Source organism: Diaphorobacter sp. J5-51 (assembly GCF_001023515.1).
Lineage (GTDB): Bacteria > Pseudomonadota > Gammaproteobacteria > Burkholderiales > Burkholderiaceae_C > Diaphorobacter > Diaphorobacter nitroreducens.
Window position 1 is genome coordinate 1 of sequence record NZ_JSYI01000029.1, and the last position, 57,671, is coordinate 57,671.

The 57,671-nt window shown below is 56.2% G+C and carries 47 protein-coding genes and 1 CRISPR repeat array (1 of these 48 running past the window's edge); of the genes, 37 read left to right on the forward strand and 10 right to left on the reverse strand.

What is annotated here, in order from left to right; all coding sequences use genetic code 11:
• Nucleotides 1-185: 185 nt before the first annotated feature.
• The 4 genes from csf4 to OX89_RS04030 are packed head-to-tail and all read right to left on the reverse strand — an operon-like array spanning nucleotide 186 to nucleotide 4,258.
• Nucleotides 186-2,606 (reverse strand): type IV CRISPR-associated DEAD/DEAH-box helicase Csf4, encoded by a 2,421-nt coding sequence (gene csf4 / locus OX89_RS04015; RefSeq protein WP_084001982.1) that lies wholly within the window; start codon nucleotides 2,604-2,606, stop codon nucleotides 186-188.
• Nucleotides 2,607-2,626: 20 nt separating this feature from the next.
• A complete protein-coding gene (locus OX89_RS04020; protein ID WP_047349657.1) occupies nucleotides 2,627-2,821 on the reverse strand; it encodes a hypothetical protein in 195 nt (64 codons plus the stop codon).
• 9 nt (nucleotides 2,822-2,830) lie between these two features.
• Complete coding sequence (gene csf1, locus OX89_RS04025) at nucleotides 2,831-3,598, reverse strand: type IV CRISPR-associated protein Csf1 (protein WP_234305498.1); 768 nt, start codon at nucleotides 3,596-3,598, stop codon at nucleotides 2,831-2,833.
• Between the two features lie 9 nt (nucleotides 3,599-3,607).
• Entirely contained in the window at nucleotides 3,608-4,258 is a 651-nt protein-coding gene (locus OX89_RS04030) for a hypothetical protein (protein ID WP_157497288.1), read from the reverse strand.
• A gap of 79 nt (nucleotides 4,259-4,337) precedes the next feature.
• Here OX89_RS04030 and csf2 point away from each other — a divergent pair, with 79 nt between their 5' ends.
• From csf2 to OX89_RS04045, 3 genes are read left to right on the forward strand one after another with little or no spacing between them, the layout of a single operon-like run.
• Nucleotides 4,338-5,435: a type IV CRISPR-associated protein Csf2 gene (csf2, locus tag OX89_RS04035; RefSeq protein ID WP_084001983.1), complete on the forward strand. Its 1,098-nt coding sequence runs from the start codon at nucleotides 4,338-4,340 to the stop codon at nucleotides 5,433-5,435.
• A gap of 12 nt (nucleotides 5,436-5,447) precedes the next feature.
• Entirely contained in the window at nucleotides 5,448-6,128 is a 681-nt protein-coding gene (gene csf3 / locus OX89_RS04040) for a type IV CRISPR-associated protein Csf3 (RefSeq protein ID WP_084001984.1), read from the forward strand.
• A gap of 17 nt (nucleotides 6,129-6,145) precedes the next feature.
• Entirely contained in the window at nucleotides 6,146-6,661 is a 516-nt protein-coding gene (locus OX89_RS04045) for a type I-E CRISPR-associated protein Cas6/Cse3/CasE (RefSeq protein WP_047349662.1), read from the forward strand.
• Nucleotides 6,662-6,914: 253 nt separating this feature from the next.
• Nucleotides 6,915-7,430: direct repeats of the CRISPR family, unit length 28 nt; unit sequence GCCCGCCCTGCGCGAGCAGGGGTCGAAG.
• Between the two features lie 264 nt (nucleotides 7,431-7,694).
• Here OX89_RS04045 and tnpA read toward each other — a convergent pair.
• Nucleotides 7,695-8,111, reverse strand: a complete 417-nt coding sequence (tnpA, locus tag OX89_RS04050; RefSeq protein ID WP_047349663.1) for an IS200/IS605 family transposase — start codon at nucleotides 8,109-8,111, stop codon at nucleotides 7,695-7,697.
• 47 nt (nucleotides 8,112-8,158) lie between these two features.
• On the opposite strand from tnpA, the gene OX89_RS04055 reads away from it, so the two are divergent.
• Nucleotides 8,159-9,622: an RNA-guided endonuclease TnpB family protein gene (locus OX89_RS04055; RefSeq protein ID WP_052952234.1), complete on the forward strand. Its 1,464-nt coding sequence runs from the start codon at nucleotides 8,159-8,161 to the stop codon at nucleotides 9,620-9,622.
• Nucleotides 9,623-9,661: 39 nt separating this feature from the next.
• Here OX89_RS04055 and OX89_RS04060 read toward each other — a convergent pair whose 3' ends face one another.
• Together OX89_RS04060 and OX89_RS04065 are read right to left on the reverse strand one after the other, a co-directional pair.
• Complete coding sequence (locus OX89_RS04060; protein WP_157497290.1) at nucleotides 9,662-10,675, reverse strand: ParB/RepB/Spo0J family partition protein; 1,014 nt, start codon at nucleotides 10,673-10,675, stop codon at nucleotides 9,662-9,664.
• A gap of 117 nt (nucleotides 10,676-10,792) precedes the next feature.
• Nucleotides 10,793-11,959: a ParA family protein gene (locus tag OX89_RS04065; RefSeq protein ID WP_047349708.1), complete on the reverse strand. Its 1,167-nt coding sequence runs from the start codon at nucleotides 11,957-11,959 to the stop codon at nucleotides 10,793-10,795.
• An 841-nt stretch (nucleotides 11,960-12,800) separates the two neighbouring features.
• Here OX89_RS04065 and OX89_RS04070 point away from each other — a divergent pair.
• The 31 genes from OX89_RS04070 (at nucleotide 12,801) to OX89_RS04225 (ending at nucleotide 53,372) form a co-directional block, all read left to right on the forward strand.
• A complete protein-coding gene (locus OX89_RS04070; RefSeq protein ID WP_199856201.1) occupies nucleotides 12,801-14,042 on the forward strand; it encodes a replication initiation protein in 1,242 nt (413 codons plus the stop codon).
• Nucleotides 14,043-14,137: 95 nt separating this feature from the next.
• Nucleotides 14,138-14,449 (forward strand): H-NS family nucleoid-associated regulatory protein, encoded by a 312-nt coding sequence (locus OX89_RS04075; RefSeq protein WP_047349666.1) that lies wholly within the window; start codon nucleotides 14,138-14,140, stop codon nucleotides 14,447-14,449.
• A gap of 262 nt (nucleotides 14,450-14,711) precedes the next feature.
• Nucleotides 14,712-15,095 (forward strand): hypothetical protein, encoded by a 384-nt coding sequence (locus tag OX89_RS04080; RefSeq protein WP_047349667.1) that lies wholly within the window; start codon nucleotides 14,712-14,714, stop codon nucleotides 15,093-15,095.
• On the forward strand, nucleotides 15,092-18,031 hold the full coding sequence (traD, locus tag OX89_RS19000) for a conjugative transfer system coupling protein TraD (RefSeq protein WP_084001987.1): 2,940 nt from the start codon (nucleotides 15,092-15,094) through the stop codon (nucleotides 18,029-18,031). The genes OX89_RS04080 and traD overlap by 4 nt, the downstream gene beginning before the upstream one ends.
• A gap of 10 nt (nucleotides 18,032-18,041) precedes the next feature.
• The gene (locus tag OX89_RS04095) at nucleotides 18,042-18,650 is read left to right on the forward strand and encodes a DUF4400 domain-containing protein (protein ID WP_047349669.1); all 609 of its coding nucleotides are present in this window, start codon (nucleotides 18,042-18,044) and stop codon (nucleotides 18,648-18,650) included.
• Nucleotides 18,614-19,381, forward strand: a complete 768-nt coding sequence (locus OX89_RS04100) for an EAL domain-containing protein (RefSeq protein WP_084001988.1) — start codon at nucleotides 18,614-18,616, stop codon at nucleotides 19,379-19,381. Before OX89_RS04095 ends, OX89_RS04100 begins: the two co-directional genes overlap by 37 nt.
• Nucleotides 19,382-19,724: 343 nt before the next feature.
• A complete protein-coding gene (locus OX89_RS04105) occupies nucleotides 19,725-20,207 on the forward strand; it encodes a lytic transglycosylase domain-containing protein (protein WP_047349671.1) in 483 nt (160 codons plus the stop codon).
• A 35-nt stretch (nucleotides 20,208-20,242) separates the two neighbouring features.
• A complete protein-coding gene (locus tag OX89_RS19005) occupies nucleotides 20,243-24,001 on the forward strand; it encodes a PKD domain-containing protein (protein ID WP_234305499.1) in 3,759 nt (1,252 codons plus the stop codon).
• Nucleotides 24,002-24,119: 118 nt separating this feature from the next.
• Nucleotides 24,120-24,743: a hypothetical protein gene (locus OX89_RS18410; protein ID WP_157497292.1), complete on the forward strand. Its 624-nt coding sequence runs from the start codon at nucleotides 24,120-24,122 to the stop codon at nucleotides 24,741-24,743.
• Complete coding sequence (gene traL / locus OX89_RS04120; protein ID WP_047349674.1) at nucleotides 24,740-25,018, forward strand: type IV conjugative transfer system protein TraL; 279 nt, start codon at nucleotides 24,740-24,742, stop codon at nucleotides 25,016-25,018. Before OX89_RS18410 ends, traL begins: the two co-directional genes overlap by 4 nt.
• Before the next feature lie 23 nt (nucleotides 25,019-25,041).
• Nucleotides 25,042-25,791: a type IV conjugative transfer system protein TraE gene (locus OX89_RS04125; RefSeq protein WP_234305500.1), complete on the forward strand. Its 750-nt coding sequence runs from the start codon at nucleotides 25,042-25,044 to the stop codon at nucleotides 25,789-25,791.
• Complete coding sequence (locus tag OX89_RS04130) at nucleotides 25,712-26,893, forward strand: type-F conjugative transfer system secretin TraK (protein ID WP_047349676.1); 1,182 nt, start codon at nucleotides 25,712-25,714, stop codon at nucleotides 26,891-26,893. The genes OX89_RS04125 and OX89_RS04130 overlap by 80 nt, the downstream gene beginning before the upstream one ends.
• Nucleotides 26,890-28,338, forward strand: coding sequence for a TrbI/VirB10 family protein (locus OX89_RS04135; protein WP_047349677.1), 1,449 nt, complete (start codon nucleotides 26,890-26,892; stop codon nucleotides 28,336-28,338). Before OX89_RS04130 ends, OX89_RS04135 begins: the two co-directional genes overlap by 4 nt.
• Nucleotides 28,339-28,343: 5 nt before the next feature.
• On the forward strand, nucleotides 28,344-28,835 hold the full coding sequence (traV, locus tag OX89_RS04140) for a type IV conjugative transfer system lipoprotein TraV (RefSeq protein WP_047349678.1): 492 nt from the start codon (nucleotides 28,344-28,346) through the stop codon (nucleotides 28,833-28,835).
• A 36-nt stretch (nucleotides 28,836-28,871) separates the two neighbouring features.
• A complete protein-coding gene (gene traA / locus OX89_RS04145) occupies nucleotides 28,872-29,207 on the forward strand; it encodes a TraA family conjugative transfer protein (RefSeq protein ID WP_047349679.1) in 336 nt (111 codons plus the stop codon).
• A gap of 13 nt (nucleotides 29,208-29,220) precedes the next feature.
• Nucleotides 29,221-31,665 (forward strand): type IV secretion system protein TraC, encoded by a 2,445-nt coding sequence (gene traC / locus OX89_RS04150; RefSeq protein ID WP_047349680.1) that lies wholly within the window; start codon nucleotides 29,221-29,223, stop codon nucleotides 31,663-31,665.
• 16 nt (nucleotides 31,666-31,681) lie between these two features.
• The gene (locus tag OX89_RS04155; protein ID WP_157497294.1) at nucleotides 31,682-32,299 is read left to right on the forward strand and encodes a hypothetical protein; all 618 of its coding nucleotides are present in this window, start codon (nucleotides 31,682-31,684) and stop codon (nucleotides 32,297-32,299) included.
• Between the two features lie 116 nt (nucleotides 32,300-32,415).
• Nucleotides 32,416-32,946 (forward strand): hypothetical protein, encoded by a 531-nt coding sequence (locus tag OX89_RS04160; protein ID WP_047349682.1) that lies wholly within the window; start codon nucleotides 32,416-32,418, stop codon nucleotides 32,944-32,946.
• Between the two features lie 13 nt (nucleotides 32,947-32,959).
• Complete coding sequence (lepB, locus tag OX89_RS04165; protein ID WP_047349683.1) at nucleotides 32,960-33,469, forward strand: signal peptidase I; 510 nt, start codon at nucleotides 32,960-32,962, stop codon at nucleotides 33,467-33,469.
• The gene (locus OX89_RS04170; protein WP_234305501.1) at nucleotides 33,432-34,628 is read left to right on the forward strand and encodes a TrbC family F-type conjugative pilus assembly protein; all 1,197 of its coding nucleotides are present in this window, start codon (nucleotides 33,432-33,434) and stop codon (nucleotides 34,626-34,628) included. The genes lepB and OX89_RS04170 overlap by 38 nt, the downstream gene beginning before the upstream one ends.
• The gene (locus OX89_RS17980; RefSeq protein ID WP_234305502.1) at nucleotides 34,567-35,823 is read left to right on the forward strand and encodes a TraU family protein; all 1,257 of its coding nucleotides are present in this window, start codon (nucleotides 34,567-34,569) and stop codon (nucleotides 35,821-35,823) included. The genes OX89_RS04170 and OX89_RS17980 overlap by 62 nt, the downstream gene beginning before the upstream one ends.
• An 83-nt stretch (nucleotides 35,824-35,906) precedes the next feature.
• Nucleotides 35,907-39,896: a conjugal transfer protein TraN gene (gene traN, locus OX89_RS04175; RefSeq protein ID WP_047349711.1), complete on the forward strand. Its 3,990-nt coding sequence runs from the start codon at nucleotides 35,907-35,909 to the stop codon at nucleotides 39,894-39,896.
• 428 nt (nucleotides 39,897-40,324) lie between these two features.
• Nucleotides 40,325-41,308, forward strand: coding sequence for a hypothetical protein (locus OX89_RS04180; RefSeq protein WP_047349684.1), 984 nt, complete (start codon nucleotides 40,325-40,327; stop codon nucleotides 41,306-41,308).
• On the forward strand, nucleotides 41,296-42,279 hold the full coding sequence (traF, locus tag OX89_RS04185) for a conjugal transfer protein TraF (RefSeq protein ID WP_047349685.1): 984 nt from the start codon (nucleotides 41,296-41,298) through the stop codon (nucleotides 42,277-42,279). The genes OX89_RS04180 and traF overlap by 13 nt, the downstream gene beginning before the upstream one ends.
• 8 nt (nucleotides 42,280-42,287) lie before the next feature.
• Nucleotides 42,288-43,796 (forward strand): conjugal transfer protein TraH, encoded by a 1,509-nt coding sequence (locus OX89_RS17985; protein ID WP_084001999.1) that lies wholly within the window; start codon nucleotides 42,288-42,290, stop codon nucleotides 43,794-43,796.
• Nucleotides 43,797-43,803: 7 nt separating this feature from the next.
• Entirely contained in the window at nucleotides 43,804-47,427 is a 3,624-nt protein-coding gene (locus tag OX89_RS17990; protein WP_084001989.1) for a conjugal transfer protein TraG N-terminal domain-containing protein, read from the forward strand.
• Nucleotides 47,428-47,573: 146 nt separating this feature from the next.
• A complete protein-coding gene (locus OX89_RS04200; protein WP_084001990.1) occupies nucleotides 47,574-48,542 on the forward strand; it encodes a tetratricopeptide repeat protein in 969 nt (322 codons plus the stop codon).
• Nucleotides 48,543-48,554: 12 nt separating this feature from the next.
• A complete protein-coding gene (locus OX89_RS18415; RefSeq protein WP_157497296.1) occupies nucleotides 48,555-49,145 on the forward strand; it encodes a hypothetical protein in 591 nt (196 codons plus the stop codon).
• A 2-nt stretch (nucleotides 49,146-49,147) separates the two neighbouring features.
• A complete protein-coding gene (locus OX89_RS18420) occupies nucleotides 49,148-51,847 on the forward strand; it encodes a fibronectin type III domain-containing protein (protein WP_157497298.1) in 2,700 nt (899 codons plus the stop codon).
• Between the two features lie 76 nt (nucleotides 51,848-51,923).
• Nucleotides 51,924-52,616: a hypothetical protein gene (locus OX89_RS04220; RefSeq protein ID WP_157497300.1), complete on the forward strand. Its 693-nt coding sequence runs from the start codon at nucleotides 51,924-51,926 to the stop codon at nucleotides 52,614-52,616.
• Nucleotides 52,617-52,637: 21 nt separating this feature from the next.
• Nucleotides 52,638-53,372 (forward strand): DsbC family protein, encoded by a 735-nt coding sequence (locus tag OX89_RS04225; RefSeq protein WP_084001991.1) that lies wholly within the window; start codon nucleotides 52,638-52,640, stop codon nucleotides 53,370-53,372.
• Between the two features lie 173 nt (nucleotides 53,373-53,545).
• On the opposite strand, the gene OX89_RS04230 is transcribed toward OX89_RS04225, so the two are convergent.
• The 3 genes from OX89_RS04230 to OX89_RS04240 are packed head-to-tail and all read right to left on the reverse strand — an operon-like array spanning nucleotide 53,546 to nucleotide 56,528.
• Complete coding sequence (locus tag OX89_RS04230) at nucleotides 53,546-54,535, reverse strand: disulfide isomerase DsbC N-terminal domain-containing protein (RefSeq protein ID WP_199856202.1); 990 nt, start codon at nucleotides 54,533-54,535, stop codon at nucleotides 53,546-53,548.
• On the reverse strand, nucleotides 54,525-55,244 hold the full coding sequence (locus OX89_RS04235) for a hypothetical protein (protein ID WP_157497304.1): 720 nt from the start codon (nucleotides 55,242-55,244) through the stop codon (nucleotides 54,525-54,527). Before OX89_RS04235 ends, OX89_RS04230 begins: the two co-directional genes overlap by 11 nt.
• A gap of 24 nt (nucleotides 55,245-55,268) precedes the next feature.
• Nucleotides 55,269-56,528, reverse strand: coding sequence for a GspE/PulE family protein (locus OX89_RS04240; protein WP_047349695.1), 1,260 nt, complete (start codon nucleotides 56,526-56,528; stop codon nucleotides 55,269-55,271).
• 178 nt (nucleotides 56,529-56,706) lie between these two features.
• Between OX89_RS04240 and OX89_RS04245 the strand changes: the two genes are divergently transcribed.
• Together OX89_RS04245 and OX89_RS04250 are read left to right on the forward strand one after the other, a co-directional pair.
• Nucleotides 56,707-57,591, forward strand: a complete 885-nt coding sequence (locus tag OX89_RS04245; RefSeq protein WP_047349696.1) for a hypothetical protein — start codon at nucleotides 56,707-56,709, stop codon at nucleotides 57,589-57,591.
• Between the two features lie 9 nt (nucleotides 57,592-57,600).
• Nucleotides 57,601-57,671, forward strand: partial view of a hypothetical protein gene (locus OX89_RS04250; RefSeq protein WP_047349697.1) — the start only. 2,287 nt of this gene lie beyond the right edge of the window; the window shows 71 of its 2,358 coding nt (coding positions 1-71); its start codon is at nucleotides 57,601-57,603; its stop codon lies beyond the right edge, outside the window.

Below are 57,671 nucleotides of genomic sequence, written 5' to 3' on the forward strand. Positions count from 1 at the left end.
CCACGAATCGCAGATTTGAAAGTGAACAGGAAAGTCAATGAAATCAGGGGTCAACCACCCCTCCCTCAAGCCCCTTCCTTTAGGGAGGGGTGGTTGACGTTCCTTTCAACCTGAACAACCGCGAAAGTTCGCCCGCCCCGCTGGTCGGTTCTAAATACAAGGCGTAAACAAAGGAAAGAGCGCCGTCAACCCACCACAATCTGCCGGTACTTGGCGAACACCCGCTTGATGGGATTCAGCAGACCTGCCGTGCTCGGCTGATGGATCTTCGCGTCCAACCAATGGATGCGCCGGTTGGCCGGGGTGTCGGGGCTGCGCACTAGCCGCCCGATACCCTGGCGCACCAGCACGGTCACCTGGGCCACCAGCTCACTGAAACCATGCTTCTGGCGCAGCCGCGCCTCCCGCGCCAGCGTGCGCGAAGTGGCGCCAAACGGTGCATTGGCGATCACCAGGTCGGTGCATGCATTGGGCTCCCGCTCCGAATGCAGGTCGAAGCCAGTCCATGCCCCGCCAGCCGCCAGCAAGATAGGTCGGAGACCGTTCTCGGCCAGCTCCAGGAACTGTTCACGCAAAAAGGCCAGCGGAAGCCCTGAGCGGTGCTCCAGGATGGGCGCCAGATCCATCGGACGCAGTAGCTCGGCGAGCGCATGGAGGTCTCTGAACGCCGTGCCAAGCACCAGCATCCCCCCAGCACCATCACGATGCGCCTGCTGGATGTAGCCTGCCACGTCCTGCGCCCAGTCGGCATGCGAGTTCGCCGCTGAGGCAGACAACTCGGTGGACTCACCCTCGGCCTTGGGGCGCACATAGCGAGGTCGCCCGCCAGCCGTGGAAACCGTCCCGATCATGCAGACAGTGACAGGTGTGTACTGCCACTGCGCATGCACAGGATCCATGGTGAGCGCGTTGTCGAACGGCACATTGAGGGCGCGGCGTGCGGCCTCGCAGCTGAGCTGCGGCAGCTCTTCATACAACGTCCCGGAGACCAGACAGGAGCGCCCCGCAATCGCAGTCCACAGGTAGTGCATTTCGCGCGCATAGCTGAGCCTGCCCACCGTCAGCTGAGGCCACATGCGATCAGGGCTCCAGCGCACCATCACTTCCACGAGGCGGTCGGTAGCTGCCTTCGCCTGGATCGCCACTCGCAGGGCATTGGAGATCGCGGCGATGCGGCGCCATTTGACGGGCTCCACGTCACGAGGACGCTTGCGGTCGCACATGTCCCCCAGCACCGCCGACAGCGCCCCAACCACGTCGGCCAGATCATCGCCCACCATCGCCTTGTCCTCGTCGCCGAAAGCACGCAGGCGCTTCCACACAGTTTCCAGCGCATCCAAGTCACTGCGCTTGACGATGCGTGGCTGGGCGACGTGAAGGGCCTGCACGTCGCGGCGCAAAGCCCACACCGACACCGTGCGCGAGAGCACCAGCGCGAAGGCGTCATCAAGCTGATGGGCTTCGTCCACAACCAGCAGATCCAGATCCGGTATCAGGTGTTGACCCGCCGTATCGTCCGTGGAGGCGTAGATCGCATTGAGCACCTCGTAGAGGCGTGATTCCCGCTGCTCACGCGGCACCGCAGACCACGCTGCGATGGCCTCGCGGATCTCCTGGGAGCCGTTGAGCGCCCTGCTCTGCGCCATCAAGCGCCGCCAGGTCAAGCTGGCCAGCATGGCATGCGTCATGAAGAGCACGCTGCACTGGGGCACGTTGTCCCACTGTCCCCTGTAGGAGAGGAAACCTGGATCGTCATCGTTCTCGCGGTTGTCCAGCGTCACGCTGCGCAATAGCTGGAAGGTCGGTGCCGCGTGGCGCAAGCCTGCGGCAGTCCAGCGGTGCTGGATCAGCCAACCCTCTGGCGCACGACCGCCCCCGGCGATCCATTCGCTGACGCAAGCACGCTGCTCAATGTCTTCGACCTCGGACAAGATCTCCTGCAAGGCCGTCACGGACACGAACTCGCCCTGGCCGAGCAAGGCATTGGTGCTGCCGATGGGCACCTTGAGGGAGTCGGCCAACCGCCCCCAATCCTGCAGCACTTTGTCCATCAAGGCATGCGAGGGCACGGCGATCCCGATCTGCGCACCACGCTCGATGCAGGCAAAACGATGCGCGGCCACGAGATAGGCCAGAGTCTTGCCCGTCCCCGTCCCCGCTTCCGCAAACAGCACCTTGTGCTGGGCCGGAGTTTCCGGGGCACATGCCTGGCTGATCTTGCGGTAGAACCGGGACTGCTCTTGCCGCTCGGCAAGTCCCAGAGCATCAAGCGCCGCGCGCAACTCATCGGGGCACGCGGGCCAAGCCTCCTGATGAGCGCTCTTTTGGGTCGCCATCTGGCTGGCATCCTGCACCAGCAAAGCAGTGATGACTTCGCCAACGGACAGTTCTTGCTCCCGGCCCATCTCGGCCAGGCGCTCAGCATCGGCCGCGTTGAGCCAGAAGTTGGCATGCACCGACACCTCACGCAATGGCGCAGGCCCCAGCGCAAGATCCGTGCGTGTCAGGATGGCCATGAGCCTGGCCTTGGCGTGTGTGTTGAGGGGATCGCCGAGATAACCGCTCACCCGTAGGGCATCAGGAATTCGAACTGTGACGCTGGGCATGGTCTTACTTGATGGATTTCTCAGTTATCGGGATCGCTCTTTTCGTGTTCCACAAGCCCCCCAAGGGACGTTTCCAGCGTTTCGGCCGCATCGGCGTGCAGTTCGGCTACTGCCTGATCTACCGCGACCCCCGAGGGCATCTTTCGCGATTCGGCCACGTCGCGCAGGACATTGATGGCCAAGCGCAACGCATCGGAAAGCAGAATATCGGCCACGTTGTTCTCCTATGCGGGCAGCAGCTTGACCGGAAGCGGCCAGGATGCGGGGCTGTCCAAGTCCACCTTGTTGATGGCGCACATCGCCCACCATTCCCCAACGCGCAGGGATCGAAGGGTTTCGATGTCGCGAGCCCCGGCTTCGCTGTCGCCAGAAATCCGCTCGGCCACGTCATCGCGAATCGAACCCGTGGCGCGCGAAGACAGCGTGCGTTCCGGGTAGGCGGGCAGGCCCTTGAAACCGAGTTCCTTCATGCGCGCCAGCGTGCGCTGCCAGGCGCTGACAGCGCGAAGCACCTTGTCGCGGTCGATGTGCAGGATCTCGTCATCGAGACGCACGATCAGCACCTCATTGGACAAGCACAGCGGCGTGCGCCAGATCATGTGCTGCTGCTGGCGCGTGTTGTAGACGGCCACGAAAGGCGGGCGGGGCGGCGTCAGGATGAAGGCCTGGATGTCCTCATTGGAGGCCAGCTTGAACACGCCGGATGGGGTCGCGTATGTCTTGCTGTACTTCATGAGGAAGTCACGCTGCCAGAGGGCCGCACAGTCGCCGCAGAGCACGTCCCCGGCTTCGTGGATGTCGAGTTTGTTGTTGAAGGACTCCCCGAATGTGTCCTTGCCGATGGCGTTCACCGGATCGCCCGCCTTGAGCTGGGCGGCGCACATCGCGCATTTGCAATCCCTGGGCGCGGGCGAGCCCTGCGGATCAATGCCCGCCGCACGGCGGAACAGTTGGGAGGAAGTCGGCAAGGGGGTGGAGAAATCGATTTGCATTGGGCGTCCTTAGTTCTGTTCTTGATAGCCATCGCGGTAGATGCGGCCATGGCCCGTGGCCTGCAGCAGGCCTGCCCAAAACGCGCCCTCGATCCGCGCCATGCTGGAAAACACCACGCCCTTGCGGCCCATGGCCGATGTGGGCTTGGTGCCATGGGCGACCGCGCCTTTCAGCACCATCGGAACCCCAGGGCTTACCAATTCGATATCCAGATCCGGCACCGACAAACCCCAGGCAGCGAGCTGCTTGCCCAGATCTACAGCGATGCGCCCGCGCAGCTTGTCCGAGAACTCGCGCGGCAACTGCGCCTGTTGCCATGGCCCCCATTCATCACCAGAGCGGGCGACCGCGATGCAGGGGATCTGGTACGTCCAGCGGTAGCCCGTAACGGCCACATTGGGCGTGAATTCGGGCATCTCCACCGAGAGAGCGCGGCCCGCCAGCGTCGATACCGCGCGCATCAGCGGCAGTGCCCCTTCGCGCATGCGCTCGCTGCCCTCGGGCGTCCTGGCCGTGAAACTCAGTGCCGTGGAGGATTGAAACACGGCCACATCCTCCAGCAACGCTGCATGCGCTGACAACAATCCCTGGCGCCACTGCGAGGACGAACGAGCGCCGCATGGGTGCTCGAAGCGGATACAGGTCTGTTTCTGGGTCATCACAAATATTCCTATGTTGACTGTTTCTTATGATGATCATAAGATAGAGCATCTCAACGGTCAACCACAGCGGGGTTTCATGTCGAAAAAGCAAGCATCCATCTCCATTCGCGGCGTCATCACGCTCACGGCCCATGCGCATCAAACCTCACCGGATGGCGGCAGCGAAGGGGTAACTCCTCAAATGAAGACCACCGTCTTCTTCGAGGGCAAGAAGCAGGACGTGCCCTACATCACCGCCAACAGTGTGCGCGGTCTGATCCGTCGCGCTGCGGGCCAGGTGTTGACCGAGCAACTACAGGCCAAGCACGAGCAGATCTCGCGCAACGTGTACTTGTCCATTTATCGCGGCTCCTACGCCCGCACCGGCCTGGATGCGGGCGGCGCCACTTACATGCAGATGATCGCGGCCGACAAGCACCCGTTCGTGGGCCTGTTCGGCGGGGGCGCTCACATGTACCGCTCCAAGGTGCGCATGGAAGGTGACTTGCTCCCGATGATCACCGCCACGGCGCCGCTGCTGCCCACGCGCTACCAGGCGGAATGCATCGATGCCCAGCCTTGGCAGCTGCTCAACAAGACGCTGATCGCCAGCCGCGATGATTTCGAGCGCCTACCCGAGGGGGACTTCATCGAGAACGTCGAGGACGCCTACATGGAACACATGGCGGCGAAGTTCGGCCAGAACGCGGCCAAGAAGGCGCAAAAGGCCGATGCCAAGGCCGAAGGCCAGGCCGTGGCCAAGTCGGAAAAGCTCAAGACGGATGACCTCAACACCTTCACGCAGGTCGAGTGCATCATCCCCGGCACGCCGCTGTACTTCGGCATGACGGTGAGCGCGCCCACGGACGCCCAAACCGGCCTGCTGCTCACGGCCCTCCAGTCCTGGGCCAACAAGAACGCGTTGGGGGGTGGTTCATGCCGTGGTCGTGGCAGCTTCAAGGCCGCACTGCAGGTCTACCAAGGATCCGAGCTGCTGATCGACAACCTGTTCATCGGTGATGCCGGTGCCTATGCCCTGAGCGACAAGGCCCTGCCCTACCTTCAGGCCTTGGACAAGGAACTCGCGGAGGGCGTGGCCAGCGCGGCAACGCTGTCGGCCCTGTACCCCACGGCGGTCAAGCGCGATGACGAAGAGCCCAAGGGCAAGAAGGCCAAGGCCGAAGCTCAGGCTTGATCGGGGGCGAGGATGGAACCTCTACGCATTGAGTTTCAGCTGTCGGGGCCGTGGTGCCCCCCGCACGGTGGCGTGCACCTGGACGGCCTGATCGCCTGGGCCGTCAAGGAAGAAGCGCTGCGCAACGCCAGCGGCAGCACAGCCACGGGCGCGGAGCCCGACTATGCGGCCTTCATCTCGGATCTACCCCTAGAAAAGCACGAGTCCCCCCATGGCTGGTGCTGGCAGGCCAGCAAGCTGGAGGTGGTCGGCTACCGTGGCCAGGAGCGGCGTTACCTCACCGCGAAAACTCCCGTCCTTGACATGGCCCTGGCCATCGGCAACCGGGTCGTGGAAGAAAAGGGCGGATCCACCATAGACACGGTGCGCGGCCTGGGCAAGAACGCTGCGATGTACTACACCCTGGAGCATGCCCAGGGCTTCGAGGCGTACTGCGTGGGCGACTACGACGCGCTTTCGGAACTGCTGCAGGAGATCCAGGCGATCGGTGCCAAAACACGCCTGGGCCACGGCAGCCTGCGGCCCTACGACGATGGCAATCTCTTCCGGATCACACACGATCCCACTGCCCACGAAAAGTGGAAGCGCCGCAATGCGCCCGAACGGCTGCTCGAAGACATGATCCCTGCAGTGGCCAGCTTCCAGCCGCCGTACTGGAAGGGCAAGGACTACTGCTGGGTGCCAGCGCCATGACAGCAGTCCTTCAGCCCATGCGCGAGATCCTGATCGCGATTCCCGGCCTGCCCACGGATCTTTACCACATGCACCAATGCGTGTGGGAGCACGCCGCACGCGCGGCCAGGCCTGGGGTAAGGCCGGTGTTTCTGTACCGGGTCGAGGACGGCATGGTGCGCGTGCGCAGCCGTGATTTCTTGCGTGGTACTGCGCGAGAGTTTCGCGGGGGAGCATGCGGCCTGGACATCGCTGCGGTGATCCAGTCGGTGGATGGGAGCGAGCACACCGTGCCGCCATCCGACCTTGTGTCGTGGGCCTCGGGCAAGCTGGCGCAGGCTGGCTTTGTGGCCCGCAAACTGGATGTACTGAGCTATGAGCTTCAGCAGGGGTTCAAGCGTGACAAGGCCAGCGGCCGGGGCATGAGGATTCGGTTGCCCGTGGCGCGTCTGCGGCTAGATCTCGAAGTGCAGGATGATGTACATGCGCGCGCTGCATGGTGTGATGGCATCGGGCGCGGGAGGCGTTTCGGGCTGGGTATGCTCTGTCACTGAAAACAAAAAGACCCCTTCCATGATCGGATGGAGCGGGGTAGGTTGCTCCTTCAAAATCGAGTTTACGTTTAGGCTTATGACAAGCCATTTTGAGATCCTCCCGGCCCTGAAGGGCCGGGATTCCTACGGTGCCGCGCATGAGTTGCCTCCTGTACGGTCACTTCGGTGGGTTCCTGCTTCGCTGGGGCGACGCGCTTTGCTTTTTCGGCTTGGCGCGGCTTGATACCCCTCCACCGACGGCCGCGCGATCGAGGCCCGCCCTGCGCGAGCAGGGGTCGAAGGATAGCGGCGTATCCGACTCCGCGGCACTTTTCGCCCGCCCTGCGCGAGCAGGGGTCGAAGTGTAGATATCGTCCACGAGTCGCTGGCGGGTGCGCCCGCCCTGCGCGAGCAGGGGTCGAAGGATTCTTGCTGAGGTTGTGAAGTATCCTGGGTTGCCCGCCCTGCGCGAGCAGGGGTCGAAGTAAACACACAGGAAAGATTCAAGATGAAAGATAGCCCGCCCTGCGCGAGCAGGGGTCGAAGGTAAATGGCACCCAGGACCTGCTGAGAAGAACTGCCCGCCCTGCGCGAGCAGGGGTCGAAGGTATCTGGCCATCAATCCACCCTCTTTGGCGAGACCCGCCCTGCGCGAGCAGGGGTCGAAGGTTGCATCCTGCAAAGGTCACGCAGCGCATCTAGCCCGCCCTGCGCGAGCAGGGGTCGAAGGATTTAACGAATAATCAGAAGGCCATTATCAATGCCCGCCCTGCGCGAGCAGGGATGCTTATCGCCAGAGAACCAACAGTGCACCGACAGTGACACAAGGCAAAATATCAGCGCTGGCTGCCCATCATCAATCGCGTCTGTATCCCGCCAGTACACCTGTAGTATCGCATTGACTGCAAAATGCAAAGAGCCCGCTTTCGAGCGGGCTCTTTTTTTGAGCAAATACGCCGCGCATCCCCCGACTACAGCGGGCTCGCCGCAAAGCGGCGTAGAGGCAGAGCCACCCCGTTTAGTCGCGGGTCAAGCGGCGCCCGGGTGATTGGCATCATTTCGGTGGCGCCTCCTGATCCCGGATGTATTCCAGCAACTGCTCGATGCTCGCGTGCCCGCCAACGCTGACCACGGCGTAGGCGCTATTCCAGAACCTGGCCTTCCAAAAGAATTTGCTCAAATGCCCTGCGTATTCCTTGCGGATGTAGCGCGAACTCACCGTCTTCAGGTTGCCCACAAAGCGCGCCAGATCCATCGAGGGCTGGCCCTCGATCAGCAGATGCACATGATCGGCCTCGCCGCCAAACTCCACAAGCGTGCAGCGCCACGCAAGCGCCACGGCCGTGAAGATCTCCTGCAGCCGTGCAAGCATCGGCGCGTTGATCGCCTTGTGCCGGTATTTAACCGTCAGGATGATGTGATAGTGCAGGCTGAAAGCCGCATGGTTGCTGGTTCTGAAGGCTTCGGCCATAGGATGGTTGGTTTGTGATTTAAATTGTAGGGAATATACTTTTGCCCATGACGACGATCCAATCCGGCGTGCGATTCGTGGCTCATCCCGAGCCCTGGCAGGCAGCCATGCTGACGCATTGGATCGGCTGCCAGCGCCACATCTACAACCAGAAGGTGGAGGAAGACCGCCTCTTCGCCTCCCAGCGGCGGCTGGCCTTGCGCCACGATCCCCAGGCACAGATAAACACGCCCATCGACCGCCTGTATGCACAGTTCAAGGATGGTGTACTGACCCCCTGGCTGAGCGAGGTGCCCAGCCAGGTGCTGCGCGAGGGCACCTACCGCTGGCATACGGCCAAGCAGCGCCAGCTCAAAGGCCTGGCGCGCATGCCGCGAAGGCGCCATCGGCGCAACTTCAACTCGGTGCTCCTGACCAGCGACCTGTTCGAGTTCACGGCGGATGGCCGCCTGTGCATTGGCGCTGGCAAGTTCTTTGTCGGCGAGCTGAAGTTCAAGGCGCACCGGGAGTTCGTGCATCCGAAGATGCTCTCCATCAGCTCCACGGGTGGACGCTGGTATGTGAGCTTCAGCTTCGAGCATGAAGTCAAGGACATTCTGCGCGCACCGCACGAGCTGGCCTATGAGCTGCAAGGCCTGTCGGACGAAGACCTTCAAGGCAAGACCATTGGCGTGGATCGCAACGTCAAGGACAACTGCCTGGCCACCAGCTGCGGCACCTTTCACGCGCTGGAGCGGGTGAATCTGGAGCGCATCCAGCGCAAGGAACTTGGCGCCAAGCGCCATCAGCGGCGCCTGGCCCGCGCCCGCAAGGGCTCAGCCAACCGGCGCAAGCTCATCCAGAAGCTCGCCCGCAAGAAGGCCTACAAGGCGCAGGTGCTGCAGGACTTCGCGCACAAGACCAGCCACGTCCTGGCCGAGTCGGGCGCCAGGCTCATCACGTTCGAGGATCTGAAGATCCAGAACATGGTGCGACGGCCCAGGGCCAGGCAGGACGCAAAGGGCCTCTGGCTCAAGAACGGCGCCGCTGCCAAGGCGGGCCTGAACAAGGCCATTCTGTCCTCGGCCTGGGGACGCGTTGCCAGTTTCACCGAATACAAGGCGGCACGGCGCAACGTGATCGTTGCCTACGTGCCGCCCCACCACACCAGTCAGCAGTGTTCCTCCTGTGGGCACACTGCACCAGGGAACAGGCAAGGCGCCCTGTTCCACTGCCAACGCTGCGGCCATACCGAGCATGCCGATTCCAACGCATCGAAGAACATCGATGCTCGCGGGATCGCGCTACTGCGCTCGGGCGTGCTCTCCAGGGAGCCCAAGGCCAGCAGGCGTGTTGCCGTCAAGCGCAGGACGGAGATCAAGTCAGCAGGGTCGGTGCGGCCCGGTGTGTCTGTGGAGCGTCAGCAAGACGCGGCCTCTTGCCCTCGGGCGGGTTCCGCGCATGGCGCCATGAAGCAGAAAGCCCAAGCCGTGAGGCCGGATGCCCCGACTACAGCGCCTAAAGGCGTTTAGTCGTGGGTAAGTTCACACGGCTGGGTTCCGTTTAGGCGCCTAAACGAAAGACTGGCCATCCTTGGCAGAACCACCTGGTTCGTTTTGCTGCTCCATAAATTCGCTCAGCAAAGCCACCATACGTGTGTTGAATTCATCAGTACGCTCCAGTGGGATGGCGACCATCATTTCCACTCGACCATCCGAGCGTTGCTTGTACGCGCCATCAACACCAAATCGTCGTTGAAAACTCACGGCGGGTCTATGCTCACGCGGCTTCTTCTCCACAGACAACTTCGCAACTTCATCCTTCAACCACTTCTGCGGCATGTCGCCTGAGACGAAGCGACTCGTCAACAGCATGGCTTTGCTTTCATCACTCAATTCCACCGCCCTAGCGAGTTGCTGCGCCACCGTGGCAGTAATCTTTTCCGGGAAATTTCGAGCGGTGTTCAGAATTTCGGTTGGAAGCTTTTCATAGGACGCATAGAAAGACAGCAGTGTCTTGGACAAACCGGTACGCCTGGAAATCTCCTCCCATTTCAAACCAGAATGATGCCAACCTTGGAAAAACATCGCTCTGTCGAAGTCGGTATGCTGTGAACGACTCTCATTCTGAGCATAACCAAGCCAAGATGCCTGTTCTTCGGAAAGCCCTGAATGCACGCGCGCCAGAATCTGGCAGTCGTTGATCTCATAGGATCTGATCGCCTGCACACGCGTCCAGCCATCACCAATGATGAAATGCCCAGGCCTGGCTGGATGCTCGATCACATGAATGGGATCACGCTGGCCATCCCTCTTGATAGATTCTGCTATGACCTTGATGGCCTCATCGGTGTAGAGCTGCCTTGGCGGATGTGAATTTTGAATCACATGCCGCGCATCAATCATCTTCAGCTTGGCTTCTGCGCGATCTGGCAAAACCGCGTCGCGGCCGACACCACTCTCCTGCTCATTGGAGAACTCCGGGAGTGGCATCTTCACAGCCAATCGATTTTCTTTGACGATTTTTGATGAAACGGTCGGCGCGTTGACCGGATCTTCCACCGGACGAAAAACTCGTTGTTTCACAAACAATCCTTTCTACAACACCATGCGCAATGGTTTAGGCGCCTAAACCAGCGCAACAAAGGTCTATCTTTTTTAGGCGACTAAACATGAACGACGTGCTGCCGATCGTTTAGGCGCCTAAACCTGGTGATCACGAGCCGCTGCGGCCTCGAAGATCTTCCCGCGCAAAATTTCTGCAAACAACTTGTATTCGCTGGCACCCTTGCTGGTGGGGCGCTGCAAAGTCAACGGGAGATAGTGGTCAAGACTCTTGGGGAAATCTTCGCTCGCAGATATGACCTGTTGAGACAGCATGGAAGCGTACTTACCCAGCTCCGCCTGCATCCGGCTGATGCGCGTGATGTTCGGAGAGTAATGGGTCGGCAAAATCAACAGCTGCGGATTGACCACCGGGTAGGTCTTTTTGAGGCTCTTGATTTCCCCAATCAGCCGCACGAGTCCCTTGCGCGCGAAGGCATCCATCTTCACGGGGGCCACCACAATGTCAGCCGCCGCAATCGCGCAAGTGCTGGTCATGCTCATGTTCGGCGGGCAATCCAGCACAATCACGTCATACGCAGAAAGATCCAACGCAGGATTCTTGCCCCTAGCGGCCTCGGCAAACAGCTCACGAAAAACCAACTCGCGTGCTCCCTTGGAGTTTGCGATCGGCATCTCAATGTCTGACAAGAACGTGTCGGCACAGATCACATGCGGGCCATCTTCACCGAATGGCTTCTTGATGAGGTCAGGAATAGGCTCAATCGGTGCTCTTGAGCTATTCCCGCGATGCGCTGCAGCCACAAAAGGGGTCACAACATCAGCGAAAGTCGCCGTGATCAAGGCGTCATGGTTAATTCCATGATTTTCCGCTTCTTCAGCATCTAAATCGGATTCATAGCCCATGGACTGGGTGAGATTCGATTGCACGTCCAGATCAATGCAGAGTGTGCGAAGGCCCATCAGCTGCAGATGCACAGCCGATTCCACTGCGGTCGTCGTCTTACCGGTGCCCCCTTTGACCACGTTGACGGCAATGACTACCGGCCCCGATGGTGCAGGACTTTTGAGATATCCCTGCGCTCGGCGCCATTGCGCCAGGCTGAAGATCGTGTCTACTTCAAAAACCCTGGTTGGGATGGCCTTCCCATTGAACTCGTTGGCTCGTCTGACGCGAATGCCAGACTGATCCGTGTATCCACGCAACGTCGTGTGCGAAACGCCGAGAAGTGCTTCAGAAGCGCGAAGTCGGTACTTGAGCTCATCCGTGTGAGCGAAAGTTGAACGAAGAGGTGTTGGCGACATGAAAACCTCATGGTTGCAGTGACGCCGCACTCTACCGATTCAGCATGAAAGAGTCAAGACTGGTAGCTTATTTCAGAATATGCGAGAAAAACCTACAAGTTCGGTAGCGGCAGCGACGGCGCCAGGATTCTAGCCGAGGCCACCGCCCTGACAGCCATCGAAACACGCCAAAACATGCTCTGTTTAGGAGGCTTCCCAAAGTCCCTCACCTTTCGCTGTTTCCCGAGGGGCTTTGGCTGTTTTAAGCATGAAAAACAACACAAGCACTCACGCCAGAGGCTCGGGCAACCTGGTCTGATGCTCCCCCTTGTGTTCTTTGAGACAACACTGTTTATAACAACAACTGTTTACCTGCCGGAATTCGTTTTGTAGATCAACAACTTACAGAACGAAAGGTGAGGGACTTTGGGAACGGTGATGACCCAAAGGTGAGGGACTTTGGGAGCGTCAATTGCTAAGGGTGAGGGACTTTGGGAGCCAAAGGTGGTGGAGTTTGGGAAACGGTGAGGGAGTTTGGGAATGAAAGGTGAGGGAGTTTGGTAAAAGGTGAGGGAGTTTGGGAATGAAAGGTGAGGGAGTTTGGGAACCAGAGGTGAGGGAGTTTGGTAAAAGGTGAGGGAGTTTGGGAAACAAGTTAGGTTCGGCCGGGGTGCTGCAGACCAGCGGCTGTGGATAACATGAGCGCCGCCACGATCGTTGACATCCACCCCGGCCTGAACGCCGAGGCTTCCCGCGAATTCGGTGAGACTGTTGCATAGTCGTCGCGCAGCGGTGAACCATGTTTGACAAAGTTTCACCGCAATCGGACACTGAGCCCCTTCCGTGCGAACGATTCGCAGCCATGCCGACGAAAAACCAACCACCCGACATCTACAAGGCGCACCAAGCAGTCGCTATTCTTCCCTCGCCGGGCTCGCGCATCACATTGCTCATGCGGCGGTTCTTCAACGTGTTGCTGCAGCACGCACAACGCGCTGGGCAGACAGAAATTTATCGGGTGGAGTTCAGCAACGTGCTTGGGGACGCTGGGTACTCTGGCAATAACTTTGACGTAGCCAAGGATGTTCTGCGGTCGATGGCCAAGACGACGGTCGAGTGGAACATCGTCAACGACAGGCCCAATGAGAAAGGCGTTGTGAAAGATTGGGGTGTCACAACGCTTTTGTCGCACGCACGGATCTTTCAAAAGAGCAATCGTTTGGTATTGGAGTGGTCATACAGCCCAGTGATGCGCCAGGAAATTCTGGATCCGAAGCGGTATGTCCCTCTGTCACTGCGGATTTATGGCTCCATAAAGACAGGTAGTGCCGCCGCGCTGTATGAGATCTGCATGCGATACCTCACCAACGTCAACGGGCTGACAAACAAGGCTGAGATTGAGTGGTGGCGTCCGCGCATCACAGGTGTTGCAATGAAGGACGAAGCGCCAATGGAGTACAAATACTTCAAGCGTGACGTGCTCATACCTGCTATCAAAGAAATCAACGAAATCTCAGACATTGAAGTAGAGCTGCTGGAGTTCAAAACCGGTCGCAAGGTGAGCCATCTCCAGTTCATCTCCCGCATCAAGAAGCAACAATCGATAGAACTCGTGACGCCAATCGAGCTGGTTGACCAGGAGTTGATGCGGCGCATCTTGGCGCTTGGGGTTTCAGATGATCTTGCCAAAAAGATCTACGTGAGCCACGACGAGGATTCATTGCGGGCCACCCTGAACTATGTGGAACAACGCATAAGCAAGGGAGGTGTAGAGTCTCCCGTCGCTTTGTTCCGCGATGCGTTGAAAAAGGGGTACGGGAAGAGCGAGGGCGAGAAGGTTGCTGCCGTGTCAAAGCACACGGCAGCGCCATCGCGAGCAAAGGAAGAGGACATTGCCAAGGAAGACCCCGTGGCAGCGGCCAAGCGTCAAGCCGCGCAGGAATACCTGGACGGTTTGAACCCAGGCCAGAAGCGAATGCTGCTGGACGAATTCGCTGGCACCATTTCCGGCATTGTGGCGGAACACTACGCCAAAAGCGGGTTGAAAAGCAAGATCGTTCGCGTTGAGCTGATTCGATACGTGCAAAAGTCTATCGAGTCCTGATCGGAAAATCGATGTCGTGATGTTTCGCGGTTTGCTACGGGAGAATTTTTTCTGCAATAATGCGCCATCCAAACTAATACCGAAAGGATTGATTGATGACCGCCTCTTACAAAGAACTCCTGGCACAGCGCGAACAACTGGAAGCCCAAATCAAGCAGGCTCGCGCGGCAGAACTCACCGCAGCCGTCGCCAAGGTGCGCACCATCATTGCAGAATACGAACTGACCCAGAATGATGTATTCCCATCGGGTCGTGGCAGCATTCGTGTAATGTCGGTTTCCAAGGTGGCGCCGAAATACCGTAACCCCGCCACGGGCGCTACCTGGACGGGCCGTGGCAAGCCGCCCGTCTGGATTGCTGGTAAGGATCGCGCCGATTTCGAGATCAAGGAAGCCGTAGCTGCCTGAGCTGCATTGTCTCAATGCCATCCGCCGCAATGGCGGGTGGCGCTTCCAGTCGCTTGGAAGCAAATTCCAGCGTGCCCATCAGTCGGCACGCCCAGCCTGTCGCCCCCCCAAGCAAAGCCTCCCGGTCTGCAAGGACATAGATGCTTTGGGGCCTGGTTGACCAGGCCGTGGCCCTCGCGCAATGCCATAGCGGGCGAAATACAAACAAAGTGAAGATGTTTCGCCCCTGAAAAGTGGCCCCTGGCTCCTATCCTCATGCCGCATGAGTGAGAAGAAGCTGAATTCCTGGATCTACGACGGCACACCGGACAACATCGGGCTCATCGTGCCTGATGCCAACCCTGGTATTGGGGGCTACATCGTCCTGGCGCAGTTGCACAACGGTGAGGTACGGCTGTTTGCGACGCGATACCCGACACGCTGCGTTGTCGGATGGAAATCACAAGTGCGAAAGTTTGGCGGGCAGGATTTCACGCGTGTGATGGTGTCTACGCCGCATATCCGCTACGAGCGAATCAAGCGCATGATCGTGGAGAGTGGCGAGGATGAAGGGTGCAGGAGCATCCAATTCTATCGTGACAAGGTGGTTGAGCTTTTTGAGGTCGCAGCACACTCACACGCAGTTCCTGCGGGGGTGCCTGCATGAGCGGCGAAGTTCTGGACTTTGACAACCCGTGGCGTCCCATTTACGAATGGCGCCAAGCCGTCATGTGGGGAACGGCTTCGGTAGGTTGCGTTGCAGCAGCGGCACTGCTTCCGTTGCCAACGTCGTTCGCCAGTGTGTCTGCCATGGCGTGCGGCTTCGTAGGTCTGTATCGCGCCTACACCGCATGGGGTAGGCAGGAGGCGAAATCCAAGGCCACCAATACGGAAAAGCAGTTCATCACCGTCCAGGAGGTGATTGATCTGGGGAAGAAGGCAGCAAAAACCAACAAGCTGTGGCTTGGCTCCGGATTTCAATGGACAGATATTGAAGCCGTGAAAATGCACGCTTTGATAGGAGGCGGTGTCGCACAGCAATTGGGGCGACAGGCTTCAGAGAAAGATGGAGCATATTGGCTGCACTCCCTGGCCAGGGAAGAAGATAATCTCATCGATATGAGTTTGCTCGATGGGCACACGCTGATCACCGGCACTACGCGCGTGGGCAAGGCACAACCACTGTATTCCAAGGTGCACACGCCTTTTGGATGGGTACGGATGGGCGATGTCAAACCTGGGATGTTGGTAAGTACCCCGGATGGAAAAAATGCAACGGTGCTAGAAATTTTTCCACAAGGGAAAATTCCCATCTACAAACTAACCTTAGAGGATGGCCGGGAGGTTCAGGCTTGCGCAGAGCATCTGTGGGAAGTACACCATAAGCACTGGAACGGTAAGTACAAGCCTGGTAAGTCGCGTGCGGGAGCCGTTAGGCCACGAGTAATGACGACAGCTGAGCTAATATCTCAGATGCAGAGAAATTCCGGGGTGTTTAAACTTGCACTGCCTAAACAAGTAGAAAAGCCACCAAAAGAACTACCAATTGCGCCTTATGTACTAGGTTGCATTCTTGGCGATGGACTCATCGGCAGTGGAGATCGGATGAGTTTTACCAGCGCGGACGATGACATCGTGGAAAACATCCGTAGCAGACTTCCGGATGTAATGGAATTGAAGTTTGTCGGCCCCAAGAATATTGATTATCTTTTTGTGGTTGCGGATCAAGAATTGCTGCGCGCTACGCAGGAACGAACAATTCCTGGTCGTAGAAAAAATCCCTTTCACCTTGCGGCCGAGCAGCTTGGTTTGGCCGGAGCGCGCTCTTGGGAAAAGCACATTCCAGAAATCTACAAGGAGAGTTCTGCCGCAGACCGTTTAGACATGATACGTGGACTGATGGACACCCATGGGACGGTGACGAAAACCGGCGTATTGCAATTTGACACGACAAGTCATCAGTTGGCGAAGGATGTGCAAGAAGTCATTTGGTCACTTGGTGGCTTGGCCAAGATGCGCGTCAGAAAACGGCATTTCACTACCGTTAATGGCGGGCGCAAACAGGCGCGTGATTGTTATCAACTGACAATTCGACATCCAAATCCGAGAGAGCTAATGTTGTGTGCAAGGAAGCGAGAGAGAGCGCCTGCCGAATATCGATACGGCGAAGACAATCTTCGCCTAAAAATAGAAAGTATCGAACCATTTGGATTAGAAGAAGCGCAGTGTATTGCAATTGATCACCCAAAACACTTGTACATCACAGATAACTATGTGGTGACGCACAATACGCGGTGTTTTGACCTGCTTATTACCCAGGCAATAGCACGTGGTGAGCCTGTCATTATTATCGACCCCAAGGGTGACCACGGGCTCGCGGAGAATGCAAAAAAGGCCTGCGAGCTAATGGGACAGTCAGAGCGCTTCGTCTATTTTCATCCGGCACATCCAGACAAATCCGCCAGCATTGACCCTCTGTGCAACTGGAACAGAAAAACAGAGTTGGCCAGCCGGGTTGCGGCTCTGATTCCTTCGGAAACCGGAGCTGACCCATTTACGGCATTCGGTTGGAAAGTTATCAACGATATAGTGAGTGGCCTGCTTGCCACAGGAAAAAAGCCGAATCTTGTCGAGCTGCGCCGTTATATCGAAGGTGGCCCCGAGGATTTGCTTGTCAAGGCGTTGCGCGAGCATTTTCGCAAGTGTGTGACCGACTGGGAGAAGAAAACCTCTGTCTATGTCAAGAAGGCCGACAAGAATCCAAAGGCGACCAACCCGATGCTGGATGGCTATATTGCCTTCTACAAGGAAGTCGTGATCCATGAATTTCCCAACGTGGATCTGGCCGGTCTTATATCCACCCACGAGCACAACCGCGAGCACTTCCAGAAGATGATTGCCTCGCTGATACCGATTTTGTCGATGCTGACATCGGATCCGCTCAAGGATTTGCTCTCGCCCGACTTTGAGGGCGATCACACGCATGTGGTTACCGACATGGCGACCATCATCCGCAGCAACAGCGTTGCCTACCTGGGCCTCGATAGCCTGGCAGACGCCACCGTGGGCAGCGCCATCGGTTCGGTGTTCCTGGCCGACATGACCGCCGTCGCAGGCGATCTTTACAACTACGGCATCAAGGAAAAAAAGGTCGTCAACGTCTTTGTGGATGAGGCAGCGGAAGTGGTGAACAACCCGACCATTCAGCTGCTCAACAAGGCTGGTGGTGCAGGCTTTCGCATGTTTATTGCGACACAGACCTTTGCTGACTTTGCCGCGCGCCTGGGTGATGAAAACAAGGCCCGTCAGGTGCTGGCCAACACCAACAACAAGATCACGCTGCGCGTGCTCGATTCGGAGACACAGAAGTACATCTCGGACGGGATTCCAAAGATCAAGGCCAAGTCCATGTCGGTCAGCTATGGCCACAACGTTGCCAATACCGTCCATGAAGAGTATGTCGCCTCGTACAAGGAACAAGCCACAGAGGCAGAAGCCGACTTGATACCGCCAGGTGTGCTGAGCGAACTGCCGCCGTTGCATTTCTTTGCGCGCCTGTCGGGTGGCAAAACCATCAAGGGCAGGCTGCCCATCATGCAATAGGGGTTCGGGTATGGCTACCGCCCAAAAGGAAAATAAGCACTCGTTTTCTTCCGTTCTGCTGGTCATTGTTCTCTTTGGTTCTTTGGCCGTTCTCGCTTTTGTTCCGGTACAAGTATTCGAGAATGTGCGCAACGCAGAGCAACTCAGTATCCAAAACTGGCTGGGTGAGGAAGTGGATCAGTGGATCATGATGCGCATTTTTGATGTTCTGGCCCTCGCCAATAGTGAGGCAAAGGAATCTTTGGCCTCGGTTGCGGTCAGTGGGAACGCAAAAATTGACGACTGGTTGGTGCAGCGGGTCTATGCGTCTTTGGTGTGGTTGCATGTAGTCCTCTATCGAAGCGGCCTGCTGCTCATGTGGCTTGCCTTCGGCGTCCCTGTGGTATTGGCCACCGTGATTGATGGACACTTTTTGCGTGAAATCAGAAAAACGTCATTCACCTCCCAAAGCCCAGTTCTGCACAAAAGCGGGCTGGATATCTTCAAAGTTGCCGTGACGTTGATGGTCGCCTGGGTATTTATACCCTGGCACATCACGATGCTGGTTGCGCCCATTGGAATTTTGACAACAGGAGTTGCCGCATGGTTATGGATATCCAATGCTCCCAAGCGGATTTGACATCGCCGAGAGCCAAGGTGGAATTTGCAGCGGCAACGATTGCCAAGAAATTCCGAGCGCAACCCATTGTTGACGCAGGCACATTAGAGGTCGTCGGCTTGGAAATGCTTTGCCGCGACCGTTTGAACTTCACGGATAGAAGGAAAATGGTTGACGCGGACATTGAGGCAATCAAGGCCGCATCAATCATGGCTGCTTGCAAGGCATATCAGCATGTACATTGCAATGTGGAAATCCTGTCTGTGATTGACCCGGAGTGGATTGAGGGGATGGCGATTCACATCAAGCCAGGCGTTGTCATTGAGGTGGTGGAGCGCAATGGTTTGATGATGAAATCATTCTTTGCCGACCAGGTGAAGAATGTTGTTGAACTGATCAGGGCATACGGTGGTCTGATCGCCATGGATGATTTTGTGTTTAACGATCACAATATATTCATCATGGAATCAATTCATCCGGACATCATCAAGGTGGAGAAAGCGGAATATATTGGAGAGATTCGTAAATTCACCGATGCTCCAATCGTTGTTGAGCGTATTGAGACAGTACATATGTCGCGTAACGCCAAAAAGGCGGGTGCTGATCGTTTGCAAGGCTATTACTGCGATATTGAAGTTCAAGGCCAGATACCGGAGCGGCTAACGCCACCAGGGGTGATGGCCAGGCGGCAGCAGATGGTTGACGGTTTGTCGCAGCGTCAACCAGAGCGGCTTGTAGCCAGCTTTACCTGATCCATTTCCCCGCCGCGCAAACCCGGTCATTCAGGGCCGGGATAGCGGCGCTATTCGGTTCTCTGGGCTTCAATGTACTGGCGCACGATCTCAATCGGAGCCCTCAGTACCCCCAGCGTCAAGCTGTTCGATGTACTGGTCTCCAAAGACCCGCGCACGGGACGCATGACTGCGCGCCTGGGGACGTAGCAACAGCACGTTTCCCGGCCCAGCATTCGACGCCGAAGCAGGCTGGGCAGTCCAACGAGCTTCTTGGCTCGCGAGATGAACCCAGCCGGAAATACGCTGGTTTTGAATGCTTTTAGAGGCGGTGGCAGACGGGCGACTTCGTAGCATGCCCCATATGAGAAATTGGGTTCTTGCACTGACCGTTGCCCTGCCGATTGCAGCCTCTGCAACGTGCTTTGATGAGGCGGCGAAGCGCTACGGCGTGCCGCCTGCATTGCTGAAGGCGATATCCACCGTGGAGTCGGGCGGCAACCCTAACGCCCGCAACGTCAACAAGAACGGCTCCTACGACATCGGCCACATGCAAATCAACAGCAGTTGGTTGCCGACCCTCGCGAAGTTCAACATTGACGAAAAGGCCTTGGGCGATGCCTGCGTCAATACCAATGTGGGCGCCTGGGTACTGGCCCACAACATTGCACGCTATGGGCTCTCCTGGGAAGCCGTAGGTGCCTACAACGCGGCCTCGCCGAGCAAACGGCTCATCTATGCACAGAAGGTCGCGGATGCGCTGCGCAAACAAGCCAACGCACGTTCGCAAGCAAGAGCACGGCAGGAAGTTCATGCAAGCGCTGCGAGCAATCAGTCCCAGCATTGAAGCAATACCGGTCATCACCCAACGGAGCACGTCTGATGAAAGCAATTCTAAAAACGATTCCAGCAGCCATTCTTGTGACGTTTGGTGCATGGCATATCACCGCCAGCGCTGAACTCATCAGCCAGGTGTGCCAGGTCAACGATGTCAATGCCTGTGAGTCGTCGGGCGCCACCATTGCTCCAGCGAGCATCCTGACCATTCGAGGCTACGCGTTTGACACCGCCACGGGCGATAGGCCGCTGGACGCCAAGGGGGGTTATGTCATCATCCGCAATGAAGATACGCTGGTCGATTACAGGCTGCCTCTGCAGGCACTGGAAGCGCGGCCGGATGTGGTCGCGTCTTCGATTGATGGGGTGCTCAAGCCGGAAAACTATGACGTGGTGAAGGCCGGTTTTGTGGCTCAGGTTTTCATGGCGTCGTTACCTGCGGGCCATTACTCCGTGCAGGAAGTCAACCTCAAAATGAAGTCGTCCAGCCAGGCGAAGCTGAACCTGACGGATGCGAGCCAGCGCGCCACGTTCAACATCAGCGGCGGATCCAGCGCGTTGCGCCTGGTCAAGCAAGACGGCACCAGCATCCCTCTGGCCATGGGGAAGGCGAACTCGAATTCCATACCGGTCACTGGTTATCCGCCCCTGCGCAACGGCAACTTCACCATCGAGGCGGCGCTGCCGACCATTGGTGGGGAAACCAAAAAGAGCGTGGATTTCTTGTACCGGCGCCCCGAGGTAACCGTTCCCGTGTCGCTGCCGCTGGTCGAAGAGTTTCCGGGGATGACATCGCTCTTGTCCCTGTCGAACCCGTTGACGAACCGGCCTCTTGACATGGCGACGCTGCCAGCCGTGGTCGATCAGGTGCAGGGCGACACCCTCTCCGTGGACGGCGCTGCCTTGGCGGCGGACAAGCCGATTGACATCAACCGCATGGGCGGCGCCATTGGCGTGTACCAGATCAACGTCAAGGACACTGAAGAGGCCGAAGGGCAGCAAAGCACCAAGCTTTGGCTGAACCTGCCCGATGCACCGAATGTCAAGATCGTCTCCACCCGTTGGGATCCGGCCAAGAAAGTGGTCATCGACACGCCAGTACAGAAGATTGCGGTGAAGGTCGAAGACATGGATGTCCGGGCATCTCTCACGAATCCATCCACCGATACGTGCCAGATCCTGAGAACCATGAAGACCGATAACATCCTCGGTCAATTCTCAGGTACGGATTGCGCCATCAAGTTCACGGACATTCCGGATGGCATGAAGCACAGTCCGTATTTCGCAAACGCCTTGCGTGGGGCGGTCTCCAATGTCGGCGACAACACCATCAAGTACCGTGTGGGTGTGACCTACACCGATCCCGCGACGAAAAAAACGTCCTTCTACCCATCGAAGACGCCGGAATCGAGCATCAACATCACGGGCCTGGAGCCGACACCGATCCAGCTGAACTTCAGAAATGACAAGCTGATCGATCCGTTCTACGCAGCCAATTCGGCTGACTATCCGGACAAGAACTTTGCCCTGGTGGATCTCGCGCAGGCGCGCTCGCTGGGAACCATGAGCGTCAAGAGCGGCCATCGCGGCGTCAAGACACGTGTGACCTATCCTGGAGACGAAATCAAGGAGGTCTACACCACGGTGCTGGAGTCCGGCGTGCCGATGGCCATGAAGGCGGATACCCCCTGGGACAGCTACAAAGTCACGGTGGAATCCTGGTACGAAAAGGCGCCGGAGTACAAAACCACCAAGGTCATGGACTTCATCGGCATTCCCATCGGGCCGGTGGCTGACCTGGAAAAGGAATTCCTGTCACACGACAAGGCTGACACCATCATTCACGGCAGGCTGGGCATCGCCAAGGGTCAGAACCTGATCTTTGATCCCGCAGCCATGGGCACCTGGCAGGTGACCATCGTCAATGACAAAACCGCTCAGGTGATGTCGCAACCTGTCACGGTGAACAGCGATGGAACATTTGAGATCAACCTCGGCACCCTGAGTGTCGGCGTTCGCTCCATCGTGGCCAAGGCACAGATGGTCAGCACCAGCGGACAAGTCGCAAACAATTCCGCGACATCGAAAATCCGCTCGCTGGTCACCTCTGTGGGCAGCTCCATTGAGGCGAGCCTGGCCGTGAAAAACAGCAGCGGCAAGGCGCCATTCGTGCAAACCATCGTGACCAACTTCAAGGATCCCAAGATGCAGTCGAGCGTCAAGGCCGTGTCCTGGGAAGTCCTCGGTGCGGATGGCACCTGGAAGTCTGTGATGCGCAATGGGCAGGCCGATGTGGAGCACATTGGCATCAACTACATCGCCACCGTGGAGGCGGCTGGTGAGGCACAGTACCGCGCCGTGCTGGTGAACAAGTATTCGGGAGCGACCTTCACGACCGAACCCATCAAGCTGTCGGCGTTTGACGTGCCGTCGTTCAAGGTCAAGGGGCCTGACGTGGTGCAGGCCAAGCGCCCCGTGACGTTTGAAATCGAGACCGAACAAGGTTTCGAGGCCCAGTACACCTGGAAGATCACCACGTCCGGTGGCTACCAGGATGTGGGGCCTACCGATGGAAAGACCTTCACCTTCACCCCCACCGAAGCCAAGAGCTACTCGATCGAAGTGGTCAGCCGCCAAACAGGCGCACCCGCAGACAACGGCCAGGCCTCGGTGAAAAAGACCGCTGGTGTGCGCGCCGTCAACCCCTTGACCGCGCGTGCGGCCATCACCGGCCCGACCCTGCTGGAAGCAGGCAAGCCGTACAACTACAAGGCGACCATCAATGACGTAGTGTCCTCGAACGCCAACAAGGGCTACGTGCTCAAGGGATACTGGGTTCTGCCCGATGGCACGCGGGTCGATGGCGCGGATCTGGTGTTCACGCCGCGTCCAGAGGACAAGTTGCTGAGCTTCTACACTTACGTGGACGGCTTCCCCGATGAAACGTCGGTGGCCACCTTCTCCTTCAGCACCTGGGCCTACAACTGGCCCACGAGCTGGCAGATCAAGCTGCAGCCCTTGGTGCTGGATGTGCCAGCGACCGTGAAATTCACCATCGAGACCCCCGGTTTCCGGATGGGTGATCTCAAGGGCGAGCCGCTGACCTATACCTGGTCGCTGCCCGATGGCATCAAGCAAACCTCGGGCACCGAGGCCGCTGGCACGCTGAGCATCAACAAGCATGGGAATTTCCAGATCGCGGTGCAGGTGAGCGACACACGCGGCAATGCGGTGAACATCACCTCCGATGAGTTCAGCATCTTGCCGCCAGCGACCATCGAGACCGATCTGTCCATCGTCTCCAAGTACGGCGAGAACTTCTTTGCACCAGGAAACTACTACATCGGCGTCAAGACGTTGAAGCTGCCGCGTGGTGACTCATTCCTGCGCCATGAGGCCATGATCAACGGAGCGAAGGTGGGCGAGTTCACGGGCTCGGGCAACTATGTCGCCTTCGCCAACGCGGGTGACTACGACGTGACGGTCAGAACCATCACCAAGTCCGGCGCCTATGGGGAGAAGACTGTCGCGGTGAAGGTGCAGGGAGCGCCCAACCCCAACTGCGAGATCAAACTCTCCAACACCACCAGCGGCATTCTGGTCACCCCCATCTGCACGGTGGATGCTGGCTACATCAAGTCCTACACCTGGACGTACCAGCTCGATGGCCGCGAGCAAAAGAGCACCTCCAAGACGTTCCTGATTTCCAAGCAGTGGTTGACCAACGGCACCATTGGTTCGGTGAGCGTCGAAGTCGAGGGCGACCTCGGGGGCAAGACGGCCCAGGAAGTGATCTACAAATAGGCATTCCAGAGCATTGCCGCCATCGGCAATAGGATCAAAAACAGGCGCTTTTTGCGTCTGTTTTTTTTTGCCCGCCGCATAAAGTTCACCACACATGAAAAAGGCGGGCAATAACAGAATGTCTCAGTTCACGCAAGCGAAGGTCGGCGCCAGGCTACCAATCCTTATTGGGCTATCCATATTCATCACCGGCTGCGCGCCCAAGTTCATTGACATTATTGAACCGGCCAAGAAGCAAGGCTGGGTGGAACGCCAGGCGACGGCGACCAGCGATCAAACCGGCGTCATCCAATCCATGGAGATTGTGCGCGGCGACATGAACGACAACGTGACCGGGCCGGATGACCGCGTGATATGGATTGCCGGTGTGGATCTGCAAAAAAGCAGGCTGCAGCGCTTCCACGAGCGTATCGGCGAAAAGAATTCCGCTTTGCAGCAGCCGGTTGGCCTGAAAGGGGCTCTGGTGCAGTCGTATCAATTCGGGATTTTTGGCGATGGTTTGAGCGCCGAAGGCAAACTGGCCCTGAATAAATTCAAGGGATCGTCCACCGATCGGTATTACGTCGAGTTTCTCAATGAAGGCCCCATGTCCGAAGATGGTGTCAATGCGACCATGGCGGCATGGAAAAAATTGCTACCGGAACTTCAGTCCAAGGGGATTGATAAATCCAAGGTGATATTGGGTGGCGCAAAGTATGACCAGAAGGTCAATTCCATTGTTCTTGTGAAGGTCGGCCAGTGACTGAAAAACCAATACCAAATTATGTCGATGACCAGATGCAAATATTCTTCTGGGAACTCGATGAATTCTTCCCATCGCTGACGATGTTTATCGTCATGTTCATGTGGGATCAACTGCTTGTCGGGATTGTGATGACGGTGGTATTCGTCAAGTTCTTCAGCCGCTTCAAGAATGCCAATATGTCCGGCGTGCTCTTCCACATGGCATGGTGGATCGGCCTCATGGGAATGAACAAGAAATTCGACAGCGGCGCCATGCGGGAGGCGGTCAAGTGAAACTCATATCGGCATTGCGCAACATGAAGCAGTTGCAATCACTGACCATAGCCATGGTGTGTTCCAACATCATTTTGGCGATGGGCGTCAGCTATGCCATGGTTGCGCTCGGCAATAACCATGAGCGCGTGGTACTGGTGCCGCCCAATCTGGACAAGAAAGCGGAAATCGCATGGACATCAGCGAACCGCGAATACATCAAGAGTTTCGGCCTTTACATGGCGACCCTGGTGGGCAACGTTCAGCCGAAGTCGTCCACGGTGGTGCTGGATTCGGTGTCGGCCTTCATGGATCCGGCGATATACACGGATTTTCGCAAGCAGTTGATGACCATCATCGAAGACCCGGTTTTCAAGGCGTCGGGATCGGTGATTTCGTTCCTGCCCAGTTCCATACAGTATGAGGTGGAAACCTCGCGGGTGTTCGTGACCGGGGCGATCATTACAAGCACTGCCGGTTCCACGAAGTATACGAAGAACGTGATTTATGAACTGGGGGTTCGTATTCGTGAGGGCCGTCCCTGGGTGACGCATTTTACGAGCTATGAGGGCACCAACATCCATTCCGTCAACTGGTGGGCGCAAAAGGCAAGCAAGGACGGCACGGTCATACCCAATTATGCATTGCCAGATAAATGGAATGGCAAGGAAATAGAAACGTCGGTGCCGTCTGATTTCTCGGTCATGAAAATGGATGAAGGCGTCAAACCAGGAATCACGGCTGATGAGTCCAAAGAGACTCCGCAAGAGCAAATTGTTGAAAGCGCAAAATAAAATGCAAAAAGCCTTTGGAATCACCTCACTGGCAATCGCCATGCAATTGGCCTGGCCGCTTGCGGCCTTGGCCAACGACGAAAACGAGGCACCGACTTCGCCCGCGAGCACCCTTCAGGCAACGGCGGCAAAGCCCGAGCCCGCCGCTCCCGCCGTAGCCAATGCGCTGGACACAGCTGCCAAACCAGAGCAAAAGGCTGGGAGCCGCTTTGCGACGAAGGTTGGCTCGGGCGGTTCCCAGGTGGTGCAAAAGGCGCCCGAAGTCAAGCTGCCTCCAGGCCCGCTCGGCAAAGCGCCCGAGGACATCAACAAGCTGATAGCCGAGGCGCAAAGGGCGGGGGGCCAGCCGCTGGATCCCATCCAGCGCGAAATCAACATGCCGGGCCTGAAAAAGGACGATCCAGCCCTCAAGCCCTTCGTGCTGCATACACGCAACGGCGTCAATGAGATCGTGAAGATGTCGTCGCACCTGCTGAACCGCATCGCCACGCCGTTCAAAAAGCCGGTGTTGATCGATACCACGGAATCGCCCAGCAAGATCGTTGGCAGTGACATCTACTACACCCCCAAGGGCGACCAGCCTGTGGGTCTGTATATCGCTGACTCTGCCAACACCTCGCAGACCATCAGCCTGACCATCATCCCCGACAGCCAGATTCCCGGCCAGAACCTGATTGTCAAGCTGGAGGACTTGCGCACGGTGCAAAACCTCTCGCTGGCAGCCGCCACGGCCGAGGAAGCCGAGGTGGTGCAACCCAAGGCCAACGATTACACCGGCTTCGTTCGCTCGCTCATGACCCAGGCCGTGCGCGGCAAGATCCCCGGCTTCTCGCCCGTGCCACTCGAAGGTGGCGTGGCGCGCATGGGCACCCTGGATGTGCAGCCAGAGCTGGTGTTGACAGGCTCCGTCGTGGACATCTATCGCTATCGAGTGCGCAACTCCGGTGAGCAGCCCTTGGATCTGCTGGAGACGGCGTTTTTCCGCAAAGGGGTGAAGGCCGTGAGTTTCTTCCCCAGGCTGGCCCTGCAGCCTGGCCAGCAAAGCTACGTGTTTCTGCTGGCGGATAAGCCCAATTCTTCTGGCGAAGGAGAGGGCCAATGAGCGTTGCACAGAAGTTCAACAACCTGACTCCGCCGCAAAAGCGCACCACGATGGCCATCGCTGCCATCACCCTGGTTCTGGGGGTGAGCTGGGCACTGGCATCCGTGTCGGAGAAAAAGGCCAACCGCCATCCACGTGCTGAAAAGCCCGAGGTGACCGTGGTCTCGCCCACGCGCGCCACGGGCGTCGAAGCCTTCACGGCGCAAATGCAGATCCTGCAAAAGCAGCAGGAAGAGGTGAAAGGCAAGTTGGAGCGGCTCATGGCCGAGCGCCAACGAGGCCACTCCAGTGATGACCTTCCCAAAGACAAGGAAAAGCCCGTGGATCTGCATGATCCGATCCCCGAGCTGACGCCACAGACCAGCGTCTTCGATGCCCCGGTGGACAAGGGTGTCGGCCTGCCGCCTCCGCCCAAGGTGGCCGTCAAGCCCGTGGTTGAACCGCCCGCGCAGCCATCCCCGGCCGATCAGGCATCGGCTGTGGATGCTGCTCCCGCAGCGAAGACCATTCGCGTCGTTGCCGAAGACGGGGAGGTCACCAAGGAAGAGAGCGAGGCGAAGCTCAACGCATCCCAGGTGAGCGTGAAGGCACCGCAAAAGCCCGAATCGGCGTTCATTCCCGCTGGCTCCATGTTCACGGGCGTGTTGCTGTCGGGTCTGGATGCACCCACGTCCTCGGTGGCACAGCGGAACCCAACGCCCGTGGTGGTGCGCATCAAGCGCGAGGCCTTGTTGCCGAACTATGCCTCCATTGACATCCGCGAATGCTTTGTCATGGCCGCTGGCTACGGCCAGCTCTCGACCGAGCGCGCCCTGATGCGGGCCGAAGTCCTGACCTGCGTGCGCCACGATGGCCAAGTCATCGAGAACACGCTGGACGCCTACATCGTCGGCACGGATGGCAAGGTGGGCATTCCCGGCCGTCTGGTGTCCAAGCAGGGGCAAATGATCGCGCAGAGCCTGCTGGCGGGCACCCTGGGCGGCATCGGCCAGGCGCTCAATCGCTCCCGCGTGCCTGCGCTGAACCTGAACCCCGCTTCAGGCCACACCCTCTACCAGGACGAATCGATTTCTTCGATCACCCAATCGGGCGTTGCGGGTGGTATCGGCACTGCCACCAACATGATCGCCAAGTTCTACCTGGACATGGCCAAGGAAACCTTCCCCGTGGTGGAGGTGCCCGCTGGCGAGGTGGTGACCGTGATTGTCACGCGAGGTTCCAACCTGCCCCTGAAGGGATCGACCAACCTGCAGCGCGTGTCCGCTCCCCAGGATCCTCAGAACCGGGCGAACCCGCAGCACAAACCGGCCAGCCCATCGCCCCTGGCCTCGTTGCCCGCTGCCACGAGCCCCGCAGTCGCTGCCGCCGAGGCCGCCATCAAGGCCACAGAGCCAGGCGCCCACGGCGGATCGAGGGCAACTTTCCAAAACGGTCTTGGCTGGTAATTCACATGAACCACACCCTTCGCAATCGCATCCTTGTTCCCGCAGCCATGGCAGCGCTGGCGCTGCTGTCCGGTTGCTCCACGCTGAATACCGCCAGTACCTCGGAGTTTTCCTGCCAGGACAAAAACTGCCCGACGCCATTCGAGGTCTACAACGAAACCAACCAGGCGCCCGCCGCGATAAAGAACGGCCGCACGCCCGCGAGCTGGGGCAAGAACGGCAACAAGGCCCAGGAGGAAGTGCGCCTGGATCTGACCCGGCTGCACCCGTCCGCAACCCTGGCCGTTGCCGATGACCCCGGAGCGCAACCGCTGCGCGAGCCCAGCCAGGTCATGCGCATCTGGATCGCTCCCTGGATCGACCAGGGCGACAACCTGAACTGGTCTGGCTACGTCTACACCGAAGTGACCCCCAAGCGCTGGGCTTTCGGCGAACAAGAGATCCGCCATCAAGGCATGGCGCCGCAATTCCTGGCACCGAACTTCCGCCAGAAATAACCGTTTCCCCACCACCAACCTTAGAAAGGTAATTTCATGAAGACTCAAATCAACACGGGCGACAAAGCCGCACGCAACGTGCAACTGGCATGCCTGCTGGCCGTGGCCGCAGTGATTCCGCTGCAAGCCATGGCGGGCTCGGGCGGTGGCGAGTTCACCCAGGTGTATGACCAGCTCACCGGCTGGTCGAACGGCATTCTCGGCAAGGTGCTGGGCGTGGCGGCGCTGCTGGTGGGCCTGGGCGTGGGCGTCATCAAGCAGTCCGTGATTGCGGCCGTGGTCGGCATTGCGATGGCGCTGACGGCGGGTTTTGGCCCCGGCGTGATCGATGGCGTGATCTCCTCGGCCATCTCTGTCGTCACCCCCATCTAAGGCTGCCCTCGCCATGTCTGCACTGCTTCATTCCATCCAGCGCGCCACGCAACGTGTCAGTCCCGACGAATACATCCCAGTCACAGCCTACGATGAGGATACCGGTGTTTTTCTGACGGACGACGGCCACGTAGGCGTTTGCTACTGGGGGGATCCGGTCAACGGTGCGGACGATACGACCACTGAAATGCTCAAGGGGGCGCTGTCCATAGCGCTGCCCGAGGGCAGCTTCGTGCAGCTGTCGATCATCGGCATGCCCGACATCGACATCCAAATCGGACGCTATGAGCAGCGCCGAGAACAAGGTCTGGGCGTCATTGCGGATGAATCCACCCGCATGATGCTCGATGCTTACTACAAGCGCCGCGCAGCCTTTATTTCCAGATCGCGCGAAGAGTCCAATCTGCCGTCGATCGGCAACAAGATTCATGACCGCCGTGTGGTGCTCACGGTGAAGTCACCCTTCAAGGGCGTCACGCCCAGTCCCAACGACATCGACAAGCTGGCCGAATCCGGCGCCAAGCTTGCCGAGTCCATGCAGGTGTGTGGGCTGTTCCTTCGCCGGATGAATGCCAATGAATATCTGGAGCTGGCCTTCCGCCTGACACACCCCTTTGATGATCCCAAGCTCGATAGCTATCGCGACGATCAATCCCTGAAGGAGCAGGTGTTTGTTCCTGGGGAAAGCCTCGAAATCCGCAAGGACGAGATCTCGTTTAACGACGATACGCATGTGCAAATGCTGTCTGTCGGCCGCTGGCCAAAGGAGAATGCGCTGTCGCTGATGGCGTTCATCATTGGCGATCCGCTGGGGGCCAACAACCAGATCAAATTGCCGTACCACATCAACTTGACGATGCACTATCCCAACCAGTACGGGAAGACCAGTGCCATCAAGCAGAAGTCGGCCATGATCAACTACCAGGCTTTCGGCCCCATGCTGCGCTTCGTCCCGAAGCTGGCCTTCAAGAAGCAGGGCATGGATGTGCTCGTGAATGCCGTGGAGCAGGGCGCCACCGTGGTGGAAGCTACGCTCACGGTGAGCGTCTACAGCAAGAGCCGCGAGGAGTGCTCGCGTCAGGTGTCGAGCCTGCGCACCTACATGCAATCGTTCGATTTCGCCATGGGCGAGGAGCGTTTCGTGGTGCTCCCCTCGTTCTGGAACTCCTTTCCCCTGTATCCCAGCGCGGAGAGCATCAAGAACACGTTCCGCTTCAAGACCATGGCCGTCGAGCAGGCCCTGACCTTTGCCCCCATCATGGGGGAGTGGAAGGGTACGTCGGCTTTCGCCAAACCAGGCAAGGGCTACGGCATGCTCTTGCAAAGCCGCCGTGGCCAGTTGATGTCCATGGATCTCTACGACAGCCCGACCAACTACAACGGCGTGATCTTTGCATCGTCGGGCGCTGGTAAATCGTTCCTGACCCAGGCCATGATCATGGACTACATGTCCATGGGCGCCAAGGTGTGGGTGATCGACGTGGGGCGCTCGTATCTGAAGCTGGCCAAGCTGCTGCAGGGTTCATTCATTGAGTTCGGCCCTGAGTCCGGCATTTGTCTGAACCCGTTCTCCACCGTGAAGGACATCGACGAGGAGGTGGCGTTGATCCAGGCCACGATCGAGAAGATGGCCGCACCCGAAGACGGCCTGGATGATTACCGACGTTCACGCATCGAGGAAGCCGTCAAGGCCGTCTGGGGCCGCATGGGCTCCGGCTCCACCATCACGGACGTGGCCGACTACCTCACGCACCAGGAGGACTCGCGTACCGTGGACATGGGCAACATGCTGTACCGCTTCACGCGTTATGGCTCCGAGGGCTACTGGTTCGATGGCCAGGCCAATGTGGATCTGACCAATGACCTCGTGGTGCTTGAGCTGGAAGAGCTCAAGGGCAAGAAGACGCTGCAGCAGGTGGTGCTGATGCAGCTCATCGCCAACATTCAACGCGAGATGTACCTGTCCAATGACGGCAGGCCGAAGATCCTGATCATTGACGAGGCCTGGGACTTGCTCGATGACCCCATGGTGGCGCGGTTCATGGAGCATGCCTACCGGCGCTTTCGTAAATACGGCGGCTCTGCGGTGGTGGTGACGCAATCGATTGCCGATCTGTACAAATCGGATTCCGGCCGCGCCATTGCGGCGAATAGTGCCTTCAAGCTCATTCTGAAGCAAACGGCGGAATCCATTGAGCAGGTGAAGAAGGATGGCCATCTGGCGCTGGGGGACTATGGCTTTTACCTGCTGAGCACGGTTCACTCGATTCCAGGCAAATATTCCGAGGTCATGTTCTACACGGAGCAAGGCACGGGCGTCGCACGGCTGGTGGTGGATCGGTTCTCACAAGTGTTGTTCTCAACATCTGGCGCTGAACGCACGGAGGTCATCGCGGACATCGAAGCAGGCGTGCAACCGGTGCAGGCCATCGAGAACTTCATTCAGCGACACGGCTGAGGTTGCGATGGGCCTTATGGATCGCGACTACATGCACGATCGGTGGCGGGAGAAGGATTCGCCTATGCCGCCGACGAAGCTTGGTGAGACCATCTTCAGAGAGACCAGAACATCTGGCGCGTCAAGTCAAGATAACCACGCCATGAGAAACAAGAATATCACGGTGTTCAGAGTTGCCGTGTTTTTTTGGCTCATGAGCGTTGTCGCCTATCTCTACGTGGCCAATCAGCGTGCCATGGCGCTTCCTAAACAATTTGCAAAATACATCCTGACGCCGAGGGAGAGATTTCTGTTGATTTCAGAAAAGCTCGCAAGCTGGATCGATGTTGTCATTTTCGGTGGCAGGATAGGGCAGAAGGAAATTTTAGAAGCTCAACTGATATTGTCCTGGGCTGTCGTCATATCAATCGTTTGCATTGCAATTGGTTTGATGTGTTTTCAAATGGCAGCGCGATCGCTATTTGTGGTAGTGGGTATACTGTTGTTGGCATTTGCCGCAATTCATTCCACGCCAATCGTAAGCGGAATGGAAATATTTGCAATCGCGGCAAATGCCGTACTGTTTGGCTACATTTTTTCAAAAATGCACCTTGGGGCCGTTGACTTGAAATTCCAGGGTTGGGCAATCCGGTAGTCAGCACAACAGCCGCCAAACTCGAAACGTGACAAAAACGGGCGCTTTTGGCGCCCGCTTTCTTTGGTGAAAAAAACTAAAGTCGCAGGCGTCCATAGTCATCTCCAAGGAAAGTCATGCAAGAGAGTGGCCAAGAGCCTCATATCGCCCGCGACGCAGCGGTCGCCGCACCTGGTCAGCAAGAACCCGTCAGCACGGCTGCTGCCCCCACGAACAAGGCCAAGTCAAGCATTGGCACGCTGATCGCCGACCTGCTGCTGTATGCAGTGGTGTCTGCGGTGGTCTCTGTGTTGGTGTTCAAGCTTGCACCGCCAATCTTTGGAGACGAGAAAAAGACGGTAGCGACGAATTTCGTGGTGGTGGACGTAGAGCTCATCGCCAGGGAGCATGTGCTGGCTCTTGGTGAAAAGGTTCGTGATGGAGTTATTCCCATTGACCAGATGCAAGCGAAGACGACGGAATTCACCAAGGCAATGATTGAACAGTTCCATACATACTCAAGAAAAGGCTTGATCGTATTGAACGCCACTGCGGTTGCCTCAATTCCTGAAGACGTTCAGGATGTGACCATGGATATTCAGAACACTCTGAAGGCTGGCGGATATATTGAAGACAGAAAGCCCAAGAGTGCCGATAGTAAAAAGTGACGGCTTCAGTCGGATGCTGAGGGCGATCGGTTATGGATTGACCATTCTGGTCATCAGCTGCGCCATCGCAGTCATCGGGCTCCTGTTGACGGGGTACAGAGTGGGCTTGGATGCACAGCGACTCATTGGCAAACCTGCATGCATGCCATCCCTCGTCTACCTCTGGACGAAAACCGATGGCAATCCACCGAGCAAAGGTGACTACATCGTGGCCAGGATGCCGAAAACCAGCTTCGGTATGGGTGGACGCGAAGGTGACCGCATCGTGAAGATCATTGCTGGTGTGCCTGGCGACAAGGTGCGCATCGTGGGCACCGAGCTATGGATCAACGGCGAGCACAAGGATCGTCTCTGGCTCGCGAAGAGCCTTCCAGGAAAGAGTGTTGGCGACTATGACGTGGATGTCGTTCTGGGTGAACGGCAGTATTTCGTCATGGGGACAACACAAGAAAGTTTTGATTCGCGTTATTGGGGGCCTATAAATCGTGAAGCAATCATTGGCACGGCTTTGCCTGTGTTTTAGTGCGGCAACCTGGCTTGCCGCCGCTGTTGCAGATACCTCGGCCAAGGCGCCCTGGCTGGACAACAAGGCCGTTGGGCAAGCCATAGAGCCGCTGCAACTGGCCCCGGCACGCAATCTCGCGGACTTCTCCTTCGGCGGGCCGAAGAAAGAGGCCTGGATGAATGAACTGCCGGAGCAACTCAGGCAGGCGTCGCCGGTCGGGGAACAAGACAACATGGCGCAGCAATACGACATGCAGATCTTCATCTCGGCGGGGATGCCTGAGGGTGTGCTGAAGCACCTTTTTTCCCAAGCCACGGAGTTCCCAAGGGGCCGGGTGCGCTTTGTGCTGCGTGGATTCACGCCCCAGAAGATTGGCCCTCTCATTGCAAAGCTGCGTGCACTGATGCCCGACCCGAATGCCGATGACCTGGTGATCGAGGTCGATCCTGGCGCGTTCAGAGCCTATGCGGTCGATGCAGTACCCGTCTATCTGGTGAAAGAAAAATCACCCAAAGGGGACAAGTGGTTTGAGGTGAGGGGAACGCAAAGCCTGAAAGTGGCGCAGCAAAACGTCAAACGGCGCTCCAGCCTGATGATGGGCGAGCTCTACGCTATCTCTGAGCCGGACATACTTTCGGTGATCGAAGACCGTGCCAAAAACAACGACTGGGAGCCGGTCATAGCACGCGCCAAGGAACGGGCGATGCGCAACTTGAAACCAGGATTTGATCTGCCCACAGCCACCGAGACAACAGTCCGGTTCTTCACCCCGACCTTCACCGTCCCGCATGACATCGAGTCCCCAGGCAAGGAAGGACAGGGGAAGGTGCTGCTCGCCAGGGAAGGGCAGGTAGTCAAGCTCCTGGAGCATACAAAACTCCCGGCGCCCATTATCGTTTTTGATCCATCGGATGTTCGACAGACAAAGTTGGTCAAATCCTGGCTGAAAAAGAAAGAGTATTCACGGGCGGATCTGTTTGTGGTTGGGTTCAATTTGCAATCCATGGATGCAAAGACTCCGGTGACATTGGAGTTGGCCAATACCTTCAAACGGCCAGTCTATCCTTGGATGGCGAAGCTCAATGAGCGTATGGGGGTGGAATCAGTCCCATCGATTGTGGAGCAAGAAGGCGATCGTCTCAAAATTCAATCCATCTCGCCGCAAGCGTATGAATAAAAAAATGGGAATCAAGAACCTGCTGATCTCAACGCTGATTGCGGTAGCCAGCTGCGGTCTGGCGATGGCTGAAGACGCTGGGGACGGTGGTTCAGGCGGCAGCACGGGCGGCGGCAGTAGCAGCAAGGCAATGAACATCATGTGCAACAGCTATAGCCCGCTGAACACGATGTTCAAGGATGTCTGCTGGGGTGGAATTTTCCCGATCCGCCTGGCCGGGGTGACATTCATGGCCGGGAAGTCGGGCGTACCCAATGATGCGACGGACAAAATTGTCTGTAAATGCGGAGGAGACTTGAAAAAGGCAGAGCTGCCGCGTCTAGGGTTTGCGGTCGGTTTCTGGGCTCCATCAAAGATCATCGATGTGACTCGCAAACCGTACTGCTTGCCGTCACTGGGCGGGATCCAGTTGCCTCTGGGTAACGTCGAGTACATCAATTCAGGGGCAAACATCGGCCGTGGTGATCGAAACGAACGTTTCAGCAACTGGGTTCTATATAGTTTCCCAATTATCACGATGCTGAGGCTGCTGGACGAGGGAGCGTGTCCACCAGATGGATTGACTGATTTTGATCTGATTCAGGCGAGTCCGATGTTTCCAAACTGGAATGACAATATTGGAAGATATACGATATTCATGAACCCAGAAATGGCGTTGTTCGCTAGTGTGACATCACTTTTTGCACTACCCATTGATGCGGCTGCTTCGACAGCAGGACATCCGATCAATAGCCTTTTCTGGGCAGCTGGCGCATGGGGTGCGACCTATCCCATCACGGGATTCAGTGGAGGCGGGCCTGCCACCTTTAGCAATGAGCCGGTGAGGAATTCGAGCCTGGCAGCGTTTCGGGCCATGTCGTTGTTGCATAGACTTGGGTTCCTCACCGAGACCATCGGCAACAGCAATCTGTGTGAACGCAGCAAGCGGTTGATCATCCGCAAAGATGCATACCGCTGGCAGTTCCTGGCGCCATCGCCGGAAAAAGATGGCCCGACACCCGGCGCTCCGCCACCAGCCAACACGACAGATCAGGTTCGTGAGGTCAACCCGCCGTCAAGACATGGCACATGCACCCATCCAACAGGTTCCAACACGGCTGCCTGGGGTATGTGGCGGGACGTGCCTGTGACCGGAGAGGATCATTCGTATCTGCTCTTCCAGTGGACTGACTGCTGTTTCGGCGTCTACAACTGAATACGCTGGCACAAGGCGGAAACACGGCATGTATCGGCGCTTTTGGCGCGTCGATGCATGCCGATTCTTTTTAGCATCCCATGATGGAATCAAAAAAACTCGCGTGGCCCATGCGCATGGTGGCCTATCTAATGCTCTTCATAGCCACATCCGTGTGGCCTGCGAGCTGGCATATCGCTTATGCCGGGGGCCTGCCACAAGGACTCATCACACCTGATTCAGGTACATCCTGGTCGGATGAAGCCTGGGTCGTGAGCGAGGCCAATGATGATCTCGCTGATCGGGCATTGATCAACAAGCGGGCCGCACGGTTGCTGCGCGGCGATGGGCATGATTTGCCGCTGCGCGGGCCGAGACTGGATTCGGAACCTGATAAGGTTCGGTTACCAAACATCAAACAGGATCCAGATGAAGAAGCCTACGCAAATAAGCAAGCGCTCAAAATAAAGGAGCTGACCACGGGCGAGGTGGTTAACGCTGCGCAAAGAAACTCAGATGCTGCTCAGGAAATGGTAAATGAGATTGGCAAGGACACCCTGGAGACCAAGCGTGCCGAGCCAGACGAAAACCAAACGACCAAAGGGCGGTTCAATGCGAACGAAATGGTGCCTGGCTTCAATAATAAAGAAGTCGCCGACATGCACGCCATGGGGACTGACATATATAACAGCCCTGAAAAGCTGAAGGGCCTTGCGGAGCAAAACAAACGAAACATCCGCAGGGATGGATGCCGTAAAACACAGTTCGTGGCCAAAGAGTTGCAAAATATCGATCTTGCACAAGGCTCGCCTGAGCATCGCATTCTGAAGGTCGAATTCTTCGATATTGTCCAGGAACCGATTGCCGGGACAAATCCCGTTGAATACCAATCAGTCACCAAGCCGACGACCTATAAGCGAGGCACGGTGGATATGCTGGTGCCAACCATTGGCGGCGGCTCCACTATCTACTGGGACAAAATTGATGAAACATACACCATCAAGTACACATATACACCATTCAACGCGCCTAAGAATAGAAACTATTTCACGCACAACCATTGGTTTGCGGTAGATAAGGGCGCCGGTATTGAACGTGTCTACAACCCAGGCCTCGTGAGCTACGGCTCACCAAAAGACGGATGGAAACCAGTCGCCAGCAATCCCATTCAGCTAGGCGTGAAGGCTGCATATCTGAGTGCGGATCTCTATAGTGCCGATGTGACATACACGCAAGTGGCAGAAGGACAGCCATGCCCGCCCGACCCACCGCAGCAATGCGAGGTGCCATCCGTTGGTGGAAATCCCATACGCTGGTGCCCGGATGCACTGGGGGCAAGCATTGTCCAAATGTATGACGACCAGGCCAATCCGAATGATCGAGCTGTTGGCAAGAAGGTTAGTGACCTGTCGGCCATCAATACCTCCAAGAAAGACTACCGAAGCGACCCGGAACTAGTGTCTGGCATGATTCGAGGTCTGAATGCATCCAGCAGTGCCAAGGCGCAAGAGCTGGCAGGTTCATGCCGTCGCTCGCCGATTTCAAGCATCACCATAGACCGTGGCAAATCTTATGCAGTGCCTGACATGCAGCTGTGCTCTGAAACACTGGTCAACCCTTATCCAAACGGGTGCAAAAATATCCAGCGTTCATTTGGCCTGACCTACATCGGCGAACACAACTTCCTGACTGTCCGCGCCTTCAACAAAATCAAGGTGCCGATCATTGATCCAATGACCAACAAGCAGGCCAAGGACGCGGACGGAAAGCTCCTGTACACCTACGCTCGGAATCCAGCGAACGTGAAAGGCCCGATCAAGACTGACTTCACGATCATGGGCGGCGCCGTCTGTCCAGGCGGGCAGGATTGCACCTCGGAAAAACTGCCCGATGATCCCTATGGAAGCAGTGAGGGCTACTACGTGGAATACAGCCACACGCCCATGGGCGGTGACTACAAGGCCTATGCCTTTGATGGCGTCTACGTCCAGGCTGGCGGCACAGGAAACTTCACCAACTATGGGAAACCAGACCAGGCCTGGAAGCCTACCGGAACGGCTGCGGGCGATGACACCCTGCATCAATTGAAGTTGATGGCCAAAGCCTACAGCGTGCCGATCAACACCTTCGCTGGCTGTGAAAAGTACATGCAGTACGTCGCCGATGGGTTCTGCCAGGGAGGAAAGCTGACATGCAAGGTGGGCGGGCCTACCAGAACGGTAGGCGGCGTGACCTTTGGCCCGAACCTGCCCAACAGTGGGATCGTCGATATCTTGAAGAAGTGGGGCACCGATGCGTCGGCAGTGCAAAGTCCCATTGTGAATGGCGAGGGTGCCGAGCCCACGCCAAACGGCCCGCCAATCGCACTGCTGGATGATCCCATGTGTTGGGAAGCAGAAGGGGAGAGCTTCACCAGCTGTTCGACCTTGGCGGATACTGGCACATTGAAGCATTTCTTCAAGAATAATGGTGAAGAGTGGGCAACAGACTGCAATATCACGCCAGACCCACAAGGCACACCGCTTGAGTCATCGGGGATGTGTAAGCGAACACCCGGCAACGATAGTTGCGATTCGCGTTATAACGGTGTATTTACTGGGGTTTGCTATAACCCTAGCCTATCCTATGACTGCGGCAAGGAAGTGCAGGGGAAAATGCCTGTTCTGGTCGAGGAACAAGGCGATTCGTGTACTGGTGCTCTCCGTTGCATGGGCACAGAATGCCACCGACCGAATCTCACTGGAAATCACGGTGAGGATTTCGCAAAAGCGATGTCTGGCATGGAAGCATTGAATTTCATGATGAATGAAATGATTTGCGACGAGACCGGTCAACCGCCAAAATCCGTGGATGAGCCATGCACGCCAATGGTTTTTGGCGGTAAGCCATCCTGGTGCAAGATTCCAGTTGGCAATGAAATCGGTATTACGCCGAACTGCTGCAAGGACGCGAAAGAGGCAACCAAATCCGGGCCTGGATGGGAAAAATATCTTCTGGCTTATAGGGCCATGCAGAAGATTGGTCGAAATGAAACATTCCAGAAGTTCATGGCGGAACAGGATGTCTACAACCAAACGGCGAAGTTCTTCGGTCAGATAGCCGAACCGTTCGAGAAAGCATACGCTTCTGCTTCGAAATGGGTTTCAGAGAACGTGATTTCACCATTCCAGGCTGGTTTTGATCATCTTTTTGGGCCGTTGTCAAACGGAGCAGGATCAACCGTGGCGGAAACCGGCGTTGGAGCGATAGCAAAGCAGGCGGGGATCAGCGGTGCGATTGATGAGTTAAAGCAAAAACTCATGCAAAACGCATATGAAATTTTGAACCAAATAGCGCCAGGCATCGGCGACGCAATATTTACATCGTCAAGCGGCGTTGTCACCGGAATGACGGAAAGTGCAAAACAACTATTGGAGCAATTTAATACCGTGATGACGGTCTACTCGATGGCAAAGCTCATCGGACATATCATATTCGCCTGCAAACAGGAAGAATATGAATGGGGGCAAAACGATAACTGGCGGCTCTGTTCATATGCTGGAGATTGTTGTTCGAAGAAAGCGCTCTTCGTCTGTGTTGAAAAGCGCAAACTGTATTGCTGCTATAAATCAATCGCTACCCGAATCATGAGTGAACAGATCGTGAAGCAGAATCTCAGCGGGACGCGTCCATTTGGTTACCGCACCAGAAAGGGAGGCGGCTCACTCGGTAAATGCGACATCAACTGTGGCGGCTTTACACCCCTGGAGTTGGCGTCGGTCGATTGGGCAAGAGTGGATCTCTCGGAGTGGACAGATGCGATGGTCGAGAGCGGCATGCTCAACCCAGCAGATCCACGACAAAACTTCGGGGTCACCTCAGACAGCGTGCCACTGACGAACGTCATCGGCGGCGTGGGCGATACGGAAGGCAAGTTTGATCAACGTTCAGCGGCGTTCAAGACAGCCGAAGGATGGAAGGACAACATGTCATCCATTAGTGGGTTCTCGGAAACGCTGCGCAGCGACGGCGTTGAGCCCTGCTACGACGACAAGGACGATAAAAAGATGCCTTTCACCTATCCTGGTTGCCAGAAGACACCAGCCGCACCCTGACCTTGCCGGGGCAGCTAAAACAGGGCAGTTTCCGACGTTTTTCGTGATCGATTGATCGAGCGCGACTCATACCATCATGGCGTCCTCATGCAATGGCACGAGGGCGCCATTTTTTTATTTTGAAATCAAGGGTGAAACTTGAGCGGTTCTGTTGTCATCGGGATGGTAATGATCTTGGGAATTGCCGCGCTCATCCTTGTGGGGGCAAGCACCAAGAAGGAAGAGACGCGTCACAGAGGTTCCGACGATCGCGTCCCAGTCGCCAGGAATCGGCGTGAGAGTAGGCGTGCAAGAGTCATAACCAAAGAATTGAGCGAGGAAGAAGAAGCTCAGATACGTGAGAGCTGTCTCATTGTTCCGCCGCCTGACGAAAAGCGTATTGAGGCGGTTGCGCCACGGAACGATTCAATGCGAACGAGAGGAAAGCTGTGAAACGCTACCGTGTTTTGGTTTACGCGAGTATCGTCGCCATAGGGTGCTTGCAAGCGCACGCACAGGACAGCATGGATGGCGTTGTCGATGTGATACGAAAAGCCAATGGTGGCGGCATGCAAATTTCGGCGTGCAGCGCGCTGGAAAGTATCAACAGGCGCACATCAAACCCGGAAAAAGAAAAGAAAAGGCTGGAAGCGATCCGGTTCGTAGAGCAGAAGCTGAAGAATCAGGATCCCACGATGTGGCGGGCAAGAGGTGACGTGGCGCGCAAGGGGATGTTCGGCTACCCAAAGGATGAAGCCAGCGCGTTGAAATTCTACGAGAAATCCAAAGCGCCAGAATCAGGCCTGAATGCCGCATTGATGCTTTATCACACGACCGACATTGCATCGAATCCAGAAAATGCGAAGAGAGTAATCAACATCCTGCACAGGTCAGGTGCCTCGAAAGATGATTCTCGGGGTAGCACTGGCGCCCAGGCGCACTACATTGCGGGAATCATCTACGAGGCCGGTGCTACTGGAACGGCGGATCTGCCTCGCGCATTCAAACATTTTCGTGCATCTGCGCGAAATGCGTATGTACCTGGTGCGTACCGATACCTCCGACTGCTCACACAGTCTCTGCCGAAATTATCTGACGGGGAGAGGCAAGGCGCACTCCAGGAAATCAGGATCATGGTCAAGCGCTGGAGTTGGCAATCTCCTGACATCATGATGCTCCATGGCGATCTCTATGCAGGCAAGTGGTTTCCTGATGAAGCCGATGGATTCTTTGCTCAATATTATTGGCGCGTTGCATCCAAGATGACGGGGGCCAAAGAGGCAACAGATTGGGATGAGGCACTGCAGAAGCGCTTGAAGCCGTTGTCGAAAGAAAAAGAGAAGCGTGTCAACGAGGCTGTTGATGCAGCTATGCGAAACAATGTGGTCAATATCGATCATCCTTTGGAATTCATTGACTTATGCGTCGATTAAAAGCTATACCCTCTGAACTCATTGCGGTCACGGCGCTGTTGATTTTGGCAATGGTGTCGATTTCGCCTGCCTTTGCGGTTGACAACTTCATCAAGGGAAAAGAAGAAGGTTGGTTCTGGTACGAGCGCGAGCCAGAACCAGTTGTTCCCCCAGAGCCGCCAAAGGTGGAACCACAAAAACCAACGCCCAAGAAAGAGGAGGCGCCAAAGAAGGTGAGTGAACCGAAAAAGCCACCGGTTCTATCAGTCGAATGGTTCAAAAAGGAATATGAAAGCGTGTTGAACCAGGCCATTGATGACCCGACAGAGGAGAATGTGCGCAAGTATCGCTATGCCACGCGCGTGATGCTGGATAAGGCGAGCAACTTTACGCATGTTTTTCAACGTGAAGCACTGCTGGATCCAATGCTGGATGAGTCCAATCGTATGCCATTCTCCTCAACCGCTCGCGGCAGCTTTATGCGCCTGACAACGCAGGAGCAACTCAAGGCTACTAAGGACATTGGCGCAAAGGCTGGTTTGTGGGTCTTTCTGGATGAATCGTGTGCGTTCTGTGCTCTTCAGTACCCCATGGTCGCCCGTGCAATCAAGGATCGTGGTTTCACGGCGATTTACATTACACCCGATGGCAAGCGCATATCGTGGATGGATAAAAATGATGATGTTCGCAAGGACACGGGTCAATCGAAACACTTGCGCATTAGTGTTCGGCCAGCCATTGCCATGGTGGTTCCTCCTGAAAACATCACGGTATTGACTCAAGGCATGCTGTCTCAGGACATGCTTGAGGAAAGAATTCTGTTTGCGGGTGATCGCGCTGGATTGCTCAGTCCAGAGGTTAGTAAAAAGGCGTTTCCTGAACGACGCGGTTTGCTAACGCCGCAGGACATCAGGGAAATTGGACTTGAGATGGAAATCAATCCGGACAGCCTGACAAACAACGTCCAAAATCGTCTAGAAAAAAGGTATTGAACATGCGCATGAAGCCACTTCGCAATCTGTCCATGAAGGCGACGAATGTCTCTATCGGTCTTGCGATTTGTTTAGCCTCGGTGACAGGCACGGCCCAGGCTGGACTGAAGGAGGCGATGAACAAGATGTTTGTCAGTACCTCAACACAGGCCCAGGCGATCAATTCCCAACGTCTTAATGGTATGTACGGTGGGTCGATGTCGTTGCGACCAGTCGGTTCTGGGATCAACATTGTGCAGTTCGCTCTTCCACGCATAGAAGCGGGATGTGGCGGTATTGATATGTTCTTTGGTTCGTTTTCGTTTATCAATGGAGCGCAATTTGAACAATTGATTCGTTCCATCGCCGCAGGCGCAGTTGGTTATGCGATAAAGGCTGCGATTGGTAGTATGTGTAACCCATGCGGAAACTACATTGAAGGCCTTGAGCAGGCAATGAGAGCCCTCAATGCCATGGCAAAAAATACTTGCGCCATAGGCGCGGCCATCGCTGGCGATGAAAACGCGCAGGCAAGAATCAATGAGCAAACGGCAAGACTTGGCCGAGGCCTGTCGGTGGCGGTCAATGGAAATGCAGACAACTTCAAGGCTGAAAATTGGCGTCTATTCAATACGACCAAGGACGCCGCCAGGGGTGGTGATTCGGAGGGTGCTGGTGTCAAGAATGCCATCGGCGAGAATAACCCATTGAATGGAAACCTCGTATTCAGGGCTGCCAATGAATCTCTGGATAACGGCGCAAACACATTGAAGGCTTTCCTTTCGAAGAAGGACATAATTCGAGTAATTATGGGATTATATGGCGTAACTATCATCAATCCAGATGGAACCGATGGAACGAAATGCCCAAAGGATGCGCCTCCTGAAAAATGCTCTGAAGATCCACAAAAATACGCCCCGTCAATTACAAAGTGGCAAATGCTGATGGAGCCACGAAAATATAATGAGGACGGGGTGAAGGTCAAGGAGTGCTTGAATGCCGCTTGTACCAGAATCGACACCGGAACGCTGTCACTTGCGGAATGGGGCGGGGTTACAGATGCAGTTCACACCGCATTGTTCGGCACCCCCTATGGAATGGGGCCACCTTCGCAGGATTCAATTGTCGGTGCATTTGTACATAAGGTGCCACCTACCGTGAGTTCATTGAACCAATATGCACGCGCAGTTACCACAATGTTGAGTATTCCTGTGCTAAATATGATGGAAAAAGTTCAGGATATTCCTGGGGCACCTGAAACGCTTGGATATCAACTGGAAGGGATTCTCCCCGAATATTTCGCATATCAACTCGCCATGGAATTTCATAGCATAGGTGCGAATGTATTTTCCGGGCAAACGAAGGTTGACATGCCGGCCAACTACGCTGCTAACCTCAAAGACAAATCGGATGAACTAAATACCATGAAACCGGATGGCATGAGGCTGTTCGAGATCATGAATAAGAGCAGTGAGGCACTTATCAACATACGTCGCTTGACGCGTGGAGCGTATACCGACGCGAACGTTAAGAAGTAGTTTGATCATGGCGTTTACCATCTATACGGTTTCAGACCCGGCTATTGTTGGGTCGGTCATGACCTCAATGGCCATGTTCTTCGGCCAGGATTCCTGGGTTGGAACAAGTGTCAAAATGGGCTTGATCATAAGTCTTTTGACGATTCTCGCCAAAGGTGTTCTTGCCAAGGAAGGTCTAAGGCTTGACGTTTTGCTTTTGCAACTGATTGTTGTCTGGGTGATGTTCATCCCAAAAACAACCGTCACAATTGAACAGTTTGAAAACAACGCACCCGTGAGAATGGTAGACGACGTGCCTTATGCGATCGCATTGCCAGGAGCGGTTGCTGGTTCTTTCGCACTCTTCATGACGAATAAGATTGAAACCGTGATGTCGGGTGTCGATGGGAAATACATTACGGCGAGCGGTGAAATTGACCCCTTTGCACCAGCAAAGGCGCTCATGAGGATCGCGACATCCCCCATGGATCCGGCCAGGCATATGGACATCAACCTCATACAGACTTTGCATAATGCAGCTAAGGTTTGTGGTGGGAAGGACACGGCGAGCATTCGGTTTGAAAAAGAAAAGGACGGTTTTGCGAAGTTCGCCAACTCGTTGACAGAACCCGGCGTAGTCACCGTATACAACGAGAGCTACCCATTCAGGGATTCAGGGGGCGGAGGGGAGTATGTCACCTGTGATGTGGCCAAGGCTGAAATCGCAGCTGTTGGCGCACAGCTCAAAATGAATAACCTTGGCAGTTTCCAAAAAACCATGAATGGTATTGCCGAGACAACTATGGGATCGCGATATAGCGATAATTCGAGCAGTGCCCCAAATAGCAATCAATGGGGTGATTTGCTTCCCATATTGAATCGCGTGGCCCCGGCAAAGGCCCAGCTTGACAGCCTGGCGGTCGCCAACATCATGAGCTACACGGTACTTTCGCAAACCGCGCGTAATGCCAAGAAGACGGCGATTGACGAGGTATTGGAGATCCAACGGGACGCCGGGCTGTTTCAATGGGCCAAGGATGAGTCCATGCAGGCCATGATGGTGAGCACCACGGCACCGAAGTTCATGGACATCCTGTTTTTCATATTCATTGCGGCAACGCCGATCGTGATGTTCGTGGTGGTCGCCAATCCAGCGTCGGGCATCAAGGTGGCGGGGGCCTATGTGCTGTTTGGATTGTGGACACAGAGCTGGATCCCCATGATGGCGATCATCAGCGGGTGGTATCAGGCGGAGATCAAGAATTTTGCTTCTCCTGGCATGGATGGGCTGACGCCGGAGTACCTTTCGGCTCTCATGCGGCATGTGAGTACCAGCACGATTGCGGCCTCCAACATGCTGCAGTCGGCGCCTTACATGATGTTTGCGATCATGACTGGAAGCATGTTCGCCATGTCTAGCATGGTGTCCAAGGCTGCGCCTTCGGCTGCGGCGATGGGGGGTGGAGCTGCTGGCGGCGGCGGTGGCAATAAGGCAGGCATGCTAGGCGGCGGACTGATTGGGAATGATATCAATCCAACAGCCCAAATGCAGCAGTTAAGACAGGCTGCGGCGATGGCCAATGGCTCCGGGGGCCTACGGGGCGTCAATCCTGGTGGCGATGCTGGGGCCGTAAATCCCGGATTGGCAACGATGAGCACGGGGGGTGATGTAATGAGTAGCGCAAATGCCACTCAGGAAAAATCCGCAACAGCCAGAAAGTCACTCGATATGCAGTGGGCTGAGGCCATGAAGAACAGTGCAGCGCTTGCCAGATCCTCGTCAAGCTTTGTGAGTGGACAACAACTAGCGAGTGAGATGCAGAAAGTCGATTCTTCTGTTAAATACAATTCGGCTGCCAATACCGTTTCCGGAAACGGTTGGAGTTTCGACATGAAAGATGGCTTTGCAGCTGCGTCGATTGCCTCTTTTGGTGGGGATGCAGGTGCTGGAATTTCCACGCCAGGCGGTAAGGGTACGATTGCAAAGGCATTATTGGGGATCAGCGCCGCGCTTCAGAAAATTGCAAATGACCAAGTGGCGCTTGCTCGTGGTATGACACAAAGCGGAGGGACGCAGGTGTCAAGCGGTGGAGGAATTGATGGAGGGAATGAACAAAGTGCAGGTCAGGGTATTGATGGAAGGAAGGGATCAGAATTTAAGAGAAGCGCACAGGCTGCGGAGGAATTAGCCAAAACAGCTCAACGTATCGCCGGTCAGTCGGAATCCCTTGACCAGGCGGATAAGTTGACAAATTCAGCTTCGTCTTCATGGAAAGGAGGCGCGTCATCGGAGTTTAAAGGAGGCGATGTTGCTAACCGTTGGGCCGCAATGAATAACACTCCTCTTGGGAATTCACAGGAAGCATTGCAAAAAGTTATTGGCGCAATAGGTGGAGAGCTTGGGCAAAGACTCTCTGGACAAATTGCGGCAAATCAGGAAAAGTTGAGAAATCAGAAATCTGGTCTTACTGAAGATCAAATTGCTGCCGTCGCTGCGTGGCAAGCCATGGATGCGATGCGGCATAGCGGCAAGCCAGGGGATAACATGCAGGGGTTGCTGGGCATGGCCAAGTTCGCTGCGGCGGCTGGTTTCAATGATGTTTCGCCGGCATTGGCACAAGTGGCGAAAGCGGAGGGCCTCGTGAATGATGTGAATAAGAACATTAAGGATATGGAAGACAAGGTTGCGCCGCAGGTCGCTGCGGCGGTCGCGATAGCAGAAAAGAAACTTAGCCCAGAAGAGCAAAAGCAGCACGATAAAGCAGTGGAAGCAAGTCTGGCCAAGGATAAGGGCGAAGCTGAGAAGATATACAACCATGCTCAGGGTGGTACGACGAGAGTGGCCGCTGAGGGCCAAAGGCGTAAGGAAGCGCAGGATGCTATCTTCCTGGAACAAGACAGACAGAATAAGGATATTGGTGCAATGGTTCAGGCTGCGGCAGCAGCTAGGGAGCAAAGGAACACATTGGGGGGAAGCATAGCGGCTTGGGCAGAGCGAAACGGCATGAGCGTCGATGATGCGAAGAAGTATGTAGAGGCTGGTAAAGCTGACGGTAATGATCGGAAACAAATTCGTCAAGACGTGGCAAAACAAGCGGCTGCTGAAAAGCAATATGAAAAAGCAAGAGCGAGCATCGGTATGAAGATTGACGAGTCGAATAAATGGCGAGCAGCAAATGGGGTGGCACTTATTGATAAGGATGCAGTCATGGCGAGAATAGGAGGTGGAAAATCTGGCGGGGCGCCAGATTCCAAGCCTACTGGAAATGCCTCTGAAGGTACGCCTAAGCCAGTGCCATCGCCTGCACCTTCGCCGTCGAGTCCGACGCCGGCCCCGCCACCTTCTGCTGGAATTAAAGCCGCTGCAGCCGTAACGAGTGTGCTAGGTGGTGCTACGGCAGTGGGTAAACATGCCGCAACTGTGGTCAATGGAGCCCCTGCAGCAGTCGGCAACGGAGGCAATGGAGTCACACCAGGTTCTGCAACGATTGGTGATACACAGCGCTTGAATCTGCAAAAGGAGAATAACGGCGGGAGCGTACAACAGCCTGTCGTACCGCAGGGGACGGTCAAAAAACCAAACGCTGCATCGTCTGACAGTGGTGGCAAGCCTGGTGCGAAAGGACAGCCAGTACAGAAACGCCAAAATTGATCAACATTTAAACCGGCTCAGGCCGGTTTTTTTACGTGCCGACCTTCCGCAACTAACGAAACACGCCAACTTTGGATGTTTTTCCAAGGAAAACGCAACGACCGCACGCCTAGCATCAAGCCAAAGTACCCGCAATCCGAGAACCTATGCCATCAACGCCGCCCCCCATCCCTCGATCTCAAGTCACATCGCCAGCACTGCTCAAGCGCTCGATCCAGCGCTTCCTGTCCGTCTCGGCAGTCTTTCTGCTAGGCCATGCGGCAGCATCGGCATCGAACTGCGCGCCGCCCAGCAACGCCCACGTTGCCGCTGCTGAGCTGCTGCTGAAGGCCAACGACTCCAAGTCGGCCTACGGCACCCTCTGGCGCGGCTGGCGCAATGTACCGTCCGAGACCATGGACAACTATCCAGATTGGGACAACCCCGATGCGGGTGCGTCCTATCGTAAGGCGGCGTCGATGTACGAGCAGGGCAGGGGTGTCGTCGCGGATGAATTCATGGCCCGCCACATGAACTGGATGGGCTCGCAATACCACGATGCGGAAGCGATGTACCGCACGTCGGTAGATTTCTTCGGTCGCGGGTATCGCGTTGACGGCTGGTTATGGGCTGAGCGCGCCAAGGATTGCGGACATCCTGGTGCGATTGTGCTGCTGATTGAGCGCAGCATTCAGGAAGGAAAAACGCAAGATGCGCTGAAATACCTTGAGCTGGGAATCGACAAGGGGATACCACAGGCGAAGTTTCTGCTGGCAGAGCAGTATGACAAGGGTGGCTTGGGTCTGCCGAAGGATCATCAGCGGGCGTTTAGCTGGTATTACCTTGCGGCTAAGGACGGCATTCCGAAAGCCATGGTGGCTGTAGCCTATTACTTTGTGAAGGGACAAAACGGTGTAAGTGATGATGTGGCTGCGATTCACTGGTATCACAAGGCCATGATGGCAGGCGATCGTGACGCTACTACTGCTTATGCGTGGATGCTGGAAAATGGTCGAGGTGGAAGTTCTGATAAACAAGGTGCCGTTTACTACTATCGGAAGGCAGCTGATCTTGGAGACAACAAGGCAAAAGAATTGCTCGCTGGTATCACTTCGCTGAATCGTTCCATACGCTAGAAAGGGAAAGCCATGAATCCATCGAAAATATTGTTAACGCTGCTGCTTGCGGTTTCTTTTGTTGGAGGGTGCACAACGCCTGTGCCAGAAGCTCGGCGTGAAAAATTCGACCTGCCTGTGGCGGCTATCGATCAAAACCCTGCTGAAGATTTCAAGGAATTTTTTTCCAAAACGCTTGATCAAGCGGATCGCGGGAATCCCGATGCGATGCTGAATGCGGGTGCAATATTCCTCTCTGGTTCTAAGACATTGTTTGGTGTTGATCAAGTGGACGCAAATCTTGATCAATCGTTTTTCTGGTACAAAAAGCTATCCGAAAATCCCGACGCTGCAATAGCATCACAGGGTGCTAAGAATGCTGGATTTGTACTGGTACAACGGTATAGGTCATCACATAGTCCTCAAGATCTGGATGGTGGGCTTGAATTTCTGAGCAAGGCGAGCAAATATGACACTGGAGCGTTGATGTTGCTTTCCATGTATCAAGTGGAGTTCGATAGGAATAGTGCCGTAGGCCAAAAAAATCTCGCAATGCTGGCGCAGAAAGGCAACGACGTTGCTCGTGAATTTATCAATCAACACTCTGCTGGAATTGGAAAATAATTATGAAATCCAAAGGATTGATTGCTGCATGGATTGTATCAATTGCGGCGTTGGCTCCATTGTCGGCTAATGCAGATGCTGTTTTTAATTCACAACAATTCGAACAATATTCGAAAATTTTCACAGGAACCCCATGGGTTAGTGATGGAACCAAGGGTGTCGTAGTTTATGGTCTGGTAGGTGGATCGGATGCGACACAGAGTATTGATTTTCGAGCTTACCACCAACACTACGAAGCTGTTCAATACTATTATGCATACTACAATACATATGATACGTCATCGTGCATGGCGGGCGTAGGACTTTTGACCACTGGAACAACCGCGCCAGGCACACCACTGGCGTCAGCTTTGCCTGCATTTGGTGGTAAGGCGGCAATAATCAGTGGTCTGGCTGGGGGGAAATATCTCTGTACGACAGCAAAAGTAGCAGCGGCACCGTTTAATAACACAAACTATTTTTTATATAGTGCCATTCAGAAACTAAACACAGCGGAAGTTAATGTGACCTGTGCGGCAGGTTCACTCTCTTGGGGTGCCGGTAATATATGTTCGTCTCCGGTATCGCTCTCCAATAGCGGAGTCAATGCGTATCTTCCCAATCAGTATCCTGGGGCTGTTGGTGGCGCTAATGCGTTGTGTTCCAATGGCTCTTGGGTAATCAGCTCTCCTACCTGTACTGCGAATCTTGCTGCGCCTTCAGCAGTAAGCGCCACTGACGGAGCTCTCCTTGGAAATATTTCCGTGACGTGGGCGGCAGTTCCGTATGCCAGTAGCTACGATGTCCAGTACCGCCTGCAAGGCACACCTACGTGGACTACAGTGGCAGGCGTCAGCAGTGGTTGGCAGTTCAGCACGGCCGATGAATCCAATTTCGAATTCCAGGTGCGCGGCACAAATGCTGCGGGCGCGGGTAGCTGGAGCGCCACGGACACCGGCTACGTTGCCAGATCCTGTGCCACATCGGCGTTGAACTGGGGCGCTGGCAACTTCTGTAGCGCCTCAGCGGCAGGCACCACCTCGGGCGGCTCACGGCCATTGACCAACGGCGTGGTTGGTGCGAGCGGTACGGCGACGGCCGTGTGTACCAACGGCACTTGGAGTATCAACCCCGGATCCTTGTGCAGCGCCAGCATGGCAGCACCCGCCGCGCTCAGCGCCACCGATGGCACGCAGCAGGGCAAGATCGCCCTCACATGGAATACCATTGCCGGAGCCGATGGTTACAACGTGCAGTACCGCAAGCAAGGCACGGGCATATGGACGGCGGTCAACAACGTCACCAGCGGTTGGCAGTTCGATACCACCGATCGTGCGACGTTTGAATTCCAGGTGCAGGGCAAGAACGCGCTGGGCGTGGGCAGCTGGAGCGCAACGGACACGGGCTTCATTGCACAGACCTGCCAGCCTGCGACCCTGAAGTGGGGCACCGCTAACTTTTGCTCGGCAGCGATTGGACTGGGAGAACCGAGTTCCTCGCAGAATCTGAGCAACGCGACCACAGGCGCATCAGGCGCGGCAGTGGCCACCTGTGACGCCATCAGCGGCAACTGGGCGCTATCCAACACCTCGTGCGCTGTGAGCCTTGCCAGCCCATCAACTTTCACGGCTACGCAAGGCACCATCGCGGACAACATCAAAGCGGCCTGGGGCGCAAGCGACGGTGCATCTAGCTACGACGTGCAGTATCGTCAGACGGGCGCCCCCGGCTGGACGCAAGCCACAGGCGTCAGCAGCGGGTGGACACTGCCGGTTTCTGACGTGAACAACTACGAATTCCAGTTGCGTGCCAACAACGTGCTGGGCGCTAGCGATTGGAGCGTTACCGCAACGGGCTGGATCCAGCGCTGCGATGCTGCACCGATCAACTGGGGCGTGGCATCCTTGTGTTCGGCGTCACCAGCAGTGACCAAGACAGGTGGAACACTGGTACTCACCAGTGCCACACCAGGCGCAAGCGGCGGCACTACGGCCGCGTGCGTGGCTGGCAAATGGTCGCTGAGCGCCAGCTCTTGCGTCGTGGCGATGGGTCTCAATGCCACCGATGGCACCTTGGAAGACGAAGTGGCCTTGGCATGGACGAGCTCTATCTCTGGCATGAACGGCGTGAAATACGACCTGTATCGAGGTGAGCAGAAGATCATCAGCAACGGCAAGACGCTCGCTGCCTCGGACGTGCCCGATGAGCGCGGGGTGGAGCAGACCTACAAGGTGCAAGCCATCCTGAACAATGAGGTCGTAGGCGAAGCGCAGGATATTGGCTATCTCCCCGCCTGCCGTGCAGCACGCCTGATCGGTGCCAGCCTGAATGCGGATATGTCGGCCATCAGCGGCCTGGTTGAACAGTGGAGCTGCCTGGAGAGCCTGACCAGCACCAGCGCGATTGATCTTCAAGCGAAGCAAGACGTTGGTGTGACGGGCGAGAAGATCTACAAGAGCTTCAGCGTGGCCGTTCCGACGAGTCTGCCGGACGGTTCGCACGTCCTGCACCTGGGCCTGCAGTCTCAAGGCGTGGTGCTGAACGCTGACCGGGTGTACGATGTGCCGTTCGCGCTTGATCGTGCTTCGATCGCGATCAAGAACATGTCGATCATCTACAACGGCTCCAATGCCACCAACGGCATGGAAGCCAACTCCATCGGCCGATTTGGCATAAAAATGGACGGTGGATCTGGAATCGGTTTTGCCGAAGAGCTGAAGTAGAGCCGAAATCCAAACACGACAAAAACGGGCGCTTTTAGCGCCTGTTTTTTTTTCCGCTGAAGTCACCATAGCGCTTATGGATTCACAAGCAAATACCAACGGCCTTCGGTTATCGCGCCGTTCGGTTTTGAGCATCATGGGCCTGCCACTTCTGGGCATGTCCACAGCCTGGGCTCAATCAGGGCGAAAGACTGCCACTGCTCAAATGAACGAAATGCAGCGGCAAATGTTGACATCGCTGCCGGTCTTCCCATGGCTGAGTCTGCTGGAATCCACGCCCACAAAGATTCAAAGCCATGTGCAAACCTTGATCACCAGCGCGCCAGGAATATTGCATGCGTGGAGTGATTCTGGGGTGACGGGTGGCGATGCGCTGAATATCAGCAAGCCCCTGGGATCTGGATTGCTAGGCGAGCAGGATCTGAAGATCCTTTCCATGGCTTTCAATGCATCGAGAAAGCTTGAGCTGGTCACCTTCATGGTGGATCGCGGGTGGAAAAACGCGAACGCTCAGCCGCTCGTCAATAGGATCACAAGCCGCTACTCGATGTATGCCAGTCCGGTCAGAATCATGGATGGCGAGTCCGAAGCGACCGATCAATACTTCCTGTTCGACATTGGCAAGTTCGTGATTGAAATTGCCGTTCCGCAGCATGGCTCGTTCCTGCCGGTATATTTCACGACCAAGGAAATTCATAAGAAGATACGGACAATGGACGGAACTTATGACATCTTTCGGGAAAGTCTCGAAAAAATCAACGCACAATAAACCATCGATCTGACTCACAAAATGTTCAAAAAAACTCTGCTTTCAGTTTCATTGTTGCTCGGCAGCATCAGCATTGCCTGTGCCGGGACGGGCATCGAGGAACTGGAAAAAAAGCTCACCAAGAGCATGCCAGGCCTGAATGTTGAGTCTCTCAAAGAGACACCAATGCCCGGAATTTTCGAGCTGGTATCCGGTGGCGACGTGGCCTATGTCTCGGCGGACGGCGTGCACATGATCCAGGGCACGTTGTTCAATGTGCCGGAGCGAAAAAACCTTTCTGAGCAAACGCTTGGAAAGATCCGCTCCAAATCGGTTGCGGCCCTTGATGCGAACTCCTTGCTGGTCTACCCTGCAAAGGGTAAGGCCCTGCATACCATCACGGTATTCACGGATCCATCCTGCCCCTATTGCCATAAGCTTCATGACGAACTTGGCAAGCTGAACGAGCTGGGTGTGACGGTCAAATACGCCCTGTATGCCCGTAGCGGCAACGGAACCCTCACGGGTCGGCAACTGCAAACGGTACTTTGCTCCAAGAATCCCAAGCAAGAACTGGATCGGTTTTTCAAGAATGCGGCACAGAATTCGGAAGGTGCTGAGTGCAGCAAGGCGAATGGCCTGGAGAAGATCGCCAAAACTGCGCAACAGGTGGGCCTGCAGGGCACCCCGCATATTGTGACTGACAGTGGTTTGTCGTTTGCTGGCTATCGACCGGCTGAAGAGCTATTCAAGGTGCTCCAGCGCGGCAGCGAATAATTTGTTTCTTTCGTGGCTCCCTCTAAGACCTGCAATGGTCTTTTAACCGCCTTCGGGCGGTTTTTTTTCGCCTAGAATTTCTGACAATAAAAAACCCGCCGAAGCGGGTGTGGGTGTTGACATCCTCCCCGCCCTGAACGGGGGGCTTGTCGCGCATTGGGTCTTCGCCCAACTCAAGGCTTGGTCAGGAGTTGCGTCCAGTCCGCCTTGCCTGTCGGAAGCATGATGTACTTAGTCTTGTCGCCCGTGCCATCGTAGATCAATGGCAAGGTATCCAGCCTGGCAAGCATCGCCTGGCTGGAGTTGTCCTCGATCTGAAAAATTCCAATCCCCATGGCTTGCTTCAGATTGGCATCATTTTTCAGGCGTGCCGGATTCATCCACGGCGTAGAACGACCTTGCTCCGCGTACTCAATCAGCTTGGGCAGACCATCCCCTGAGATTTTCTGATAGCCCATGGCCATGGCCATGGCGCCGGTAGACATCTCATCCTTGCCACCGGACACCAACACAATGCGCAGCGGGCGTGGATTCTTGCCGCCGTCCAGCAGAGACTGGTGCAACCGCACCACATTCAGAAAGCTGCTTTTGCCGTTCTCATGGCCCAGATCGACCACGAACTGCAACGGGGCCATCTTGTTGGTCTTGCCACCGGGAATCACCAGACCGTGCATGTCCTGCGGGCGCAGGGCCTTGGCGGGGTTGTCCGCGAGCTGGCCGCGCACGTAGCGTTCCGTCATCATGTTGAGGTCGCGTTCCTTCTCCATGTCGATGAGCATCCCCACAAACAGATAGCGCTTGGTTTTGTCCGTATAGAAGACGAACAACTCCTTCCGGCCTTCCGGGGACTTGGCGTTGAAGATATCGGCCTGCACCACAAAGCCATCGAGGCCAGGAATGGGCGTCTCGACCTTGCTGACGACTTTCGCGTTTTCCACGCGGCTTTTCCCATCATCACCGAGCATGGCCTCAAGGCGCTCGCTCTTGCGCAACCAGTCGGGGATATCCTTGTCCTCGACGTTGCTCGTCTTGATGGGGCTCCCCTGGGATAGCTTGGTGGGCTTGACCACGAAATCGGACAGGCCACCTGCGGCGAAGGAACTGCCAGTGCCAGTGATGGCCAGACATGCGGCTACAGCCAAAACGCGAAGATCAGAGCGCATCGATACCTCCCTGGATGGCACGGCTGACCATGGCATTGAGCAGCAACAAATACTGCTGTGCGTTCGAGCTTGCATGGTCGGGAGTCACGACGATCTTGCCGCCAATGGCCACGGATGGCGTGGCCTTCAGGCCATACCGCTGGATGACGGAAGCGTGGGCCGGTAGGCGTTTTTCAATCCCCTTGGCCTGGGCATTCATGAAAGCCTGCAGATCCTTGCCGGAAGCCCCGGAGCTTTGGAGAACGGTGCGAATGATGTCCTCGTTGGCCAGTTTCGGGAGCGCTGGTTGACCGGTATCGGGATCGCCTTGGATGAGGGTATACATGGTGTAGTCGTAGAGATGAATCTTGCTGGGTGCAAGGCCCTGCATGATCAGGCGCCCATAGACCGCCAGCAATATGTTGTCGGAGTTGGACGTGATGACCGGGGTCGCGTCGAAACGATATGGGGTAGGCAAGGACTTGCCCCATTGAACCAGGCCGTTGTGATAGCTTCTGCAATAGGGGCAGTCGTAGGAAAAGAGCAGGCGGACAACCTTCTCCTCTCCCTTGATCTTGGGGGTAATGAGATCGTAGGGCTTGAAGCTATCTGCCGGTTGGGGGGCGCCGTTCAATGGTGCGGTTGGAGTGTTGGCAAGGGCGGAAAGAGGCGTTGCCGCGACGGCAGCGGCTGCCGCCAGAAGGGAACGTCGATAAGTGAATTTGCTCATAAAAAAGTCATGCAAGAAAAATTGTCACTCGATAAAGAAACCAGAACCCGTCACGGACATGACCTCATTCAGTGAGGTCGATCCATCTAATGCCATGCGCATGGCATGCTGGGCCAGTGTCTGATATTGCTGCTGGCCCTCGGCTGCGCGAATCAAAGATTTGAGGTTGCCTTCTTCAATCGCTTGACGAGCCTCGGGCGTCGGAATAATCAGTTCAAAAACCGGCGTTCTGCCAGCCCACCCCTTGGTGCAATGCTCGCAACCATTGCGATCGGGCTCGTAGAGAATGTCCACGGAAGCGATTTCGTCATCCGTCAGATTTTGAGATTTCATCTGTCCAATCGCGTACTGCGTGACAGGCGTTTCGACCTTGCAATGAGGGCAAAGGCAGCGCACCAGGCGCTGAGCCATGAATCCCCCGACAGATGCAGCCAAGGCGTTTTGGTCAACCCCCAAATCGAGCATGCGGGTCAAGGACACGGCAGCGCTGTTTGTGTGGAGCGTGGACAGGACAATGTGACCCGTTAGCGCCGCCTGGGTTGCAATGCGCGCCGTTTCGGAATCACGAATTTCACCCACGAGAATGATGTCCGGGTCTTGCCGAAGCATGGACTTGAGCGCCGATGCAAAAGTCAGGCGCTCATTGGTCTGGGCTTGCACGATCCCGGAAATCCGATATTCGATGGGATCTTCGGCCGTGATGATCTTGACCTTTGGCGTATTCAGGTGCTGCAAGATGCCGTAGAGCGTGGTGGTCTTGCCAGAGCCCGTTGGGCCGGTGACCAGGAATAGTCCCTGTGGTTGGGAGACGACGGTGCGGATGGTGGATCTGATGATCTCCGGCATTTGCAGCTCATCGAGCGTCATGAGGGTTGCCTGCTGGTCAAGCAGGCGGCAGACAATGGACTGACCTACACCAATGGGCAAGATGCTCACTCGGACATCGACAAAGCGACCATCCACATCGAAGCGAAATTTGCCGTCTTGTGGAGTCAAGCGCTCGACCAGCGATTTCTTGCACTTCACGCGAAACTGCTTGTCGAACTCCCTGGACATTTGCGCGGACTGCCTGGCAACCTCGACCAACTCACCATTGCGACGAAAGCGAATGATGCATTCCGTGTCGGTGTCTTCGAAGTGCAAGTCGCTGATGCTCTCGCGGGCTGCGCGTCGGAAAATGTCGTTCAGGAAAGCAACAGCGCCTGCATCAGTGCTGCCCGTGGAAATGAATTCTGTGGGTTCCTTTGCGACTTCATGGTGAACTCGGCCTATTGGTTTATGCATCAAGACAACCCCGGTGAAATGAAAGTATTTGGTATTCTATCGAATGACAGCGGAAATCCGATGGCCAACTCTGTGAAATGAATTGCCGGGAGATTCAGGCGCGATTGTTGCGAATTTACCAATGGTTTGAATCCGGTAAATTCTGATGTAACATGCAAATCATCTACGGTGCGTAATCATGGACACACTAGCTTTTAAAACGACATTGAACAATGACCACGAGGCTGAAGTCACGTGGCGTTGGTATCAGGGGAAAACCAAGAATCCGCTGGGCGGTTCGATTGTGGTCACCGATCTCAGCGAACTTTCCGGCGATCTCCGGGCCGTCGCGGAATTGCGAGCCATCAACTATCTTTTGCAGGAGCGGCAAGTTCACGGTGTCGGCCGACTCGGCTCCGGGGTTGCCATTCAGGTTTCCGATGGCGCGATTCGCAAAGCCTTGCTCAAGGGCGCGCTCAAAGCCAAGGGGAGCGGCAAGACGGCAAAGCACCGCGTCGCGCAGGCTGCCGAATTCATGGGCACCAAATTCTTCTGTGCGAGCGTGAGTGTTGAGCAACGATGGCGCGATGTGGAGTACAAGGCATTCGAAAATTGCACCATATCCATGCGCGCAGGTGAGCCGCGCGCCGTGCTGCCATGCGCATTGCTTGGGGAACATGTCGCGATCACGCGCCACGGCCTTTTCAGGCAGGTGGGCAGGATTGACCAACATCTCTCTCAATGGCAGGAAGATGATTTGACGAATGTCCCGGACGCACGGTTTGAGGCGGGTTGGCAATGGTTCAAACGCGTTTTGAGTAGCAAGAACACGCTGGAACTGTTGACGCGCAATGCACTCACCGACAGGCAGGCGCAAAAATATGGCCGCAATTCCCGCTATCTGCTTTTCCCGGACTCGCAGGTTCCAGCGGTGCTGGTGGTGTCGAAGGATGAATCGGGCTGGGCATTGGTCACCGTTCTGCGCGAAAAGCAGGTGAATTTTCTGGATCGGCCTGCCTATATGGTTGGCCAGCGGTTGGTAAACGCCCATGTCCATGAGCGTACAAAGGCCATGCGCAATTAAGGAGGGGAAATGCAGCGTTTTGCGACCGTATTCGAATATTGGCGCTCGTTGGAGGCCTTGACGCCGCAAGAGGCCTCCCG

Bases quoted from the DNA above. Each gene is read 5' to 3' on its own strand.
- OX89_RS04055 (WP_052952234.1), top strand. From the start codon at position 8,159: ATGACGACGATCCAATCCGGCGTGCGATTCGTGGCTCATCCCGAGCCC.
- OX89_RS19005 (WP_234305499.1), top strand. From the start codon at position 20,243: ATGAAAGCAATTCTAAAAACGATTCCAGCAGCCATTCTTGTGACGTTT.
- OX89_RS04155 (WP_157497294.1), top strand. From the start codon at position 31,682: ATGGATCGCGACTACATGCACGATCGGTGGCGGGAGAAGGATTCGCCT.
- OX89_RS04225 (WP_084001991.1), top strand. From the start codon at position 52,638: ATGTTCAAAAAAACTCTGCTTTCAGTTTCATTGTTGCTCGGCAGCATC.
- OX89_RS04100 (WP_084001988.1), top strand. From the start codon at position 18,614: ATGGTTATGGATATCCAATGCTCCCAAGCGGATTTGACATCGCCGAGA.
- lepB (WP_047349683.1), top strand. From the start codon at position 32,960: ATGCTGAGGGCGATCGGTTATGGATTGACCATTCTGGTCATCAGCTGC.
- traC (WP_047349680.1), top strand. From the start codon at position 29,221: ATGTCTGCACTGCTTCATTCCATCCAGCGCGCCACGCAACGTGTCAGT.
- OX89_RS04160 (WP_047349682.1), top strand. From the start codon at position 32,416: ATGCAAGAGAGTGGCCAAGAGCCTCATATCGCCCGCGACGCAGCGGTC.
- OX89_RS18420 (WP_157497298.1), top strand. From the start codon at position 49,148: ATGAAATCCAAAGGATTGATTGCTGCATGGATTGTATCAATTGCGGCG.
- OX89_RS04070 (WP_199856201.1), top strand. From the start codon at position 12,801: ATGCCGACGAAAAACCAACCACCCGACATCTACAAGGCGCACCAAGCA.
- traA (WP_047349679.1), top strand. From the start codon at position 28,872: ATGAAGACTCAAATCAACACGGGCGACAAAGCCGCACGCAACGTGCAA.
- OX89_RS04245 (WP_047349696.1), top strand. From the start codon at position 56,707: ATGGACACACTAGCTTTTAAAACGACATTGAACAATGACCACGAGGCT.
- csf3 (WP_084001984.1), top strand. From the start codon at position 5,448: ATGGAACCTCTACGCATTGAGTTTCAGCTGTCGGGGCCGTGGTGCCCC.
- OX89_RS04200 (WP_084001990.1), top strand. From the start codon at position 47,574: ATGCCATCAACGCCGCCCCCCATCCCTCGATCTCAAGTCACATCGCCA.
- OX89_RS04240 (WP_047349695.1), bottom strand. From the start codon at position 56,528: ATGCATAAACCAATAGGCCGAGTTCACCATGAAGTCGCAAAGGAACCC.
- OX89_RS04030 (WP_157497288.1), bottom strand. From the start codon at position 4,258: ATGACCCAGAAACAGACCTGTATCCGCTTCGAGCACCCATGCGGCGCT.
- OX89_RS17985 (WP_084001999.1), top strand. From the start codon at position 42,288: ATGAAGCCACTTCGCAATCTGTCCATGAAGGCGACGAATGTCTCTATC.
- OX89_RS04125 (WP_234305500.1), top strand. From the start codon at position 25,042: ATGAAGCAGTTGCAATCACTGACCATAGCCATGGTGTGTTCCAACATC.
- traN (WP_047349711.1), top strand. From the start codon at position 35,907: ATGGAATCAAAAAAACTCGCGTGGCCCATGCGCATGGTGGCCTATCTA.
- OX89_RS04130 (WP_047349676.1), top strand. From the start codon at position 25,712: ATGAAGGCGTCAAACCAGGAATCACGGCTGATGAGTCCAAAGAGACTC.
- OX89_RS04065 (WP_047349708.1), bottom strand. From the start codon at position 11,959: ATGTCGCCAACACCTCTTCGTTCAACTTTCGCTCACACGGATGAGCTC.
- OX89_RS04230 (WP_199856202.1), bottom strand. From the start codon at position 54,535: ATGCGCTCTGATCTTCGCGTTTTGGCTGTAGCCGCATGTCTGGCCATC.
- OX89_RS04075 (WP_047349666.1), top strand. From the start codon at position 14,138: ATGACCGCCTCTTACAAAGAACTCCTGGCACAGCGCGAACAACTGGAA.
- traF (WP_047349685.1), top strand. From the start codon at position 41,296: ATGCGTCGATTAAAAGCTATACCCTCTGAACTCATTGCGGTCACGGCG.
- OX89_RS04105 (WP_047349671.1), top strand. From the start codon at position 19,725: ATGAGAAATTGGGTTCTTGCACTGACCGTTGCCCTGCCGATTGCAGCC.
- OX89_RS18415 (WP_157497296.1), top strand. From the start codon at position 48,555: ATGAATCCATCGAAAATATTGTTAACGCTGCTGCTTGCGGTTTCTTTT.
- tnpA (WP_047349663.1), bottom strand. From the start codon at position 8,111: ATGGCCGAAGCCTTCAGAACCAGCAACCATGCGGCTTTCAGCCTGCAC.
- traD (WP_084001987.1), top strand. From the start codon at position 15,092: ATGAGCGGCGAAGTTCTGGACTTTGACAACCCGTGGCGTCCCATTTAC.
- OX89_RS04235 (WP_157497304.1), bottom strand. From the start codon at position 55,244: ATGAGCAAATTCACTTATCGACGTTCCCTTCTGGCGGCAGCCGCTGCC.
- OX89_RS04220 (WP_157497300.1), top strand. From the start codon at position 51,924: ATGGATTCACAAGCAAATACCAACGGCCTTCGGTTATCGCGCCGTTCG.
- traV (WP_047349678.1), top strand. From the start codon at position 28,344: ATGAACCACACCCTTCGCAATCGCATCCTTGTTCCCGCAGCCATGGCA.
- OX89_RS04080 (WP_047349667.1), top strand. From the start codon at position 14,712: ATGAGTGAGAAGAAGCTGAATTCCTGGATCTACGACGGCACACCGGAC.
- csf4 (WP_084001982.1), bottom strand. From the start codon at position 2,606: ATGCCCAGCGTCACAGTTCGAATTCCTGATGCCCTACGGGTGAGCGGT.
- OX89_RS04045 (WP_047349662.1), top strand. From the start codon at position 6,146: ATGCGCGAGATCCTGATCGCGATTCCCGGCCTGCCCACGGATCTTTAC.
- csf2 (WP_084001983.1), top strand. From the start codon at position 4,338: ATGTCGAAAAAGCAAGCATCCATCTCCATTCGCGGCGTCATCACGCTC.
- OX89_RS04135 (WP_047349677.1), top strand. From the start codon at position 26,890: ATGAGCGTTGCACAGAAGTTCAACAACCTGACTCCGCCGCAAAAGCGC.
- csf1 (WP_234305498.1), bottom strand. From the start codon at position 3,598: ATGCAAATCGATTTCTCCACCCCCTTGCCGACTTCCTCCCAACTGTTC.
- OX89_RS04095 (WP_047349669.1), top strand. From the start codon at position 18,042: ATGGCTACCGCCCAAAAGGAAAATAAGCACTCGTTTTCTTCCGTTCTG.
- OX89_RS17990 (WP_084001989.1), top strand. From the start codon at position 43,804: ATGGCGTTTACCATCTATACGGTTTCAGACCCGGCTATTGTTGGGTCG.
- OX89_RS18410 (WP_157497292.1), top strand. From the start codon at position 24,120: ATGTCTCAGTTCACGCAAGCGAAGGTCGGCGCCAGGCTACCAATCCTT.